At 29.9% G+C, this 57,671-nt stretch carries 46 protein-coding genes, 1 riboswitch and 1 other annotated feature (2 of these 48 running past the window's edge); of the genes, 20 read left to right on the forward strand and 26 right to left on the reverse strand.

All coding sequences use genetic code 11. From position 1 onward, the window contains the following. A protein-coding gene (locus tag KQI89_RS10415; RefSeq protein WP_216457023.1) for a hypothetical protein crosses the window boundary here: on the reverse strand, positions 1-930 show its 5' portion. 204 nt of this gene lie to the left of the window's left edge; only the first 930 of its 1,134 coding nucleotides appear in the window; it begins with the start codon at positions 928-930; its stop codon lies off the left edge, out of view. 206 nt (positions 931-1,136) lie between these two features. Between KQI89_RS10415 and KQI89_RS10420 the strand changes: the two genes are divergently transcribed. Then, positions 1,137-2,183 carry a YkvI family membrane protein gene (locus tag KQI89_RS10420; RefSeq protein WP_032123522.1) on the forward strand — a complete coding sequence of 349 codons (1,047 nt, stop codon included), beginning with the start codon at positions 1,137-1,139 and terminating at the stop codon, positions 2,181-2,183. A gap of 143 nt (positions 2,184-2,326) precedes the next feature. Further along, complete coding sequence (locus KQI89_RS10425; protein WP_425514082.1) at positions 2,327-3,226, forward strand: radical SAM protein; 900 nt, start codon at positions 2,327-2,329, stop codon at positions 3,224-3,226. A 92-nt stretch (positions 3,227-3,318) separates the two neighbouring features. On the opposite strand, the gene KQI89_RS10430 is transcribed toward KQI89_RS10425, so the two are convergent. The 3 genes from KQI89_RS10430 to KQI89_RS10440 form a co-directional block, all read right to left on the reverse strand. Next, complete coding sequence (locus KQI89_RS10430) at positions 3,319-5,112, reverse strand: heme NO-binding domain-containing protein (protein WP_216457025.1); 1,794 nt, start codon at positions 5,110-5,112, stop codon at positions 3,319-3,321. 381 nt (positions 5,113-5,493) lie between these two features. Beyond that, the gene (locus KQI89_RS10435; protein ID WP_032123520.1) at positions 5,494-6,849 is read right to left on the reverse strand and encodes a peptidoglycan-binding domain-containing protein; all 1,356 of its coding nucleotides are present in this window, start codon (positions 6,847-6,849) and stop codon (positions 5,494-5,496) included. Positions 6,850-6,940: 91 nt separating this feature from the next. Continuing rightward, a complete protein-coding gene (locus KQI89_RS10440; RefSeq protein WP_216457026.1) occupies positions 6,941-10,528 on the reverse strand; it encodes a S8 family serine peptidase in 3,588 nt (1,195 codons plus the stop codon). Positions 10,529-10,694: 166 nt separating this feature from the next. On the opposite strand from KQI89_RS10440, the gene KQI89_RS10445 reads away from it, so the two are divergent. Beyond that, positions 10,695-11,975 (forward strand): helix-turn-helix transcriptional regulator, encoded by a 1,281-nt coding sequence (locus KQI89_RS10445; RefSeq protein WP_216457027.1) that lies wholly within the window; start codon positions 10,695-10,697, stop codon positions 11,973-11,975. A 131-nt stretch (positions 11,976-12,106) separates the two neighbouring features. On the opposite strand, the gene KQI89_RS10450 is transcribed toward KQI89_RS10445, so the two are convergent. The 5 genes from KQI89_RS10450 to murI all read right to left on the reverse strand — a co-directional run bounded on the left by KQI89_RS10450 (position 12,107) and on the right by murI (position 15,389). Further along, on the reverse strand, positions 12,107-12,802 hold the full coding sequence (locus KQI89_RS10450; protein WP_216457028.1) for a S24 family peptidase: 696 nt from the start codon (positions 12,800-12,802) through the stop codon (positions 12,107-12,109). Between the two features lies 1 nt (position 12,803). Further along, positions 12,804-13,178 carry a DUF3783 domain-containing protein gene (locus tag KQI89_RS10455; RefSeq protein ID WP_216457029.1) on the reverse strand — a complete coding sequence of 125 codons (375 nt, stop codon included), beginning with the start codon at positions 13,176-13,178 and terminating at the stop codon, positions 12,804-12,806. A gap of 35 nt (positions 13,179-13,213) precedes the next feature. Next, on the reverse strand, positions 13,214-13,729 hold the full coding sequence (locus KQI89_RS10460; protein ID WP_216457030.1) for a peptidylprolyl isomerase: 516 nt from the start codon (positions 13,727-13,729) through the stop codon (positions 13,214-13,216). A 277-nt stretch (positions 13,730-14,006) separates the two neighbouring features. Further along, a complete protein-coding gene (locus KQI89_RS10465; protein ID WP_032123516.1) occupies positions 14,007-14,273 on the reverse strand; it encodes an STAS-like domain-containing protein in 267 nt (88 codons plus the stop codon). Positions 14,274-14,603: 330 nt separating this feature from the next. Next, a complete protein-coding gene (gene murI / locus KQI89_RS10470) occupies positions 14,604-15,389 on the reverse strand; it encodes a glutamate racemase (protein WP_216457031.1) in 786 nt (261 codons plus the stop codon). 281 nt (positions 15,390-15,670) lie between these two features. On the opposite strand from murI, the gene KQI89_RS10475 reads away from it, so the two are divergent. Next, positions 15,671-17,572, forward strand: coding sequence for a type I glutamate--ammonia ligase (locus tag KQI89_RS10475; protein WP_216457032.1), 1,902 nt, complete (start codon positions 15,671-15,673; stop codon positions 17,570-17,572). A gap of 124 nt (positions 17,573-17,696) precedes the next feature. Here the strand turns inward: KQI89_RS10475 and KQI89_RS10480 are convergent, their stop codons facing one another. Further along, the gene (locus KQI89_RS10480) at positions 17,697-19,151 is read right to left on the reverse strand and encodes a methyl-accepting chemotaxis protein (RefSeq protein ID WP_216457033.1); all 1,455 of its coding nucleotides are present in this window, start codon (positions 19,149-19,151) and stop codon (positions 17,697-17,699) included. A 341-nt stretch (positions 19,152-19,492) separates the two neighbouring features. Between KQI89_RS10480 and KQI89_RS10485 the strand changes: the two genes are divergently transcribed. Continuing rightward, the gene (locus tag KQI89_RS10485) at positions 19,493-20,596 is read left to right on the forward strand and encodes an HD-GYP domain-containing protein (protein WP_032123512.1); all 1,104 of its coding nucleotides are present in this window, start codon (positions 19,493-19,495) and stop codon (positions 20,594-20,596) included. Between the two features lie 178 nt (positions 20,597-20,774). Here KQI89_RS10485 and KQI89_RS10490 read toward each other — a convergent pair whose 3' ends face one another. Beyond that, a complete protein-coding gene (locus KQI89_RS10490) occupies positions 20,775-21,050 on the reverse strand; it encodes a hypothetical protein (protein WP_032123511.1) in 276 nt (91 codons plus the stop codon). 143 nt (positions 21,051-21,193) lie between these two features. Further along, the gene (locus tag KQI89_RS10495; RefSeq protein WP_216457034.1) at positions 21,194-21,973 is read right to left on the reverse strand and encodes an EFR1 family ferrodoxin; all 780 of its coding nucleotides are present in this window, start codon (positions 21,971-21,973) and stop codon (positions 21,194-21,196) included. An 83-nt stretch (positions 21,974-22,056) separates the two neighbouring features. On the opposite strand from KQI89_RS10495, the gene KQI89_RS10500 reads away from it, so the two are divergent. The 3 genes from KQI89_RS10500 (at position 22,057) to KQI89_RS10510 (ending at position 24,975) form a co-directional block, all read left to right on the forward strand. Further along, entirely contained in the window at positions 22,057-23,025 is a 969-nt protein-coding gene (locus tag KQI89_RS10500) for an alpha/beta hydrolase (RefSeq protein WP_216457035.1), read from the forward strand. Between the two features lie 291 nt (positions 23,026-23,316). Next, a complete protein-coding gene (locus KQI89_RS10505; protein ID WP_246583073.1) occupies positions 23,317-24,633 on the forward strand; it encodes an FMN-binding glutamate synthase family protein in 1,317 nt (438 codons plus the stop codon). A gap of 132 nt (positions 24,634-24,765) precedes the next feature. After that, entirely contained in the window at positions 24,766-24,975 is a 210-nt protein-coding gene (locus KQI89_RS10510; protein ID WP_032123507.1) for an alpha/beta-type small acid-soluble spore protein, read from the forward strand. A 48-nt stretch (positions 24,976-25,023) separates the two neighbouring features. On the opposite strand, the gene KQI89_RS10515 is transcribed toward KQI89_RS10510, so the two are convergent. The 3 genes from KQI89_RS10515 to KQI89_RS10525 form a co-directional block, all read right to left on the reverse strand. Continuing rightward, on the reverse strand, positions 25,024-26,448 hold the full coding sequence (locus tag KQI89_RS10515) for a sensor histidine kinase (RefSeq protein WP_216457037.1): 1,425 nt from the start codon (positions 26,446-26,448) through the stop codon (positions 25,024-25,026). Positions 26,449-26,456: 8 nt separating this feature from the next. Beyond that, entirely contained in the window at positions 26,457-27,146 is a 690-nt protein-coding gene (locus KQI89_RS10520) for a response regulator transcription factor (protein WP_032123506.1), read from the reverse strand. Positions 27,147-27,223: 77 nt separating this feature from the next. Further along, positions 27,224-28,432 (reverse strand): tetratricopeptide repeat protein, encoded by a 1,209-nt coding sequence (locus KQI89_RS10525; RefSeq protein ID WP_216457038.1) that lies wholly within the window; start codon positions 28,430-28,432, stop codon positions 27,224-27,226. Between the two features lie 296 nt (positions 28,433-28,728). On the opposite strand from KQI89_RS10525, the gene KQI89_RS10530 reads away from it, so the two are divergent. The 7 genes from KQI89_RS10530 to KQI89_RS10560 all read left to right on the forward strand — a co-directional run bounded on the left by KQI89_RS10530 (position 28,729) and on the right by KQI89_RS10560 (position 38,058). Continuing rightward, on the forward strand, positions 28,729-29,094 hold the full coding sequence (locus KQI89_RS10530) for a hypothetical protein (RefSeq protein WP_216457039.1): 366 nt from the start codon (positions 28,729-28,731) through the stop codon (positions 29,092-29,094). A gap of 232 nt (positions 29,095-29,326) precedes the next feature. Further along, on the forward strand, positions 29,327-31,021 hold the full coding sequence (locus tag KQI89_RS10535; protein WP_216457040.1) for a sensor histidine kinase: 1,695 nt from the start codon (positions 29,327-29,329) through the stop codon (positions 31,019-31,021). A 296-nt stretch (positions 31,022-31,317) separates the two neighbouring features. Continuing rightward, entirely contained in the window at positions 31,318-31,992 is a 675-nt protein-coding gene (locus tag KQI89_RS10540; RefSeq protein ID WP_032123503.1) for a response regulator transcription factor, read from the forward strand. Next, positions 31,989-33,023 carry a sensor histidine kinase gene (locus tag KQI89_RS10545; protein ID WP_216457041.1) on the forward strand — a complete coding sequence of 345 codons (1,035 nt, stop codon included), beginning with the start codon at positions 31,989-31,991 and terminating at the stop codon, positions 33,021-33,023. The genes KQI89_RS10540 and KQI89_RS10545 overlap by 4 nt, the downstream gene beginning before the upstream one ends. 169 nt (positions 33,024-33,192) lie before the next feature. After that, the gene (locus KQI89_RS10550; protein WP_216457042.1) at positions 33,193-33,954 is read left to right on the forward strand and encodes an ABC transporter ATP-binding protein; all 762 of its coding nucleotides are present in this window, start codon (positions 33,193-33,195) and stop codon (positions 33,952-33,954) included. 27 nt (positions 33,955-33,981) lie between these two features. Beyond that, positions 33,982-35,940, forward strand: a complete 1,959-nt coding sequence (locus KQI89_RS10555) for an FtsX-like permease family protein (protein ID WP_216457043.1) — start codon at positions 33,982-33,984, stop codon at positions 35,938-35,940. Between the two features lie 144 nt (positions 35,941-36,084). Further along, a complete protein-coding gene (locus tag KQI89_RS10560; RefSeq protein ID WP_216457044.1) occupies positions 36,085-38,058 on the forward strand; it encodes an ABC transporter permease in 1,974 nt (657 codons plus the stop codon). Between the two features lie 79 nt (positions 38,059-38,137). Here KQI89_RS10560 and KQI89_RS10565 read toward each other — a convergent pair whose 3' ends face one another. After that, positions 38,138-39,604, reverse strand: a complete 1,467-nt coding sequence (locus tag KQI89_RS10565; protein WP_343216360.1) for an NADP-dependent glyceraldehyde-3-phosphate dehydrogenase — start codon at positions 39,602-39,604, stop codon at positions 38,138-38,140. A 342-nt stretch (positions 39,605-39,946) separates the two neighbouring features. Continuing rightward, positions 39,947-40,162: a binding site (T-box leader), on the forward strand. Between the two features lie 60 nt (positions 40,163-40,222). Here KQI89_RS10565 and proS point away from each other — a divergent pair. Beyond that, on the forward strand, positions 40,223-41,659 hold the full coding sequence (gene proS, locus KQI89_RS10570; protein ID WP_216457046.1) for a proline--tRNA ligase: 1,437 nt from the start codon (positions 40,223-40,225) through the stop codon (positions 41,657-41,659). A gap of 280 nt (positions 41,660-41,939) precedes the next feature. On the opposite strand, the gene KQI89_RS10575 is transcribed toward proS, so the two are convergent. Together KQI89_RS10575 and KQI89_RS10580 are read right to left on the reverse strand one after the other, a co-directional pair. After that, the gene (locus KQI89_RS10575) at positions 41,940-42,521 is read right to left on the reverse strand and encodes an NAD(P)H-dependent oxidoreductase (protein WP_216457047.1); all 582 of its coding nucleotides are present in this window, start codon (positions 42,519-42,521) and stop codon (positions 41,940-41,942) included. A 128-nt stretch (positions 42,522-42,649) separates the two neighbouring features. Next, positions 42,650-43,687 carry an oxidoreductase gene (locus KQI89_RS10580; protein WP_216457048.1) on the reverse strand — a complete coding sequence of 346 codons (1,038 nt, stop codon included), beginning with the start codon at positions 43,685-43,687 and terminating at the stop codon, positions 42,650-42,652. Positions 43,688-43,981: 294 nt separating this feature from the next. Between KQI89_RS10580 and KQI89_RS10585 the strand changes: the two genes are divergently transcribed. After that, the gene (locus KQI89_RS10585) at positions 43,982-45,901 is read left to right on the forward strand and encodes a Cache 3/Cache 2 fusion domain-containing protein (protein ID WP_216457049.1); all 1,920 of its coding nucleotides are present in this window, start codon (positions 43,982-43,984) and stop codon (positions 45,899-45,901) included. A gap of 106 nt (positions 45,902-46,007) precedes the next feature. Here the strand turns inward: KQI89_RS10585 and KQI89_RS10590 are convergent, their stop codons facing one another. From KQI89_RS10590 to codB, 6 genes are all read right to left on the reverse strand, one after another. Continuing rightward, positions 46,008-46,268 (reverse strand): pro-sigmaK processing inhibitor BofA family protein, encoded by a 261-nt coding sequence (locus KQI89_RS10590; RefSeq protein ID WP_032123472.1) that lies wholly within the window; start codon positions 46,266-46,268, stop codon positions 46,008-46,010. Between the two features lie 248 nt (positions 46,269-46,516). After that, on the reverse strand, positions 46,517-48,289 hold the full coding sequence (locus tag KQI89_RS10595) for a Na+/H+ antiporter NhaC family protein (protein WP_216457050.1): 1,773 nt from the start codon (positions 48,287-48,289) through the stop codon (positions 46,517-46,519). 151 nt (positions 48,290-48,440) lie between these two features. Then, positions 48,441-48,617: riboswitch (Lysine riboswitch) on the reverse strand. Between the two features lie 406 nt (positions 48,618-49,023). Next, positions 49,024-49,596, reverse strand: a complete 573-nt coding sequence (locus KQI89_RS10600; RefSeq protein ID WP_216457051.1) for a GNAT family N-acetyltransferase — start codon at positions 49,594-49,596, stop codon at positions 49,024-49,026. Positions 49,597-49,696: 100 nt separating this feature from the next. After that, complete coding sequence (locus KQI89_RS10605; RefSeq protein WP_216457052.1) at positions 49,697-50,350, reverse strand: hypothetical protein; 654 nt, start codon at positions 50,348-50,350, stop codon at positions 49,697-49,699. A gap of 71 nt (positions 50,351-50,421) precedes the next feature. Continuing rightward, on the reverse strand, positions 50,422-51,696 hold the full coding sequence (locus KQI89_RS10610) for a cytosine deaminase (RefSeq protein ID WP_216457053.1): 1,275 nt from the start codon (positions 51,694-51,696) through the stop codon (positions 50,422-50,424). 1 nt (position 51,697) lies between these two features. Beyond that, the gene (gene codB, locus KQI89_RS10615; protein WP_216457054.1) at positions 51,698-52,969 is read right to left on the reverse strand and encodes a cytosine permease; all 1,272 of its coding nucleotides are present in this window, start codon (positions 52,967-52,969) and stop codon (positions 51,698-51,700) included. Positions 52,970-53,256: 287 nt separating this feature from the next. Here codB and KQI89_RS10620 point away from each other — a divergent pair, with 287 nt between their 5' ends. Both KQI89_RS10620 and KQI89_RS10625 read left to right on the forward strand, forming a co-directional pair. Next, positions 53,257-53,694 carry an FMN-binding protein gene (locus KQI89_RS10620; RefSeq protein ID WP_216457055.1) on the forward strand — a complete coding sequence of 146 codons (438 nt, stop codon included), beginning with the start codon at positions 53,257-53,259 and terminating at the stop codon, positions 53,692-53,694. Between the two features lie 251 nt (positions 53,695-53,945). Next, the gene (locus tag KQI89_RS10625) at positions 53,946-54,896 is read left to right on the forward strand and encodes a DMT family transporter (protein WP_216457056.1); all 951 of its coding nucleotides are present in this window, start codon (positions 53,946-53,948) and stop codon (positions 54,894-54,896) included. 324 nt (positions 54,897-55,220) lie between these two features. Here the strand turns inward: KQI89_RS10625 and speD are convergent, their stop codons facing one another. Together speD and KQI89_RS10635 are read right to left on the reverse strand one after the other, a co-directional pair. After that, positions 55,221-56,042: an adenosylmethionine decarboxylase gene (gene speD / locus KQI89_RS10630; protein ID WP_032123466.1), complete on the reverse strand. Its 822-nt coding sequence runs from the start codon at positions 56,040-56,042 to the stop codon at positions 55,221-55,223. A gap of 176 nt (positions 56,043-56,218) precedes the next feature. Beyond that, positions 56,219-56,758, reverse strand: coding sequence for a histidine phosphatase family protein (locus KQI89_RS10635; RefSeq protein ID WP_216457057.1), 540 nt, complete (start codon positions 56,756-56,758; stop codon positions 56,219-56,221). A 79-nt stretch (positions 56,759-56,837) separates the two neighbouring features. Here KQI89_RS10635 and speE point away from each other — a divergent pair, with 79 nt between their 5' ends. Then, positions 56,838-57,671, forward strand: the 5' portion of a protein-coding gene (gene speE, locus KQI89_RS10640; RefSeq protein ID WP_216457058.1) for a polyamine aminopropyltransferase. 24 nt of this gene lie beyond the right edge of the window; only the first 834 of its 858 coding nucleotides appear in the window; the start codon lies at positions 56,838-56,840; the stop codon falls past the right edge of the window.

Here is a 57,671-nt window from a genome sequence, read left to right on the forward strand (position 1 = left end):
CACCCTTATGCCATAACCTTTATCTTTTAACTCATATTGTGCCATTAAGTACTTTTCATCTAAAGAAAAACTCATATTTTTAATGGCTGAATTCTTTAAGATATCTAAGGCATTTAATTCCTTACCAACAGGTATCTCTCTAGCTTTACTTTTCTGATTAGGAGTTTTGGAACCTCCTTGATTTTCTTGTCCTCCTGCGCCTCCTGAACCACCATTATCTCCTCCTGCACCTTGAGTCATAAGACTTTCATCTATTTTTATTATTCCAATAAAAGAATCCTTATCATAGGTACTTATGGCAATTTTGTCTCCCATATAAGAAAAAATCATATTTCCAAAGTTCGCTTTAGGTGTGGATATTTTTATGCTTTTTCCTTTATCATTTTTAGAAAAGCTATATTGAGGTATACCTGCTTTATCAACTAATAAATTAGTCTTTACATTACTTTTTTGTCTTATTCTAATCTCATCACCTTCTAAAAAGGCCTCCTTTTCCGTAACAACATTTACATCTGATACTTGATATTCTCCGCTTTCTTCTTCTTTGATGACCTTAATACTATAAGTATCTAAAGTAGTTCTAGGTGACTTATCTACAGTTCTTGAAGCTTTTACCTTTATAAGCGAAGATTTACCTACCTCATTTACTTCTTCTACTTTATAGCCTAATATGTTAAGATCAGAAGCTCCGAATTCTATTCCTTTATTCCAAAGATCCTTTGAAGATAATTTTTTAGCTGCATTCATATCATTTTTACTAATAGACATCATATAATTTTGTACTGTGTTTATAGCAATCTGACTATTAAAACTATCACTTCTTTCTTGTTGTTGCTGCTTTTTTTCTTCTTTTTTACTATTTTTATTGCTACACCCTTGAAATCCAAACAACATAACAATAGCTAAGATGGAAACCAATATTTTTTTCATGATAATCACCTCTATCTTACAGCCTTCTAAGAATTAGCTTTCCCAAATTTTTAAATTTAAATCTTTAATAAAACATTACATACTATTTTTATTTTTATATTTTAATTAATTATTTTAAAATTTAAGCATTTAATAAATATATATACGCATTTTTATAAGTAATTCTTATATATTTATATAGAAAACATTATTCTAGGGGGATTACTTTGAAAAAAAATTTAGGAAAAATTTTTCAAATAGCAGCAGTGTTTATAGGCACTATTGTAGGTGCTGGATTAGCTTCTGGAAAAGAAATAACACAATTCTTTACTTCTTATGGATACAAAAGCTTTATAGGAATATTAATTTGTGGAATTGTTTATATTTTTATAGGACATCTTGTGGCTGATATAAGTATTAAATATAATCTTAAATCCTACAATGAACTTATATCTACTGTAAGTCCTGGATTTTTAGGAACTGTTACAGATATAATTACTGGTTTTTTCTTACTAAGCGGAAGTGCCATAATTCTTGCTGGAAGCGGTGCTCTTATACATCAATATTTTGGTGTATCTAGATGGATAGGTATAGCCTTAATGATACTTTTATCCTTGCTTACTCTTCTAAAAGACACAGATGGGCTTATTGGAATTAATTCTTTTATCGTTCCTTCGTTAATTACAGTAATAATAACTATATTCGCTCTTTATCTTTTCTTTTATAGGGAAGGTATAACTATAAATAACTTAAAAAGCATACCCTATGAAAAAACACATTGGCTTATATCTTCATTGCTTTATGCTGGCTTTAATCTTTTATCTTGTACCGGAGTTCTTGTGCCCTTAAGTTATGAATCAAGGGATAAATATAGCATAAAAAAAGGAGTGTTTTGGGGTGCTATTATCCTCACAATACTATCTCTGTTTATAAATACCATGCTTATGCTAAACAAACCTTATATATATCAATACGAAATACCTCTTTTATATATAACAAATAGATTTGGTAAACCAATACAAATAGTTCTTCTTATAATAATTTGGTTTGAAATGTTTTCTACAGAGGTATCCAACATATATAGCATAGGAAAAACCTTGGAACAAAAATTTAAAATTTCATTTAGAACTGGAATATTTTTTATAATACTTATAGCCATACCTATATCACAAATAGGTTTTTCAAATTTGATAACGGTTTTATATCCTGCCTTTGGCATAATAAGTATTATATTTATAATTCAGCTTATTTATTTTTATATAAAAAAGTTTTAATAGGCTAATCATTCATTTAAATTTTTCTATATATTAAATTAGTTAAAATTTTTCTATTTAAGATTTGATATACGAAACAGCTTAATATAAGTGATATAATATTGTGTGATTATTTAACTTTAAATAAGGTGGTTTTACTAATGATGACTATATTAACTAAATGTAACTTATGTCCTAGACAGTGTAACGTAGATAGATTAAATGGTGATTTAGGCTTCTGCTTATCTAATGATAAAATTATTATATCTAGAGCAGCACTTCACCTTTGGGAAGAACCTTGCATATCAGGAACTACAGGTTCTGGCACTGTGTTCTTTTCTAACTGTAATTTAAAATGTGTATTTTGCCAAAACCATTGCATAAGTCAAGAAGGTTTAGGTTTAGAAGTTTCGGTAGAAAGGTTAAGCCATATATTTTTGGAACTTCAAGATAAGGGAGCACATAATATAAACCTAGTTACTCCAACACACTATGTACCTCAAATAGCAGAGGCATTAAAAATAGCAAAATCAAAAGGTTTAAGTCTTCCTATACTTTATAACTCCAATGGCTATGATAGTATAGAAACCATCAAAACCTTAGAGGGGTATATAGACGTTTATCTTCCAGATTTAAAGTATTTTAACCCTAAATACTCTTTAAAATACTCAAAGGCTAGTGATTACTTTGAAAAAGCTTCTCTTGCCATTAATGAAATGTACAATCAAGTAGGAAAACCTATATTTGACGAAAGTGGAATAATAAAAAAGGGAGTTATAATAAGACACCTAATGATTCCTGGACTTTTATTTGACTCTAAAAAAATAGTTGATTATATATATAAGACCTTTGGAGATAATGTATACATAAGCATTATGAACCAATATACACCCATGTTTAAGGCTTCAGAATACCCTGAAATAAACAAACCCCTAAAGGCAGCTCACTATGATGCTCTCATAGACTACGCACTAGAAATAGGGGTAACCAAGGCTTTTATTCAAGAAGTTGGAACAGACTCCAAGGAATTCGTGCCAGACTTTGAAAAATTCACAGGAATTTAGATACTATAAAGTAGCAAGAAATTTAAAGTATAAATTCTTACCATGATTAAATAAAGGGAGACTATATCTACATATAATCTCCCTTTTAAAAATTAAATATTATATTTCTCTAAATCTTTTCTAAAGTTTTCTGTTATATTCTTAAAATCCGAAATATTTTCTATAAGTCTTTTAAGTTCTAAAGTGTAGTTTGATACGCTAGCACTAACCTCTTCTGAGGAAGCTGAATTTTCTTCTGCTATAGCGGCTAAAGTTTCAATAGTTCCATAAAGTGTAGATATTTCTTCTGATTCTTTATTAAGCTCATTAATTGTCATTATCATAGATTGAGAAACCGTTTGAATAGACTTTGTTGCTTCATAACTTATATCCTTAACCTGCTCAAGACTCTTAGTCTCTCCTTCTAATACATAATATTGGTCATCTATATTATCTACTAAAAGTCTTATATCTTCTACAAACTGAGCAAGATTAGAGTTTATCTCTTGCACCGCATCCTTTGATTGTTCTGCAAGCTTTCTTATAGACTCTGCTACTACAGCAAAACCTCTCCCTTGTTCTCCTGCTCTAGCAGCTTCAATAGATGCATTAAGTGCGAGAAGATTTGTTTGCTCGGATATTCCTGAAACTATAGATACAATATTAGTTATATCTTCTGCTTTAGTCTGTAATTCATTACCCTTGTCCTTAACTTTTAAAAAGCTACCTAAAGAATTCAAAATATTACTACTAGCACTTTCTACGTTACTATAGCTATTATTAATTTTTTCTATAGCCTTTTCTAGTTCTGATTTATTTTCATTTTCACTTTCAACGATAGTTTTTAAAGCCTCTATGTTTCCATTTAACCTTAATGCAGCATCCTCTGTATTTTCTGCCTGAGCCACAGCTCCGTTTGCCACTTGTTCCACAACCCCTGCTATCTCCTCTGATGTGTAGTTCATAGAATCAGATATTTGATTTATGCTTTCTACAAATGTGTTCATCTCATCAGTTACGCCTTTAAACTCTGTAAAATCTGCCCTTATCATCTTCTTATAGTATTTTATTTCTTTAAACATGTCCTCAAAAAAGTCATTTGTATGTAAACTGCTTTCATAATTATATTTTCCTTCTGCCATCCTTTTTAATTCCTCTTCAATTGTAGCTTTTGGCATAGTTAATATAGAGGTTCCTACAAAGGTAAAAATCCCTGATAAAAATCCTACAATTAAAGACCTTAAATTTAAACCTATAATAGGCAGCGATACTAAAGTAGTCGTAATAAAAGTAAATATACTTGCTTTTACAGCAAAATTCTTAACGAAGCCAAAAGATAATAAATTATTCCAAAAATATTTCTTTTTATAATATATATCCTTAGGAAAAGTAATCTTTAATTTTAAAGAGTTACTTGTTCTTTCAATCTCTTCATACTTTATATCTTCTTTAAAAAACTCACTGCATCCTTCAGTAAGTCCCAAGAAATAGTCAAACATCCCTCTTTCTGATTTATAACTAAATATAGCTTCTCTCGCTGATATAGGATTTATCTCAACTAATGGTGGTTTAGCTCCTGCAAATTTTTTAGTCATAACCACATGAATATCAAATAGTGACTTTAAAAAAGAGTACATATTTTCCTGTTGGAAAAATGCTGGATAGTCCCTATGAAAGGCTTTTAAATTATCCTTTCCAATTATCCTCCAAAGCTCAGTAACTTCTAATTTGTTGCTTGTTGCTATGTGAGATATAACGCCTTTTATTTTATTATCATCTACAGTCTCTATTGGGGTAAAAATTTTATTTGAAGACCACCCTTCACTTTCCATAGCATTATTTACTACCTCATCCCCATAAAGTCTCCTGCAGGTTCTCATCCAAGTTGATACCACAGTCCCCTTCACACTTCATACGCCCTTTCTTATAATTATTTTATCTAGAACTTATACTATAATGTCCAACTTATATTATATAACTTTTATCACATGTACATATTGATTATAGTACATAGTTTTACCTCTGTTAATATATTTTTTAATATAATATATTAAAACTTTTTCTAGTAAATGTTTTTTAAGACAAAAGTTGTGCCTGAATAAGCTCTATAAAAACAGGTGAATTTATGCCATAATTACCTATTCTAATACTTTTAAATCTAAAGACCTATTAGGTTTATCTCTAAGGTTTAGAAGAGGTCAAAACTCCATATGAACCTTAGAGCTCCATTTATATTTTAAAATATACTAAAAAAGTTTCTCAAAGGGATACCTCTGAGAAACCACATTTTAAATATTATAATACTCATCCTTATATTTAACTTTTGGTACATCTGTCATGTTATTCATTTCATAGGTCATAGGCGGAAAAAATGTCCTCTCAGAAGTTCTATAATCTCCTCTTAGTTCTCCTATTTTTGTAACTGCCACATAGATATCTGATATTCTATACCAAGTAGGATAATCTACATCTCCAGTAGCTGGTAATGAAAATATACTTTGGAATTGTTTAACTGCATCTCTTGTAGCATTACCATATATCCCATCTACAGCTTGCTTATTAATAGCAGGATAGTTATCTGCTATCCTATTTAAGTAAGTTTGGACAGTCCTTACTGCGGGTCCTCTAGATCCAACAGTTAAAACATATCCAGGATAAGAAGATGGAATTCCTTGAACCTGTTCTGCCCTAACAAGAGTTAAGTTATCACCATAAAAGTTAGTTAATATCTCAAAAGGGGCTTTCCCTTGATCTCCTAAGTACTTGCTTCCCCATTGGGTAAGCCATCCAGGACATTGTACATTTTGTCCATCACAATATTGTGTTAAAAGCGGTTGTTTTCTTGCTGGTCTCTTTACATAGGTAGAAAATAATTCATCTACTATTCTATTTATATTATCATAAATATTTCTTCCATAATTAAAAGCTTGGTCAAAGGCGGTACTATTGGTTATTTGGAAGCCTTTTCCTTTACCTCTGTACCATTCAGTATATACCCTATTTAATGCAAAAGATACTATACAATATACATTTGCTCTTATAGTTGATTCAGGCCAAGTAGAAAATATCTCACATGAAGCTACATTTTTAACATAATCCTTAAATCTTACAGTGTAATTTGGTGCAGTACTATCATCTGGAACCCCAGCGTGAACTACAATAAATTCAGGTACAACAGGTTCTGGAAGTACAACAAATCCACTAGGCGGTGGTGGTAATGGCTTATTTGGATCCTCTGGAATCTTAGGCGGAAAGTTCCCAACCAAAGTGTTAGGTTGAACAATTATAAGTCTCTCTTCCTGTCTAGCATTTCTTTTAGGTGGTTCCATCCTCACCTGTTGTAAAGCTACCCTATCTGGAAAAACCTGACACCCTTTTATAATTACAGGTTGAAAGCCGTCTGCTTCCACATTTATATCTACAAAACTATAGGGTAATTTATTTGTTGGATTCATTGAATTTTCTATAGGCGGGGTTTCAACCTCTATTTCTTTTGTTAATCCTGATGAGTCTGAAATTAAAACAGTGCTCCCCTGCCTTAGCCTATTTTCACTTACTTCTGTTACTGTAACCTTTGCTTTATCTATGGGTATATAGGTGTTTTCTTTAAGGACTTGAACTCTTACATTCCCTTTTCCAGGCATAAATACACTCCTTATTATAATGGTCCCCTATATCTTATGAATTTTTTCTTAACATGGTTACTAAATTCTTCAATTTACCTTTTTCTAATTATTAATTCAATGGAATTCTTATAAACAATTCTCCTATGTGTTTTTCCTCATAACCTTCATTTTCTATACCATAGTAGCTTCTTTCAAGATAAGATCCTCTTATATTCTCAAATACACCTTGAAGACTTAACATCCCATATCCCCAGTCCGGATTTGGATACTTCTCTCCTGGGCGCTTTTTAGTTCCTCTAATAAGATAAGTCTTCATTTTTGGAGCATACATAGTTGTATCCCTACCTTCTACTATTCCCCATTGAAATAGCAAGGCACAAGCCCCAGCTAATACTGCTGTAGATGGGCTACTTCCATTAACTATAGTTTCTCCTCCTCCCACTTTTGTAGTTTTTACATTTACTCCCCCAGATGCTAAATCAGGCTTTATCCTTCCATCTCGGGTGTAACCACGCCCAGAAGATGCTACATAAGAATTATTATTTTGATTGTAGTAAGCAGTAGTTATTATACTCCTACCGGTAGAAGGTACCGTTAATGTAGTAAATTGATTAGGGTTTAAAAATCTTGTATCTCCTCTTAGTAGTTCTCTTTGAGGTAACCATGAATCATATCTTCCGTTTACGATATAGTCTCCTATGAGTTTAAACTGCCATATTCCTTCTCTTATATCTTGAATCCTCACCCTTATGAGTTGATCCCCTGTAAGCTCTTCGGGAAGATAATACTGAACAAAAACCTTACTCCCTTCAAAAACAAATTGTATCTCTTCTACCTCTTTAAGCTTAGCTGGAATCTTTTCTATAACCTCACCTGATGGCGAAACAATCCCCAAGGAAACCTTATCTGGCTTTCCTACCCAAATCTCAAAACCTAATTCTCTTTGTTCCTTTGACACTTTAACCTCTAAAGTCTTAATCTCACCTGTCTGTTGAAAAACACCTGAAGCGTGAACATCTGTATCTCCCTCATTTCCAGTACCCGTAACTACAACAACCCCTCTTACTCTTGATACGTCATCAATATATCTTTCTATAATACTATTACCATCATGCCCTCCAGCATTAGTACCTAAAGGCAAAAATATAACCATAGGCTTATTTAATCTTCTAGCAATCCCTGAAAGATATTTAATTGCCATTATCACATCAGTATTATGATATGCCACAGCAGTTCTTCCTCCTGGTATTTCAGCTAACTCAACTCCCTTGGCTGGTTTAAGTTTTACCATTACAAATTCACAACCTGGAGCTGCACCTTCTAATTCAGGATTTCTTCCTCTTCCACCTATAATTCCTGCCATACTAGTTCCATGTCCTATTTCATCCTTACTAGGAACTATTGCATAAGGATCTTCTCCTCTCTTTTTTGCTTGTATTGATTTATTTATTTCTGTTCTGTCATACTCCGCTCCATAGCTAAACCCTTCTGGTCTTTTTTCATTAGTTAAAGTCTGATCCCAAATATACTCTATTCTAGTAGTATCATCTTCGTACATAAACTCATTGTTTAAATAATCTATACCTGTATCAATCATTCCTACTATTACTCCTGCTCCATCTAAAGGTAAATAAGGATGCTGATGAAAATTAGGTATATCAGCTGCTTGTATAGGCGATGTTTGTAATAATGTATAAAGGCTTGGAAATTCTCTATAAACTATATTTGGTATACTAGGGAGTATTTTATCTTCCAAATCTTTTTTAACAGATATTACCGCAAAATTTTCGTCTAATATAAAGGCGCAAACATCACTTATACCTTTTAAACTTGCTACAATATCCCCATCATATTCTACCAAGTAACTATTATAATCTGGATTTAAATAAAGATTTCCACAATCCACAGTTTCCATATTTACTCTATTTTCACTCCTTAACCCCATTAATAGATCCAAAGAGGTTTTTGCACAGACCTCTCCATATCCCCAAATATTATTAGGATAAATCAAAGAAGGTCTGTTTCTTCTAGCCCCTTTCAGTAAATAATATTTAAGTCTTTCTCCAAAAAGTAATGAATCCCTTCCTCTAACAATTCCCCATTCCATGAGTAAGGCAGCTATTCCCGCAACTAAGGGTGCTGCCATAGATGTGCCACTTTTGCTATCAAAACCTCCTCCTGGAACTGCTGAAATTATTTCTTCTCCCGGAGAAACGATATCAGGTTTTATAGCTCCTACGCTTTCCCCCCCTCTGCCAGAAAACCCAGATATATTGTTAGTTTTATAATCGTAACTTCCTACTGATATTACGTTTTTTACTGTAGCTGGAATTCCTAAAGTGTTAAAAACATTAGGTTGTAAAAACTTAGTTCTAGGATTTAGCCCTTCTGCAATAGGGAGCCACATATCATACCTTCCCCTATAATCATTATCTAAAGTTATTCTTATATTCCACTCTCCTGCTGTTAGAAATTCACTATCTAAAGGCAATAAGCTAATGACAATTTCTCCGTTTATATCAAAAGGTTTAGGTCCGGTGTAGTATACTATAGCTCTATCCCCGCCTATTTTACTATCTGTATATCCCGATAATACTTGCTTTTTACCTGTAGATTGAGCTGATGGATTAATAATCTCTATAGATATATCACTTAATATCTCTTTATATAATTGAATTATTACCCCACTTTCATCTGGTGAAATGTTTACACCTATATTTTGAATCTCCCTAAGAACTCCTCCTACATGGTGGCTTGCTTGCCCCTCATTCCCTGCTGCCACTACGAAACTTATAGGTTCTAAGTTGGAAACAGTACTTATATATTGCTCTAGTATGCTACTACCATTATGAGCTCCATTATTAGTACTAAAGCTTAAATTAATAACCATAGGCTTATTAATTTCTGTCCTTTTATCTAATAAAAGCTTAATAGCCCTCATTATCTGACTACTTTGAGTATAATTCAAACTTCCTGGAGAAGTTATTTTAATCATAATAATAGAGCTATCATAGGCCGCACCATAATAAATTCTATCTATATTCCCTCCTGCTGAAGCTATCCCAGCTACATGAGTTCCGTGTCCTACATCATCTCTATGTGGTATTATGTCATAAGGATTTGGTGACTTTATAGCTTGATTTATCTCTTCTTTATTCCATCCTTTATTTAAAAATAAATCATAAATATACTCAATTCTTGTGTTACCTTCTCTATCCATAAAAGCAGGATGCCTATAATCTATTCCTGAATCTATAAAACCAATTACAACTCCTTTACCAGAAAGGTTATATATATCCCAAAGTTCATTAACACATGAACTTTTATTTCCTCCTTGTGAGCTTATATATAAAAGTTGAGGAAGTTCTGCATAGCTTACTCCCTTTACCTGCGTTATCTTATCTATTTCAGATATTTTAAATGTTATTATACCAAAGCCATAACCTAAATCCTCAAAGATTCCTCCTAATGCTTCAGTTGAACTTTGTACTTGAACCCTATTTTGTCCAAATAAGACCAAAAATTCAATATAGCCTGGTTTAAATTTATCCATAGTAGATATCATAATTAACTTTTCCCTTAAGTCTAAAGGTACATTTAATAATAGCTGATTTAATCCTCCCAAATTATTTGAAGCTTGTCTTAAATACTTTTTTTCATAAATTAACTTTTCTTTAATAAAAAGCCCCCCTAACAACTTCTTCCATATAAATTACTATTTGTATATTTTATGATTCCTCTTTGTATTCTGTGAAAAAATCATTTATTTTAATATATAAAAACTTAGTTTTGTAATACTGGTTATTATATATTAAAATATAATTAAAATAAAAATTTAATTATATTATAAGGAGAGAACTAAATTGGAGCCTATATCTCAAGGTGAAAAGCTTAAATCATTAAGAATTTTATTAGGATTAAAACAAAAAGATCTAGTTGATGGGGATATAACTAGAGAATTTATAAGCATGGTGGAAAAAGATAAAAGGAGATTTAAAAAAGAAACCGCCATAACCGTAATGAATCGCATATTAGAATATTCAAAACAGAAAAATATACCTCTTAATCTAGATGAAGAATACCTTTCACGAAACGCCCTTGAAGATATTGAAAGATATTGTTCTTTAGCTATAGACAATGAGGCTACCTATGATGAGTGTCTAAATTTACTAAAGCTTTGTGATACTAATGGTTTAGAATATATAAAATATAAAATATACAAAAGAATGGGAAATATAAAGCTTTCAGATAACAATTATAATGAAGCCTTTTTTAACTATATTTTATCTTATGAAGTTCTAAATACTACTGAGGCTACCGGAGAAAAACCTTCTATCACCAATAATTTAGGAGTTTGTAAGTTTAAACTTATACAATATGATGAAGCTATTTTATATTTTAATAATGCCTTAGCACTATGTAATTTAACTAATAACTATGATGTATATTATAAAGCCTTATTTAATTTATCTTTATGCTATTTAGAATTAGGTAAATTTGATGATGCTTTAACCCTGCTTCAAAAATGCAAAAGAAAAATATCCCAGTCTAAAGATAATAGATTTTATACTAAAATTGTAATAAGTGAAGTAAATTGTTATGAATCAAAAAAAGAATATGATAAATGCATAGAAATTTATGAACAACTTGAGCATACAGCAGATAAAAAATTATTGGGCACTATATATAATAACTTAGCTCTTATGTATTTATATAAAAAGTGTCTAGAAAAAAGTGAAGAGTACTTTTCTAAATCCATTGAAATTAGAAAAGTTAATGATAAAAAACTATTATCTCATACCCTTATAGATAAAAGTTACTTATATTATGAGCTAAAACAATATGACAATCTTATTTATACGATCAATAAGGGAATAGATCTTTGCAAAGAATATAACGATTATGTCTATTGGCTAAACGCTTTAAAACAACTTGAAAAATTATATAAAAATGAAAATAATCTTATAGGACTTAAGAACACTTATATAGAAATGGTAACTTTATGTAAAATTAATAATATGGAAAAAACCTTTATTTATGCCTTGAATAAACTTATATATATATCCATTGAATTAAAGGATTTTACTAAAGCAGCTCTATACAGCGAAGAGCTAAACTATTATGTAGAATCTCTCCAAACTTAAAACTGTCTCAATATTGGGACTTTTATTTCTATTCACCATAAAAGATTATATACAAAATAAGAAATAAACACATTCCATTTATTGAAAGTGTTTATTTCTTATTCTTATCTTTATTTACTCATAACTAATTATTAAAGTTTTATCTCTAATCTATCCAACTTACCTACAACTCTTATATCCTTTATTTGTACAGTTTCTGTCTTTAAATTAACTTTATTACTTAGTAATAAAGCTTTAGTGTTATCTAACCTTTTTATTTGTCTTATTACTCTTTCACCATTTAATTCTATAAGACAAATGGAGTTATTTTCCACATCCTTTAAAGAATGGCAAAAGGCTAAGTCACCTTTTCCTATTCTAAAACCTACCATGTCATCATTTTCAATTTCTATGAAAAAAACTCGATCTTGAGAGTAGCCCTCAATCTTATTAGACATTACTGGCATCTTTTTATGTCCTAAAACTCTATTCATAGCGTAATTAAAAATGGGTACATTTTTTAGAACATCTCCAAAAGCTTCACTCCATACCTCTTGAACTTCTTCTTTAACTTTATTCTTTTTACTAGTTGATTTCTCTTCACTATAAGCTTTAGTGCTACTTTTCTCTTCTTTTAATGCCTCTTCATCAAAAGACATACTTATATCATTTATATCTTTATTTAAAACTTTAGATATCCTAGCAATAAGATTTTCATTTATTATCTTCTTACCCATTTCTAAATCATTTATAAAGCTTTCTGCAACTCCTAGCTTCTTTGATAACTGCTTTTGAGTCATGTTTGCTTCTAATCTAGCTTTTTTAATCTTTTCCCCAACTCTACTCACTTTAGTTTCTTCCTTTCTCCTGTTGCATCTTTTTATACCATTCTCTCTCTTCTATAAGGTGCTCCATTAGATAATCAAATGTCCACTCCTTTGAAGTATCAGTAACCACTGCTAGTATAGGCGCTTTCCCTATAGTAGCTCTTATTATCTTTATAATCTTATCTAACTCTTCATCACTAAAGCCGTTAAACAAAATTACCTTCTCTTCTGGAAGCTTTTTATCTCTTTTTTCTCCTTCAGCACCTTCTATTATCTGTTCTATTTTTTTATGTGATATTTCTGTAGTTATCACCCTATATTCTATATTGGACATTTTAAATACTTCTAAGTCCTTCTCTTCCAAACCATAAGATAAAATCATTTTATTATTTATCATGACCTTCTCCTCTCAAAATTCATTTTAACTATATTTTATGCCTCTTCAGGTTCATCGTATTTTACCCCAAAGGTATCGACTGTGACTTTCTTCATTACTTGATCCTCATATGGTTTATCCCTAAAGTCTCGTTTAGCTTTTACAACCTTATCCACATGATTCATGCCTTCTACAACTTTTCCAAAAGCTGCATACTGTCTATCAAGATGCGGTGCGTTTTCTACCATTATAAAAAATTGACTACCGGCAGAATCAAAATGAGCAGATCTAGCCATTGATATAACTCCCTTTTCATGCTTTAAGTCATTTTTAAATCCATTAGCCGCAAATTCTCCCTTTATACTATATCCAGGACCTCCCATCCCTGTTCCATCAGGGCATCCCCCTTGGATCATAAATCCAGGTATTACCCTGTGGAAAATAAGTCCATCATAAAATCCTTTATCTACTAATGATACAAAGTTTCTAACTGTATTAGGTGCTATTTCTGGAAATAACTCTATCTTAATTATTTCACCATTATTAAGTTCTATTGTTACTATAGGGTTCATGAATTCTTCCTCCTTTAAACTTGAGTAATATAATGAGAATTACTATTATTATAACCCTTATCACATAAAATTCTCAATATTATATTCATTATTTGTAAAGCTCGAATTTAAAGAAATAAAATAATACTCTTAAAAAACAAAATAGATGGGTATTAACCCCATCTATTTAATATGCAGTATCTCATATAAAAATATCTACTACACTATCTCCTACTCATTAATTCAATATCTTATTATAAAGTAAAGTTTTTATAATATAATTATAATCCGTAGGATTTTAAAATGCAGTTCCTAAAAGAACTCTTCTTAAATCCCTAGTATTTGATAAGTTTTTAACATCAACATTTGCAGCAATATAGTCTCTTCCTTCACTATTAATAAGGTCTGTAAATAAACAGCATAGAAATGAAGTTGATACTTTATCTATATCAGAAAAATCTAACATTATAGGTGCTCCAATGTGTTGTTTAATGTATTCCCTTAATACTATAGCATCCTCATTTTCAAAGTTAGTCCCAATAATATCTTTTACTTTAATATTCATAATAAGACACCTCTTTTAATCATTTTTTAAATTTTCAATCAATTCTCTTTATACTAATAATATATCAAACAGTTAAAATATTGTCAACACTTTAACAAAGTTTTTTTGCAAAAAAATTATCTATGATTTCCCACCTTATTTTATTTTAAAATTGTATTTAACATATCTTTAATTTTAATTCATTAAAAAACAGTGCTATTAATGAATCAGTACTGAAATTCTTAAAACACCATAACTAAAAATATTTTAATGTATGTATAACAACATTAAAAAGTGTAACTTAAAGATTTCTCAACTTACACTTTTTAATTTATTTATACAACCTATTTACTAAATTTCTAATAACCTATAACTTAAATCTATTATCCTAGACTCTTCACTAGAATTTAGGATCTCCACTCTTCCCTTTTTCCCAGAATCATTAACCATATGCTTTTCAGTTAATCTTCTCTTAAGTTCTTTTGCCGTACCTTTGCTACCATCTATTACAGGTATGCCTGCACCAAAAATAGATATTATTTCTTTTTTTATAAAAGGGTAATGAGTACATCCTAAAACTATAGAGGATATATCCTCACTTATATAAGTTTTAAATTTATCTTTTAAATAATCATTTATATCTTTTCCTTCAAAAATACCCCTTTCTATCATTTCTACCAATCCAGGACAAGGTATAGGCACTATTTCTAGATTCGGTCCGCATTTAGCAACTAAATTATTGAACTTTTTTTCAGCAAGAGTTATAGGTGTTCCCATTATTAATATTTTTCCCTTTTTATACAAACTTACAGCAGGCTTTAATGCAGGTTCTATACCAATTATAGGTACCTCTTTATATTTACATCTTAAGTCATCTACTGCAGCACTAGTAGCTGTGTTACATGCAACTACAATAGCTTTACTTCCTTTAGATAACAATATTTCTATAGCCTTAAATGTTAAATTCTTTATATCCTCTACCTCTCTCACTCCATAGGGTGCATTCTTTGAATCTCCAAAATATATGTAATTTTCTTGAGGCATGAGGTCTATTGCTTTTTTTAGTACACTAAGTCCCCCAACACCACTATCAAAAAAACCTATTGGTTTATTTTTACTAGAAAAACCTGCCTCCATTGTTAACAACTCCTCTTCTTAATTGAATATTAAAATTTCGATGCATGAAAGTATTTCCATGTAAAACTATCATATGTATACATTTCAAATTATGAAAGTACTAAAATTATCTCATAATATTGACATAAAAAATTCATTGTAATAGAATTTCTTTATATTTTTATTATAATGAATTTTATTATTTATTCTATTTATAATAATATTATTCTTATAAGCTTTTGTCTATTCTAAAAAGAAAGGATGTGAATGTCTTACCTTAAATTAAGGCACAGACAAATTTTATGAATAACGAACTTATATTTGTAGTACCAGAAAGTTCACACAATGAAGCTTCTTTAAAGAGTTTACTTGCTAAACATCCAGAAATAAGATTTGTATCTTTAGTAGGTATTGATCTTGCAGGCAATGATACTGATGAGAGAATTCCAATAAAATTATTTTTAGATGATTTAGATACCTTTTTACATGGCCCAGCGGCTCAAACTGATGGTTCTTCAGTTGTTTTACCTGGAATAGCTACTTTGAACAACGCTAAAATCGATATGATAGCAGACTTAAATTGTAATTGGTTTATAGACTATAACTATGAAAACCTTGATCCTATCTCTAAAAAACCTATCGGAACCCTTAGAATACCTTGCTTTTTATACCATGATGGAAATCCTGTAGACTCACGTCATACACTTAAACGATCTATTGAATACTTTAAAACTATGTTATTAGAACTATTTTCTAACCATCCAGAAAGCCTCTCCTATTACGGAGTAACCCTTGAAGATATTGATGATATAACAATTACCGCTGCTACTGAATTAGAATTTTGGGTTAAAACCCCTAATGATAAAGCTGAAATAGAAGAATTATCTACATCTCAAGTACTTCATGAACAATATTGGACTAGAACAAAAGGTTCTGTTAGAACTGCACTAGAGCAAAGCTTAATGCTTATGGAATCTTATGGATTAGAACCAGAAATGGGGCATAAAGAAGTAGGCGGTGTCAAAGCAAAAATTGATGAATCAGGAAAGCTTACTCATATAATGGAACAAATGGAGATAGATTGGAGATTTTCCAATGCTATTCAAGCAGCTGATAATGAACTATTAGTTAGAAATCTAGTAAAAGAAACCTTTAGAAGAAATGGTCTTGAAGTTACATTCTTAGCAAAACCTATTGATGGAGTGGCTGGAAGTGGTGAACACGTTCACGTTGGTGTAGCTCTAAAATTGAAAAATGGAAATATTATAAATTTATTTACTCCTAACAAAAAACATTTTTTAAGCTCCATAGGCTATGGAGCTCTTATGGGGATCCTTAAAAACTACGAGATAATAAATCCATTTATCTCAGCTACTAACGACTCCTTTAGAAGGTTGAAACCAGGCTTTGAAGCTCCTGTTTGCATAGTTACTTCTTTAGGCGTAAACGTAGAGGTTCCTTCTAGAAATAGAACTATTTTAATAGCTCTTATAAGAGATATGCAAAACCCTTTAGCTACAAGATTTGAGCTACGTTCTCCTAATCCTCATACAAATACTTATCTTGCAATATCAGTTTTATACATGAGTATGATTGACGGAATAAAATATGCTTTAGTACATAATAAAAGTGAAGATGAACTATTAAAAGAGCTTTCAAAAGCTCCAGGAGAAGATTCAGTTTATTTAGAAAAAGAAAGAGCTTATAGAACTGAAGAAGATGTATTTGAGTTTTTTTCTGAAGAAGAGAGAAGTAAATACTTTGGTAAAGCTCCAGCCACAGTTTATGAAAACTTGCATGCCTTTGATATATACTTAGATAAATTACAAACGCTAAAAGCTGGAGATGTATTTAATGATGCTCTCATAAATAGCTTTAAGATAGCCGTAATAGAAAGATGGGTTACTGAAATTAAAAATAGAATAATAAACAATTACATGGATGAAATAAGATCTGCTAAAATGCTTCACAGCTTAGATAAGGCTCTAGATTTAGATGTAACAAACTGGATGGCTATAAATGAATTAAGACATTACATAATGAAAGATACTTATGCACATAAAGGGGTATTTACAAAAATAAAAGAGGCTATAGCTTCCGAAAAATACGAAAAAGTATCAGCCTTGCAATTAGAATTAGATGAAAAAATGACTATATTAAGAAACCTATATAATAGTTACAGAAAAAATTTGTTAGATATCTAACGTAAAGAAACAAATAAACTGTAACATTTAATTTAAAACCACACTTCATATCTAAAAAGTTTTGATCTAGTACTCTCCTTTTTAGATATGAAGTTAATTACAATTTATAGTTTTCTCTTACATATTAAAACACACTTTCCTTCTTCTCTTCTAGCTGTAATGATATGCTTTTTAATAGGTTTAATTTTTCAACCATTATTTTAGATAAATTTCTTGCTTCTACACTGTTTTTTATGGCCTCTTCCTTATTTCCTTCTCTTATATTGTTTAATACAACCTCTCCAGTTTTATGAAGCTTTCTATGTATAGGATCTATAGTTCCCCATATATTCTGTATATCAGGATCTTTAGGATTTACAACTTGGTAAAAGTGTCCAAATCCACATTTTGTAGCATCTATGTGAATAGGCTCAACTTCCATTGCGTCAACCATGCCCTCTAAATTATCTACCCATTTAATATGAGCCTCTATCCCCTTATCTATAGATAGGTTGAAGTCCCTGTTTCTTAGTTTAAAAAAAGGTTTCTTAGTTATATTTTCACTAAACTTAGTTATATAGCTTATATCATTATCTATGATATCTATTTCTTTAGCTCTTGTTTTTATATACATTGCTCTTTTAGCTATGTCCTCAGATACATCTTTAAGTCTTTCAGTCTTATCTACAATAAAATTCATACCTGAACTCATTTCTTCTGTAGAAGCGCTTATTTCCTCCATAGCCACATTTATGGTTTCTATAGAAGAACTTATATAATCTACACTCTCCCTGCTTTCTTCAAAGCTTTTATCAAAGTTTTTTATATACCTATTTAAATCTTTTGTAAATCCAGTTGTATATTTTACACTTTCCACACTATATTCAGAGGCTTTCTCTACCTCTTCCATAAACTTACGTATATCCTGTAATTTATTATTAGTAAGTTCTGATAAATTTTTAACTTCCTCTGCTACCACACTAAATCCTCGTCCATGCTCCCCTGCCCTAGCCGCTTCTATAGAAGCGTTTAAAGCTAGCAAGTTAGTTCTATCTGCTATTTCTTCCATAGCTTTTAAAATATCTTTTATAGAGTCCACCTCTTTTAAAAGATTAACCATGGAACTCTCTAGGTTAGCTGTACTCTCACTTAATCTCTCTGAATTAACCTGTAGGGTTTTTATATCATCATCATTAGACTTAATAATATCTGTTAATTTATCTGCATCCACATATATGGCTTGTAGAGAAGCAGTACTCTCTTCAATAGCTTTTGATATTTGCTCTAAACTTTCACTAGCTGAATTAATAGAAGACATAACAAAATTTGATACCTTATTTAATTCTTTAGAATCTTCTCCTAAAACATCTGATGAAAAATCTAATTGTATATTAAAATTGCTTATCTCCGTGTTTAAATTAATTAATCCCTTTATGATTTCTAAAGTATCTGGAGATATCTCTCTTAAAAGTATAGCCATATCCAGTATAGAAATAAGTTCTTTATTTCTTATATTACTTTTTAAGTTTTTTAATTCCTCTAAATTCTTTCCATTAATACTATATACTAACTGCTTTATTTTACTTTGTAGCCCAATCATAGCATGTGCCTCCCTAATTTTATATACTACATTATAATTGAAACAAATTACATAATCTAACCAAGTTACATATATACTATAATGTATAAATATAAAAATTTCCATATTATCGCACTGAAATTGTTCATATTTTACTTTAATTTAACATTATATTACAAATAATGTTTTTGCAATTATTTACATGGATATTCAAACTGTTTAATAGTATACTTTATTATATGCACAAATATTGATTTACTTTATAAAGTGTAAAGTATTAAGGAAATTTTAGAAACTATGAGTTTTTGAAATTTCCTAATTATTAGTTATAAAACATTATATTCCTAATGAGGTGTTTGATAATGAGACTTGTCCCTATAGAATGTGTAAAAGAGGGGGCTTATCTAGCCAAAACAATATTTGATGATGAAGGTCGTCCATTGTTAAGAGAAGGGGTAAAGTTATCCAAAAATATGATAAATAGGATAAAATCCATACATATCTATTCCGTTTATATAATTGATGAATATAGTCAAGCAGAAATAGATGATATAATAAAGCCAGAGCTAAGACAAAAAGCCATAGGAACAATAAAGGGAACTTTTTCTAGTATAGATAAATTTTCTAAAGCTTATCCGTCTAAATCCAATAATTCTTTAATAAAAGAGAGAGAAAAATATTTTGACTCTATATATAGCGTAGCTGAAGAATTGCTTGAAGAGATACTATCAAATAGTAGCATAATGGTAAACTTAGTGGATATAAAAAGTCTTGATAGCTATACTTATCAACACTGCGTCAACGTAGCGGTGCTATCACTTATTTTGGGTATACAACTTCAATTAAACAAGTATGATTTACTAGACCTTTGCGTAGGAGCATTAGTCCACGACATAGGTAAATCATTTGTCCCTGCTGAAGTTCTATTTAAACCAGGACCTTTAAATGACCAGGAACTTTTAATAATGCAAGAACATGTGACAAAAGGTTATGACTATTTACGGGGAGTTCTAGCCATATCTTCAAAATCAAGAATAATAGCACTACAACATCATGAAAAGTATGATGGTAGCGGCTATCCAGAGCAAAGAAAAGGAACAGAAATTAATTATCTTGCAAGAATAGTAGCTATAGCAGATGTTTATGATGCCTTAACATCAGATAGACCTTACAGAAGAGCTTTAAGTCCTAACGAGTCTATGGAGTATATCATGGCTAATGCTTCAACACATTTTGACTATGATATGGTAAAAGCCTTTGCTAGGGTTATCGTTCCATATCCTAAAGGTACTTTAGTTAAAATGAGCAATGGGGAAATAGCTGTAGTAGGTGATACTATTCCAAACTTTCCTTTAAGACCCAATATAACAGTAGTTAAAAGTAGTGATCCTTCTAGGGAAGGAACAGAAATAAGCCTTGTAAAAAATCTTTCTCTAGTCATCGAAAATGTTGAGTATGAAATATAAGATGGCCCTATGTTAAGGGGCTATTAATTTTATCCGGCGAAACCCTTCTTTAATACCTTTTGTAAATTAAATTTAAAACACATAAAATAAGACTTCCCAATATAACTTTGGAAGTCTTATTTCTTATTATTTAAGATCATATCTATAAAATTTGGATAGTATGTACCCTCTGCCTTGTCTACATCATAGTTAGGGAAATATTATCTTTGCTTAGTATCTCATAACTATACATTGGTGTATCAGAAAACGGATTATTGTTTATGATATCCTTTGCCTCATCTATATCTCTAGCTTGAAATATCATGGTTCCACCATCTTTATTATATACTCCTGCACAAACAAGATATTTTGTATAATTAGAATTATGTAAGTTATTATCTTTATTTGAACTTCTTTTTGAAGTTAAATCCACCTTATAATTTATCCTTACAAACAACCCACTCTTTTTCTTCATGAAAATAAATCCCCCTTTATCCAAACACTTAATATTCTATATAAATGTCTTCCAAATCACGCAATACCGAACTTATGTTTTTATTATATCGAATAGATGTTCGTAAGTCAATAAGGATTTATATTTTTAACACTATGTTCGTCTCATGGTGAATGTATCATTTCCTTTAAGGTTACATATGGATTTTTATATCTTTTTCTATATATAGTTTTCTTTCCAATCTGAACGGCTCTAACAGGACAGAGTTGTACACAAGCCATGCAGTCTTGACATTTATGATTCCACATGGGCTTGCTATCTATCATGCTTATATTTGACACTGGACAAATTTTCATACACAATCCACAAGATGTACATTTTTCATCTACATGCATATTAGTATCCTTAGTATTTAAATTCTTTCTCCAATGCTTATAAAATCCTTTAGAAAGGGTATAATATAGGATGTTGTCTCTCACTTTGTTATTCTTATTATTTTTTATGTTATGTGCTGTGGTTTTTATTTCTTCTTGGGCTCTTCTGATAATTTTAAAATTTATGTTTTCATCCTTCATATCATAGAGCCTAATATAATTAGAAGGCATTTTTATATATACGCTATAATTTAACCTTAAATTTTTTTCTTCTAATAGATCAGATACTTGTTTTACAGCAAAGCCAGGAGATCCTCCTCTAGTTACTATAGAAAAAAAATAATCCGCCTTGAAATTCGTCCTCTTAATAAATCTCTCCACCACCTCTGGAACACCACTAAAGTATAAAGGAAACACAAACCCAATCTTATTAGCATCTATTTCTTTATTTTCTTTTTTAGTTTCCTTAGCTAAAGATCTTATCTCAGTATTTCCTAAAACATTTGCAACCTCTTTAGCTATCATCATGGAATTACCTGTACCTGTAAAATAGTATATAATGTTCTTCATAATTCTCTTCCTTCCAATAAATTGTTACACAATTTAAATATAACTCTGCATTAAAAAACACGTATAGATTATAGGTGATGTATATGAAAAAGAAAAGCGTAAGTATTTTACTTATATTATTAATTTTCCTTTCCACTTCTATTATACTATTATATGAAATGGTAATTAGTAACAAAAGTATTGCAGAAAATAAAAATATTGAGACAAACTCTGAAATTAGTATAACTCATATAGGTAAAGGTGAACAATATTTAGATCTAATGTATAAACCCTTAGGAAATGATGGACTTAAACTTGATTTTTATGCTCCATTAAAATCTGAAAAAGAAACCTGGCCTGTTATTGTGTATATTCATGGTGGAAGCTGGGCTTATGGCAACAAAGGCTTTAGCGAGAATCTTATGCCCTTAATTAATAAGCTTAGGGAGGAAGGCTATGCATTAGTCAGCATAGAATATAGGTTAGCCTCTGAAGAGATAGTCTTTCCTTCTCCAGTAGAAGATTGTAAAGACGCCCTAAGGTGGCTTTATAAAAATAAAGATAAATACAATATAGATACTAATAACATAGGTCTTTTAGGAGTTTCCTCTGGTGGCCACTTAGCCTTATTAACAGCCTACAGCAATGAAAATGACTTTATTGGTGATAATGAGTTATCCTCTTATAAAAGCAAAGTTAAATATGTTATCGATTATTCAGGCCCTACAAACTTTGATATAGAAAAGGTGAAAACTTCAGAAGAAAATAGCATAAATATAGTTAAAAACTTCCTAGGTAAGGATAACCTATTTAACGAAAATATTTTAAAAGCAGCCAGTGCTACAAACTATATAAACAGAGATTCCCCTCCAACCCTTATAATTCATGGTGAAAATGATACTCTAGTACCTATAAGTCAATCCATAGAGTTATATGAAAGAGGTAAAAAAGAGGGTATGGATATAAAACTATTAAAGATTCCTAATGGAGATCATATGTTATCCAATATAACATATTTAGATATAATAAAAATAGCAAAAGAAACTCTAAGTTTTGTAGAAAGCAAACAGTAAAAAAGAAGAGGTCACGCCTCTTCTTTCTCTTTTCACTGCAAGTTGTTCAGAAACTTATCTTACTCCATTAAGCCGTTCATATTCACCTTCATCCTCCACCTATAACCTGTATATTTATTTTAATATATTACTTGCTTAAGTAATAATTAATAACCTTGCATATTTTAGAAATGTTTTGAAAAACTACTAATATCTACTCAAATTCTGCCCTAACTTGATAATTTTAAAATCCATAATTACAAAATTATTATTAAAGTTATTGAAAGGAGAATTAACGCAATGGAAGGTATAATGAAAAATATCACTAACAAGTCTTTGGATAAAATAACTGAAAGTATGTTAAGAGATCCTTATGATAAAAATATGTACGTTATGGTTACCGGTGCCATGAAGCTTGGATTAACTTCTTTAATAGAAGCTACAATGAGAGGTGAAGACGGCTCTATACTGCATAGAGCTTATGGAAGTTCAAATCATAACTCCCCTTGGAATAAACTATATTTAAACCCTACTCAAATTTTTCAGCTCCCTGTAGAAGAATTCTCATCCATAGATTTATCTACTACCATAGGAAAAAATGCTAAAAAGCCTATTAAACTTTCAATGCCTCTAATGATTACTGGCATGGGTTATGGTTCTTCCTTAAACTTAAATGTAAAATTAGCTATTGCAAAAGCTACTTCAAACGTGGGCATATCTACTAATACTGGTGAGAGTGGATTATGTAGGGAAGAAAGAGAGCTTTCTAAAATATTGATAGGTCAATTCAATAGATATAATTGCCTAAACAAAAAAGAACAGTTGTCACAGTTAGATGGAATAGAGATCCAGCTCGGTCAAGGCGCCTGGGGCGGAGCTGTAATAGGCAATATACCTAGTAATAAAGCAGATAACCACCTTAGAGAAGTGTTTAATCTAAAGGAAGGTGAAGATGCTAATAGAACCTCAAGACTTAAAGAAATAAACTCCCCTGAGGAAATAATAAATCTAATAAAAGACTTGAAATCCCAGTATGATGTACCTGTAGGTGTAAAAATTGCCGGTTCTCATTATATAGAAAAAGATTTGGAAATTTTACTTAGAAGTAACCTTGACTTTATAACCATAGATGGTGCTGAAGGTGGTACTTCTGGAGCTCCGCCTACCTTAGAGGATCATCTAGGATTACCAACATTATATTCTCTAAGTAGAGCTTATAATTTTTTAAAAGAAAAAAATGCAGAAAACAAAGTAGATATTATAATAGCTGGTGGTTTAAGAAATCCTGGAGAATTTTTAAAAGCTTTGGCTCTAGGCGCTAAGGCAGTTTATATAGGCTCTATAGCAGTGGTTGCAACGCTTCAATCCCAAACCATAAAAGCTACACCCTTTGAGCCTACTCCTCAATTGTTTTTATATGATGGTGATAAAAAAGATGATTTTGACATAGATAAAGGAGCTGATACATTAAGTAATTTTTTAGTGTCCTGTAAGGAAGAAATGAAGTTAGCCTTAATGGCTATGGGTAAAAATCAGATTTCGGAGTTAAATACACTTGACTTGGTTTCTGTAGATAAGGATTTAGCTGAAGCCTTACAAATTCCTAGTGCATGGAATCCAACAATTTAAATAAATTAACCTCCTTTAAGAAACAAAATAAAAAATTAGAATTTATTGGACAAATTAGATTAATTTTTATAGTTTATAAAATTCAAATCAGTACAAAATAAGAATACCAAACAAATAAAGGAGGAATTTAAAATGGCAAACAATAATTATAGTTCAAACAGATTAGTAGTACCTGAGGCAAAGCAAGGATTAAACAAATTTAAGATGGAGATCGCTAACGAATTAGGATTAACTAACTATGAGCAAACAGATAAAGGAAACTTAACTTCAAGACAAAATGGCTCCGTTGGTGGAGAAATGGTTAAGAGAATGGTAGAAGCTTACGAGCATAATCTTAAATAGTATAGCAAAATAACTATTCTATAGAACCTTTAGGTGAGGAATTTAACTTTATAAATTCCTCACCTTTAATTTTATATTAACTTCAGTTCCATTCTTATACTTACTTATGATATCAAGAGAACCTCCATGAAGATTTATTATTTCGTCAGATATAGCAAGGCCTAATCCACTTCCATGCTTACTTGAATTACCTTTATAGAATTTTTCTTTAACTTTAGGTAGATACTCTGTTTTAATTCCTAACCCATTATCTTTTATACTTATGTCTATAAAATCTCCCTGAAGTTCAGCTTTAATCTGTATTGTACCTCCAGGTTCTGTGAACTTAAGTGAGTTATCTATTACATTTATGAACACCTGTTTCAACCTATTTCTATCCCCTTCTATAATAGGTAGCGGTTTAATATCATATTCTAAATTTATATTACTTCTTTTAATCCTCGGTTCCATTTCTAAGACTATATCTTCTAGCAAGTCTCCTACATTCATTTCTTCTAAGGTTACCTTCATCTTTGCAGAAGCAAACTTAGAAAAATCTAATAATTCGTTTACTAATAAGCTAAGTCTTTTACTTTCCTGGATTATTATATCTAAACCTTTTTCTCGTTGCTCTACATCAGTAAATTCTTTTAACTTTAAAGTCAAAGCCCATCCTTTTATTGAAGTAAGTGGAGTTTTAAGTTCATGACTTATAGAGGATATGAATTCATTTTTAAGCTTTTCACTCTTATTTATTTCCTGCGCCATGTAATTTAAAGTTTCTGCCATAGTTCCCACTTCATCTTCATATATTTTTTCAACCTTTAAATCAAACTGACCTTTCGCCATGGACTTAGCTGCATTAGTTACTTTCTTTAAAGGTCTTGTTATAGTATTAGATATAACTGCACTAAGTATAGTAGTGGTTACCATAACTATAAGTCCAACAAAAGCTATTAAAATACCAATGCTTTTTAAAAGATTATCTACAAGATCCATAGTGCTAACAACTCTTAGAACTCCTATTATATTAGAATCTATCTTTAATGGTGCAGATACAGACATTATCTTATTCGAAGAGTATGACCCATCAGGTTTTCCGATCCAAACAGCAGTATCATTTTGAAGTGCTCTTCTTATATCAGCATAATCAAGCCTTGTTCCTGGAACGATACCTAAATCATCCCATATAACTCTACTTTCCCTGTCTAATATCTGAACTTCAACATCTAAATTAGAAAAAAAGCTTTCTTCTAAATCTTCATAAACTCTTTTTACATCAGACGTGTTTAAATACTTAGAGTAAAACTTAGTGGACAGATTAACCTGATCTTTTAATGTACTTTCCATAGTCTTATAGTAATATTCTTTTATACCTATCCAAAGTACCAATCCTAACAAAGATATAGTAATAAGTATTGTTATAAAATAATATCCTATTATTCTAAACTTAATGCTTCTAATCCTAAATTTAATATTTCTAACAACTCTCATATTATACCCTATACCCTTTTAAATCTATATCCAAATCCCCAAACAGTTTCTATATATTTAGGATTAGATGGATCATCCTCTATCTTTTCTCTTAATCGCCTTATATGAACATCTACAGTTTTTATATCTCCATAAAAATCTTCTCCCCAAATATTATCTAAAAGTTCATCTCTACTAAAGGCTCTATCTAGGTTATGCATAAATAATTTAATTATTTGAAACTCCTTTAACGTAAGCTTCACCTCTTTATTTTTTATAAACACCTTTTGCGATCTATCATCTAGAGATAAATCCCCATTTTTTATCACATCTTCTTTTACTTCTTTTACCTTACTTCCTACCCTCCTCAATATAGCTCTTATTCTATAAACAAGTTCTGTAGGGTTGAAAGGCTTTGTTAAATAATCATCTGCACCTAACTCTAGTCCTATTATTTTATCCATATCCTGATTCTTTGCTGTAAGCATTATTATTGCAACTTCTGGATACTTTTCCCTTATGAGTTGGCAGGTCTTATATCCATCTATTCCAGGAAGCATTATATCCAAAACTATGAGATCAAAAACTTCTTCTGAACAAATATCTAAGGCTTCTTCCCCAGAACCTGCCTCTCTTACTTCAAACCCACTTATATTTAAATTAATCTTTATAAAACTTCTTATATTTTCTTCATCCTCAACAATCAAGATCCTATTCATAAAACTCCCCCTGATTTCTTTATCTCACATTTTTCAATTATAATTTTAACTTTTAAAAACTTTCCTTAATATTTTAATTATTTATTAATCTCTTTTGATAATGGATAATACATTACTTGCTTTAATATATTAGAAGTAGCGTTTTCAGAGAAGAATCCATCATTAGATAGTTTTTCAAAGGATAACATTGCATTATCAAAGGACTCTTTAGCCTTATCTTTTTTTCCTAAGCCTTTATAAGCAACCCCAAGCTCATAATATATATCCAAAACAGAGTATTCCTTAGGTTCATTGTAAAAATAGTCTTTATCACTTAATAGACTAACATTTAATAAGTTTTCAAGTATTGATACAGCTTTATCATACTCACTTAACCCATTAAAAGCCATAGCCCTCAATATTAAAAATTTATAGTATCCAACCTCTATTGTAGACTCTTCTTTTTTATCTTCTTTATACTTTAGTACTTCTTTTAAAGACTGTAGTGCATCTTCATACTGCTTTGCTTTTATTTGGGATTCTATATAGTAATACCAACTTAACTCATTTCGAGATTGCTGGACTATCTCATTTTTATAGTATTCAACATTTTTCTTATAATAATCATCATAAAATTCTTCTGCTAGATAAAATTTTTCTCCATCAAAACCTATAACATAGCTACTATAATCGCCACTAGCCTCGTATAGTTGGGCACCAAAAACAAAATTCTTACCTTCTTCTTTATCTTCAGTATTAAGAATTTCGATTTTATTCCATCTTCCTATAGGTATTTCTTCCACATTTTCTTTTTTAAAGTCATATAAATAAAAATCTGTACCTGCATGTCCCGAAATCAAATAACCCACCAGAAGTCTTTTATCTTCCTTATCTTTTACCGATATGGTTTGCATAGAAGAAATAGAATTCCCCTCTAAACTCTTTTCATATATTTTATGCCATCCATTAAATCTCTTTTCTAAGACGAAGAAACCCTTTTTAAAATTAGAATCTTCCTTAAAAAGAACTACTAATTCATCATTTAGATCTCCATTTACATCAATAAGAAATATATTTTTCTTTGTTGAAGTTTTACTTTCTTCTAATAGTTTAGCATTTTTAGGCATAAACTTTTGAGCTAGTGGTTTTAGATCTTCCATATTAACATTTCCATAAGCATTTTTACCTTCCTCTGTAGAAAGCTTTGGGGATGCAATAAAGGAAGACGGAGCTTCATAAGCATTACATCCAGTTAATAATATTATACAAATCAATAGTATAGAAACTTTTTTAGACTTCCTAAACATAAGATCACATCCCTTTAAAAATAACTGTATGACTCTATAATAACACAAGAAAATTTGTAAATGTTTATAAAATAGTTAAACTAACAATTAAAGTCTTTTACTTTTCATTGGTTATAATTTTTAAATAAAAAGAAATACCTTCAGTTTTAAAATTATTACATATAAGTACATATAATCCGAATTTTCTAAATATTATTTGTCATATTTTGACTTAATAATACGATAAGTTTTTTACTATATTTTGTAGATTTACCTTATAATAATGTTGAGAGGTGTATTTAAAAGGAGGTAAAATCATGAAAGAACATTTAAGAAAAAAGTTATTAGTCATGACTTTAATTACATCCATCATAGGTACTGCTATTGTTGTTACCCATGGAGAGATTCCAGAACCAGAGATAGCAATGCTAAATACTACTAATGGAGAGATTCCAGAACCAGAAATAGCAATGCTAGATACTACTAATGGAGAGATTCCAGAACCAGAAATAGCAATGCTAGATACTACTGATGGAGAGATTCCAGAACCAGAAATAGCAATGCTAGATACTACTGATGGAGAGATTCCAGAACCAGAAATAGCAATGCTAGATACTACTGATGGAGAGATTCCAGAACCAGAAATAGCAATGCTAGAAAACACTATAACTATGAATAGCTAATACTTTAATTATTATATTAGAAAAAACCCTGAATATTAAATTATTTAGGGTTTTTTTAATATATTTACATAAATGAAAATATATGCTTAAATTCTACAAATTTATTCTTTATTTAAAAGGATTTTATAAATATTTATAGAATATGTACTATTGTAACTTATTATTATTAAAAAGTTACTCCAATAAATATCTTTAGTATTTTAAGACAAAGTTTCTACAAGGAGGAGTTGAAATGGATTATTTGGGGGTGTCCATTGTTATTTATATTTTTCTGGTTATTTTAATTGCTTTGCTTTTCCTTAAATTAAGGAAATTTAAATATTTAAATAATCAGGATCAAAGCTATTATAACTTTGAAAGTTACAATGTTTTTAATTATTTCGATGAAGATATAGCTATTTTCAATAGAGATGGCAGTCTTTGTTATGTAAATCATCCAGAAAATAATCTATTTCTTAAAAGCAATTTAACACTTCTTAAAGATTCTAATGATACTCTAAAGGTGGAGCTAATAGATAACTTAAAAGAAAGGTTTAAAAACCATCATATACTAAATGTAGAAAATGTTATAAATGGTAAGAGTAACAACTATCAATTTCAACAACAATTAAGAACACAAGGTGAATTTGTTACTATTAAAGTTTTTTATACAAATCATAACAACTATTTATTATTCATATCTAAGAATATCAGTAAGTTACATAGCCTTCAGCATACAGTTTGTAATAATGAGAAAAGATATCATGCGCTGATGGATTTAGTACCTATAGCTTTATTTATGGAGGATGATAAAGGTATTTTTTATGCAAATCAAAGTGCTCTAAAGATGGTCTCTTCCAAAAATATAACCAACATCTTAGGTAAGCCTTTTATAAATTTTTTAAATTCTAGCTCTCAAGAGGATTTTTTAAATAAACTTTCAAATAAAGAAGATCCCAACTTACTTAGCATATTTGATATGTATTTTCGCTCCACTACCGGGGAAGAAAAGGTTGTGGATATACAAAGATATAATATAAGCACTGAAGGTAAAGATTTAACTTTATTACTCGTAAAAGACGCCTGCCAAAGAATACGAAGCTATGAAATAGAAAAAAATTATGAAGCTAGCAATGATCTATTAGAAAAGATCATTGAAAGCGATAAAGTTAAAACAGAATTTTTTGCTAATATATCTCATGAATTAAGAACACCTATTAACATAATATTTAGTGCTATGCAAATGTTAAATCTAAAATGTAATTTAAATAATTCTACTGATTCAAGTTTGAAAAATTATAATAAGATGATAAAACAAAACTGTTATAGACTGTTAAGATTGGTAAATAATTTAATAGATATAACAAAAATTGATGCAGGATTTTATAATATATCTCTAAAAAATCACGAAGTAATAAAAATAATAGAAGATATTACTTTATCTGTAGCAAACTATATTGAAGATAAACATATAGAGCTTGTATTCGATACAGAATTAGAAGAAAAGGTGATATGTTGTGATCCAGATAAGATAGAGAGAATTATGTTGAATTTGTTAGCAAACGCTGTAAAATTTACTCCAGAAGGTGGCTCTATATTTGTTAATATCTATAATAATGATCCTTACCTTACAATTTCAGTTAAAGATACTGGCATCGGTATCCCAGAAGAAAAAAAGGATCTTATATTTGAAAGATTTCGCCAAATTGAAAAAACATCTCATCTTAATATTACAGGAAGTGGTATAGGTCTCTCTTTAGTTAAATCTTTGGTTGAGATGCATAAAGGTAACTTACATGTTGAAAGCACCCCTGGAGAAGGTTCTGAATTCATTATAAATCTTCCCTGCTCCTTATGTGAGGACTGTGATGAAGAATCTATGTATGAAAATTCATGGAAACAAAATGTAGAAAAAATAAACATAGAGTTTTCTGATATTTACTCCTAAAATCTATTACATAAATGTAAGATTAAATTCTTATTTGTAAGGTTTATAAATGGAATTATATTTATGAAATCATATATAATATATTTGTAACAAGAAAGACAACCACATAAAATATTGATTTCCATAAAATTCATACATTTAAACCCCATATAATTCAAATTAAAACAAACTGATTCCATCCCCAAGGAATCAGTTTGTTTTTTTATTTTATATTTTCCCCTTGAGTTTACAAGTAAAGTATATGAAAATATAATTATTAAAGAATTAATAATTATATTAGCGGAGGTACTATACATATGTTTAAGATAATGATGGTAGAAGATGACACTAAGATAAGAGATATAGTTTTAGAAAACCTTCAAAGATGGGGATTTGAAGGTGTTTATGTAGATGATTTTGATGAAGTATTTAATGTTTTCGTAAAAGAAAAACCACATCTTGTGCTTATGGATATAAATTTACCCCTATTTGATGGATTTTATTGGTGTAACAAAATAAGAGAAGTATCTAAGGTTCCCGTTATTTTTCTTTCTTCTAGAAATACCAATATGGACATTGTGATGGCAATAAACATGGGTGGAGATGATTTTGTTCAAAAACCCTTTTCTCTTGATGTACTTATGGCAAAAATCAATGCTCTTATTAGAAGAACTTACTCCTACACAGATGTATCTTCTGATGTATTAGAATACAATGGAGTAGTTTTAAACCTAAAAGATAGCACAGTGCTTCATGGAGAAGATAAAATAGAACTTACTAAGAATGAGTTTAAAATAATATATATACTTATGAAAAATAATGGTACTGTAGTGAGTAGAGATAAAATAATGAGAAGTCTTTGGGAAGATGAAAGCTTTGTAGATGACAATACCCTTACAGTTAATATAAATAGGCTAAGAAAAAAACTTTCCGACATAGGTCTTGATGATTTTATTAAAACTAAAAAAGGTCAAGGCTATATAGTATCATGAGAGTAAGAGATTATTTAAAAGATAGAAAGTTTCTCATATTATTTTATGTAATAATTATGTTTTTTATATCTTTTATAATTTTCTTAGATCATTCTGTAAGAGTTAGTTTTGATAATATATTATATATTAATTTTCTTTGTACTGTATTCTTTTTATCTTATTTAGTAGTCGAATTCCTATATTTTAAAAAATACTATGATGATTTAAATGATCTTATAAATAGTGGTTTAGAAGAAATACATAGTTCATTGCCTAATGGCATAACCTCTGAACAAAGGTTTTATAACTCCTTAGTAAAAAAGATTTACAAATTTCAAAATGAAAAAATAGAAAAATTATATTTGGATAAAGTAGAAAATATGGAATTTATAACTTCCTGGGTTCACGAAATAAAGACCCCTATAGCTGTAAGCAATTTAATAATAGAGAACAGTTTTAATAAACCTATGGAAGATACTTTAGATAGTATCGAAGAAGAATTAAGAAAAATAGATAACTATGTGGAGCAAGCTCTTTATTACTCCAAAATAGATGACTTTTCAAAGGATTATTTCATAAATGAACTGTCTTTGGATATTGTAATAAAAGATCTAATAAAGAAAAATGCTAAAAATTTCATCAATAAAAGAATAAGATTAAACATGCACCACTTAGAAATCTCAGTACTTTCTGATAAAAAGTGGCTTGTATTTATAATAAATCAGGTATTATCTAATTCCTTAAAGTACTCTAAGGAAGGTGGTTCCATAGAAATTTATGGAGTACTTGGTGAAAAAAATAAAAGATTAATAATAAAAGATAATGGTATAGGGATAAAGCCAGAAGATTTATCTAGAGTATTTAATAAAGGTTTTACAGGATATAATGGAAGGATCTATAATAAATCCACAGGTATGGGACTATACTTAGCTGAAAAAATGTGCAAAAAACTTGGTCACATCATAGAAATAAAATCAGAATATGGACAGTATACACAGGTGGAAATAATCTTCCCTAAGCTTGGAGATTATTTTAAGGTTACAAAAATGTAAGCAATTATATGATTTTTGTTAGGTAAATAGATGGTTCTATTTACCTTATTTTTATAAAATAATATGTGTAAAGAAGAGCTCTCCATAAAGTGATTTTGCAAAAACCAATAAAACAGTTATTTTATGATGCAAGATGTTTTATTAATTATAAATTTAGGAGGAAAACATAATGGAAAATGTATTAGTTGCAAGAAACTTAAAAAAAATATATGCCTCAAAAGGAGTAAAATATACAGCCTTACATGATATAAACTTAGAAATAAAAGAAGGAGAATTTGTCGGTATAATGGGTCCTTCTGGTGCTGGTAAAACCACATTATTAAATATAATCTCTACTATAGATAACCCCTCTGCTGGCTCTGTAATAATCGGTGGAGATGATATTACAAAAATGAATGAAGATAAACTATCATCTTTTAGAAGAAATAAGCTAGGCTTTGTATTTCAAGATTACAACCTACTGAATACTCTTACTATAAAAGAAAATATAGTTTTACCTCTAGCCCTATCAAAGGTTAGCCCAAGAGAGATAGAGAGAAAGGTAAAAAACATATCAAGTAGTTTTGGAATAGAGGATACCTTAAATAAATATCCTTATCAAGTGTCTGGAGGACAAAAGCAAAGAGCCGCAATTGCAAGAGCTATAATTACAAATCCAGCTCTCGTATTGGCAGATGAGCCTACTGGGGCTTTAGATTCAAAGTCCTCTGCTGAGATACTTCAAACTCTAAGTGATCTTAATGAAAAAGAAAATGCCACCATAATGATGGTTACTCATGATGCCTTTGCTGCAAGTTACTGTAAGAGAATACTATTTATAAAAGACGGTATTTTGTTCACAGAACTTATAAGAGGTCAATCAAGAAAAGAATTCTTCCAAAAAATATTAGATGTGTTATCCACTTTAGGAAACACTGTAGCTGATATGTAATGTTAATACTAAAGGGTGGTGTTTAATTTGTCTTTATTTAATATTGCCATGAAAAATATTAAAAGGAACTTTTATGATTACTTCCTATATTTTGTTTCCATGGCATTTAGTATAATGATTTACTTTACTTTTACTTCTATACAATATAATAAACAAATAGAGGGGGCTATGGCATCAAAAATGATTTCAGGACCCTTTAAGGCTTCTTCCATAGTTATAGCCGTTTTTGCAGCTATATTTATTTGGTACTCTAATTCTTTCTTCACAAGAAAGAGAAAACAGGAAATAGCTCTTTATTCTATGATGGGAGTTAAAAAGAATCAAATAGGTAGAATGTTATTTTACGAAACACTATGTATGGGAATTATCGCTTTAATTGTAGGAATACTTTCTGGTGGATTAGTATCTAAATTATTTATGGATATATTAGTTAAACTAATGGCATTAGATACTATAAAGGTTTCCTTTGCTATTATACCTAAAGCAATAATTCAAACTATAATTGTATTCTTCATATTATTTTTAATCGCTTCATTGCATGCTTATAGCATCATATATAGATTTAAGTTAGTTGATTTATTCAGAGCAGAACAATCTGGTGAAAAAACACCTAAGGCTTCATTTATAGTAGCTATAATTTCTATAGTAATGATTTTTCTAGGATATAGATTTGCTCAAGTAGATTATATGTTTAAGTTTTTCCCTATATCCATATTTTTAGTTTTAGGCCTAACTATAGGTGGCTCTTATCTCTTCTTCTCTTCCTTTGTTGTATTTATGGTTAAAGCCTCCAAGAGGAATAAGGGTAGATTCTATAAAGGTATCAATATGATTGGAACCTCACAGCTTTTATTTAGAATAAAAGGGAATGCAAGAACCTTGGCTACAATTGCAGTGTTAAGTGCTACAACTTTAACAGCAGTGGGTACAACTTATAGTTTTTATTACAATAATGAAATAACCTCTAAGAATTCCGCTCCCTTTTCTTATAGTTTTATTACTGAAGATAAGAACTTAACAAAAGCTATAGAGGATACTATAAATAAAAGTGAAAAAAATAAGCTGTTAGCTTCAGAATTTATAGAATTAATCAAAGTCAATGGAGAAATACCAAATTTATCAAAAGACAAGATAGTTAATACTTCTAGTGAATCTATCTACGTACTATCAGAAGAAAAATATAATGCTTTAAATAAAGCTCTAGAAAGAGATAAAAAAATTTCCTTAGGGGAAGATGAAGGAATCTATGTTTCAACTCAATTCATGGATAAATTCTTAGAAAGTCCTGTAGATAAAACTTTTAAGCTTATATCAGAAAAAGGAAATAAAGATATAAAAATAAAAGAACTTTCTAAAGAATCTGTGATAAATAGTGAGTTAATATTATTCGGCGAAATACTAGTTGTAAATAATAAAGTATATGATGAATTATATAAAACAAATGCAAAATCACCTATAAACTTATATAGAGTAGATAATGAAAAGGATGCTAAAGAACTTTCTGAAAAGCTATCTAAATTAGCTCCAAACAGAACTGATGAAGAAAAGGCTCTTACCGGAAATCCTTCTAAAGGTTATTCTGAATTCTATGATGGCTATAGAGCCGGGCTAGAAGCTTCAGGACTTATGATATTCATTGGTGCATTCTTAGGGCTTGTATTCCTTATATGTACTGGAAGTATAATATTCTTTAAACAGCTTTCAGAAGCAACTTCAGATAAGTCCAATTATGCTATTTTATCTAAAATAGGGGTTAATTCAAAGGAAATGAAAACATCTATTGCAAAACAACTACTTACTATATTTTTACTTCCTTTGTTATTAGGATTGTCTCATGCATCCTTTGCATTAAAGCTCCTTTCAGAAATTTTGAACTCTAATATACTAATTCCTGTAATAATTTCCTTTGGAGTATATACTGCAATTTATGGAATTTATTATATAGTTACTGTTCATTCTTACTATAAAATAGTAAGAGAAAACTAGCCATATTAAACACTATCATATCCAATTTAGTTAGTGTTTTTATATACTTACTGCTTACAGACCTTTCTGTAAGCAGTCTTTTTATGTATAATTAGTATTAATAATATATTGTAATTTATAAGTAAAATAAAAAGGAGTATCTTCATGGGATTATTAGAAATAAGTATAAAAAATATAAAAAGAAATATAGCAAACTATATACTATATTTTTTATCTTTAACCTTTATAGTCTTAGTATTCTTTACCTTTTCAAATATCCAATATATAAGTGAATTTCTTACTGAAAGTAATTTTTTTCAGTATTCAAGTCTTTATTTTAGTTTCATGAACTCAATTTTAATATTTTTTTCTGCATTGTTTTTATGGTACTGTAACTCTTTTTTTATAAAAAAGAGAAGTAAAGAATTTGCCTTATATTCTGTGTTAGGAGTTAAAAAAAGAACATTAGGGTTTATGGTATTTTTTGAAACCCTTGTAATAGGGTTATTAGCTTTAATTTTGGGACTCCTACTTGGCATAGTGTTTTTAAAATTATTTTTAATGATACTATTATCTCTTATGTCATTAAATACTAATAACGCTAGGTTCTATCTATCTTATAGAGCCATCAAACATACGACCTATGTATTCTTAATAGTATTTTTGGTTACCTCTATAAAAAACTTTATCTCAATAAAAAGAATTAAGCTCTTACGACTTTTTAAAGGTGATACAACATTATTAAAAGAGCCAAAGGCATCAATTTTATTATCAATTTTATTTGTAGCATTAATGGTAAAAGGATATACATCAATAGTTGACTTTTATATAAATGCTAGTTTAAACCCTGAATCCTTTTTTAAAATATTTAAAGCTTTAGCATATATCACCTTAGCCACTTATGGAATATATTCAACCTTTATTTTGCTTATAGTAAAGCTTTCTAAAAAAAATAAGTTTCATTACTATAAAAGTGCTAATATGATATCTACTTCCCGTTTATTATATAGATTAAGAAAAAATGCCTTTGCCCTAGCAAATATAACTCTACTAATAGCTGGAACTATAATAGCAGTTGGCTCAGCTTTTAGTTATTATCATTATGTTAATCAAAATATACCACTTAAGGAGCCCTTCTCCTTTTGCTATATTTCTGACGAAACATCCTTTGATAAAGAGATGCGAAACATTATAGAAAAGTATCCTGATAATGGATTACTATCAGAAACTGAAGCTACGTTTATTCGTGTAAATGGTAACTGGCCTCAGCTTGGTTCCACAGCATTCCAAAAAAGTGATAGTAGATTTTCTGTAATCTCCTTAGATGAATATAAAAAATTATCTAATGCATTAGGATTTGAATCTCCTCCTGATTACTTAGAGCATAACGAAGTGTTAATTACAGATATTAACTATTACACTGGTATAGTGAATGATTATAAAAAATCAATAATAAGAATAACAAATAATAATAAATCCTATAAAATCGCTGGTTACTATAATAAAAATATTATAAACGACTCTCTAATATCAAGACTTGTAGTAGTTAACAATAATGAATATAACTCTTTAAAAGAAAATCAGAAAATATATAGATTTAAAGGCTTTTTAGTAAAAAACTCCACAAGTTCTAATGCCTTAAATAATGAACTGAAAACAAGATTTGATGAAATTATTAAGGAGAATAACTTAACCCCTCCTAATGAACATAATCTTATAGAAAATAATTTTGCCAGTTTTTATGAAATATATCACGTAAGTGCTCAAGGTTCTGGATCAATTTTGTTTTGTGGAAGCTTTTTAGGGTTTATATTTTTAATTTGTACAGCTAGTATGATTTTCTTTAAACAACTTTCTGACGCCACAGATGATAAATACGAGTATGATATATTAAGAAATTTAGGCGCTTCAGAAAAGGAGATCAAAAGATGCATAAACAAGCAGGTAGTATTATTCTTTTTAATTCCTCTTTTCATAGGAGTTTTACATTCTATTCTTATATTAAACTTAATAAGCTTTATAAGCACTATAAATATGTTTAAACCCATATTTTTCACATTAATCTCTTATACTGTAATTTATTTAGTCTATTGCAAAATAACAATAAATTCATACTATAAAATAATTGAAAGTGAATAATAAAAAGAGAAGATATATTCAAGATTTTAAGAAATTTAACTTTTTAAAATCCTGCTTACTTCTTCTCTTTTTTAATCTATTATTCTACATTATTAAGATTAAATACTATGGCCTTTGGTCTAGACATAGCCTCTATAGAGTATCTGATTCCTTGTGTTCCCATACCTGAAGACTTAACTCCTAAGAACGGGAAATGGTCTGGTCCTCTCTCTGGCTTATTGTTTACTTGAACAGTTCCAACTTCTAATTTATTTGCTATATAAAAGGCTTTATCTATGTCTTTTGTAAATACAGAGCTTTGTAATCCATAATCAGATTCATTTGCTATTTTTATAGCTTCATCTATAGATTTAATTCTTATAATAGGAAGTATAGGTCCAAAAGGCTCTTCCCAAGCAAGTTTCATGTCTAAAGTGACATTATCATATAAAGTTGGGTATACCAAATTCCCTTCTCTCTTACCACCTACTAAAAGCTCAGCTCCCTTTTTGTTTGCATCTTCCATAAGACTCATAACAAAATCCGCTGACTTTTCACTTATAAGTGGTGTTACTACTACACCTTCTTCTCTAGGGTCTCCTACTTTTAATTTACTTATCCTATCCTTTAGCTTTTCAGCCAATTCATCTGCCACAGATTCCATAACTAATATTCTCTTAACTGCGGTGCAACGTTGTCCTGAATAAGAATATGCTCCTGACACTATATTATCCACCGCTCTATCTAAATCTGCATCATCTAACACAATTGCAGCATCTTTACCTCCTAATTCTAAAAGCAAAGGCTTCATTGTAGTTATACTAGATATATGCTGTCCAACCTCTGTGCTACCTGTAAAATTTATAAAATCAATCTCTTTATGAGTTACACAGTAATCCCCTATTTCGCTTCCTCTTCCTGTAACAGTGTTTAAAACTCCTTTAGGTAGTCCTGCTATATTAAATACCTCTGCTAGATATAAAGCAGATATACTACCCTGTGTTGGTGGTTTTAATACCACTGAATTTCCTGCCATAAGGGCCGGTGCTATCTTAGATACAGATAGATTTACAGGGTAATTAAATGGAGATATAGCAAGCACTACGCCTAAAGGTACCCTTGTAACAAAAGAGATTTTATTTCTCTTTGTCCCAGGAAAACTATCTCCTGGAATTGTCTCTCCCTCCAAGCTCTTAGCAGCATCTGCAGTAAATCTTATATAATCAGCAGTTCTTTCAATCTCAGCCACAGAACTTTTTCTATCCTTTGCAATTTCCATGGTAAGTATTTCAGCCAATTCTCCTGCTTTTTCATATAATATATCCGCTGCTCTATTTAGAATATCTGCTCTTCTATTAACAGGAATCTCTTGCCATAAAAGTTGAGCTTCTTTTGAATTCATTATGGCTTTATCTACTTCTTCTTTATTCATAGCCTGAACCTTGCCTACAAAGCTATTATCTATAGGGGAGAGAATATCTATATATTTTCCTGTTTCACTTTCTACCCAATGTCCATCATAAAGATTTTTATATACATTATTTTTATCTTTTAAATTCATAAATATGTTTTTTTCCATATAATTTTGATCCTTTCATGTTTAGATTTAACTTTAAATGGCGTTTTCTGAATGATTAAATTACTAATAAGCAATTATACTATCTATACATTCTTCTTTATCTTTTCACCATTACTAAAAATTATTACATTTTCTATATAATCTTTCTATTTATATTAAAGCTTAAAATTTCCATATAAATTTATCACAATTGTCTTTTGATAAATATTATTATATAGTATTTATTTTCACTTTACAAATAAAATTTTAATGTTGACTTTTTAAAGCTTATAATCTAATATTTTAATTAAATACTTCTATTTAAAACTTAAAATGTTTATTTTAATTTAATATGTGGCTATGAAAAGGAATAGTATAAGCATAAACTTCTTTACAGAGAAGAAACTGTGGCTGAAAGGTTTCTAAGAAGATGTTTTGAACCAGCCTTTGAGCCCTGTACCGAAATTATAGTAGGCTACAGCGGAGTTCTTCCGTTATTGTAAAGAGAGAGTATATCTTTTAATAGACGTACTAATTAGGGTGGTAACGCCGACCTCGGTCCCTTTATTGGGATTGGGGTCTTTTTTTGTTTTCTTTAAATATTTATTAATATTGGAGGTAAAAAATATGGGAAAAAATAAAAAATTCGTAGAAGCCATAACTTCTATGTCTGAAGATTTTGCTAAGTGGTATACAGATATAGTAAAAAAAGCAGAGCTTACTGATTATTCTAGTGTTAAAGGTTGTATGATAATTCGTCCTTACGGATATGCTATTTGGGAAAACATTCAAAAAGAACTTGATTCCAGATTTAAAGCTACCGGTCACGAAAATGTTTATATGCCATTATTTATACCTGAAAGTCTATTGCAAAAGGAAAAGGATCACGTTGAAGGCTTTGCCCCAGAGGTAGCTTGGGTAACTCACGGTGGTGCTGAAGAGTTAACCGAAAAATTATGTGTACGTCCAACTTCAGAAACATTATTCTGCGAACATTATGCGAAAATAGTTCAATCTTATAATGATTTACCAAAGCTATATAATCAGTGGTGTTCTGTAGTTAGATGGGAAAAAACTACCCGTCCATTCTTAAGAACTACTGAATTCTTATGGCAAGAAGGTCACACTGCTCATGCTACAGCTGAAGAAGCTCATGAAGAAACTATAAAAATGTTAAATGTGTATGCAGACTTTTGTGAAGAAATCCTTGCAATACCTGTAATTAGAGGACAGAAAACAGAAAAGGAAAAATTTGCCGGAGCAAAATCTACTTATACAATAGAAAGTTTAATGCATGATGGTAAAGCTCTTCAAAGCGGAACTTCACATAACTTTGGAGATAATTTTGCCAAAGCTTTTGAAATTCAATATACAGATAAAAATAGTAAACTTCAATATGTTCATCAAACCTCTTGGGGGGTTACTACAAGACTAATCGGAGCAATCATAATGGTTCACGGAGATGATAGTGGGCTTGTGCTACCTCCAAAAGTGGCTCCAACTCAAGTAGTTATAGTTCCTATAGCTCAACATAAAGAAGGAGTTCTTGATAAAGCTAGAGAGTTAAAAGATAGAATATCTAAAGTTGCTTCTGTAAAACTAGACGACTCAGATAAAATGCCTGGTTGGAAGTTTAATGAATATGAAATGAAAGGTATTCCTGTTCGTTTAGAGATTGGACCAAAAGATATGGAAAATAATCAAGTTGTCCTTGTACGAAGAGATAACAGAGAAAAAATAGTTGTATCCATAGATGAATTAGAAAATAAGATAGTAGAATTATTAGATGATATCCAAAATTCTCTTTTTGAAAAAGCAAAAGCCTATAGAGATGAAAAGACTTATTCTACTACAACTATAGAAGAATTCAAAGAAATTGCAGAAAATAAACCTGGCTTTATAAAAGCTATGTGGTGTGGAGATAGAGCTTGTGAGGAAAAGGTTAAAGAAGTAGCTGGTGCCACTTCAAGATGTATTCCTTTTGAACAAGAAAACCTATCTGACAAATGTATCTGCTGTGGCAAAGAAGCTAATCATTTAGTATATTGGGGTAAAGCTTATTAAAACTAAGTTTTAGAGTAATGTGCAGCACATTACTCTAAATTACTTTATAAATATTAATAAGTTAACAATATATTAAATATTTAAAAACTATTAGTAAGAATATCAAATTTGTATTAAAATTGTATTACATACTAAAACAACAAACCATATAAAAACTCAGCCTTCACCATAATTTTGGAAAGGCTGAGTTTTTATATAGGTAATACTTAGTGTATCAGCTTTTTATTAAAATGTTGTTGATTCATTAAATTTTAATCTATGATAATTTACAGAGTCTTTTCTAAAGTAATTTTTCTATTTTTTCTTCCGCTTCTTTCAAATAAGATTTTCTTACTTCATCATCTACATGAGGTACAGATCCAAAGAATACCTGGTCTAGTACTTCTAATCCACAGAATGAGAATATACCTTGTTTATTCATTTTCTTCATAGCATCATGCATACCAGCAGCTTCATACTGGTCATTTGATGTTCCAGAAGTATTAAATGTTATAACTTTTTTACCTTCTAACAATCCTTGTGGTACTCCGTTTTCATATTTATATGCAAATCCATAGGAGAATACTCTGTCTATATATCCCTTTAATATAGCAGGTTGTTCAGCCCACCATATAGGATATACAAATGTTATAACATCTGCCCACTCTATATATTCTTGCTCTTCCTTTATATCCTGTGGTATTTGACCTTTTCCAAAGCTTTCAAAATCCGCTGGAGATAGTACAGGGTTAAAGTTTAATTTATACAAATCTCTTACTTTAGTTTCATTGCCCTTTTCCTCTGATTTTTTTACTATACTTTCTACAATAGCATTACAAAAACTTTTTGGATTAGGGTGTGCATATACAATTAAATTTTTCATAATTTAAAACCTCCATTACTAATAAAATAAAAACAAGATTTTATACAATATTATTTTATTAGTCTTAATTATTAATTTTATTATAGTTTTAATATTTCATTTTGTCAATAATTATTCTTTATTAATAACTAATCAAGATTCTTTTTCCACGCCTTTTCATAAGATACACTACTGAACTGAGCTTTAGCCTTCAAAAGCTCAGAAGCTCTATATATCCAATTAGGGTCTCTTAAAAGTTCTCTGCCTATATAGATCAAATCCGCCCTATTATTTGATATTATTTCTTCAGCAATGAAAGGATCTTTTATTAGGCCACCGCCAATCACCGGCATTCCTGTAAGCCTTTTTATTTCTTCAGCAAAAATTATTTGGTACCCAGGAAAAGAATGTACAGTTGTAGGGGTCACACCTCCTGAACTTACATCAATTATATCCAATAAATCTTTATCTAATAAATTTATTAGATCCGCTAAATCCTTTGGATGGTTACCTTTCTCATCATACTCCTCTGCAGATATTCTTAAAATTAAAGGTTTTTCTTTTGGCCAAACTTCTCTTATAGCCTTGATTATATCACTTAAAAATCTAACTCTATTTTCTACTGTACCACCATAATGATCTTTTCTGTGATTAGTAAGCGGTGATAAAAATTGATTTATAAGATAACCATGAGCTCCATGTATTTCTATCACATCAAAACCTACTATGTTAGCCCTATAAGCCGCTTCTCTAAAGCAGTCAATAACTTCATTTATATCTTTTAAGGTCATCTCTCTTGGACTATGAGATCCTTTAATAAATGGTATAGCAGAAGGAGCTATTATATCTTCACTAGTTAAAAGGCTTTTTCTTCCACAATGAGAAAGTTGAATTCCTATGGCACATCCTGATTCCTTTGACTTGTATACTATAGATTTTAACCCTTCCATCTGCTTATTATTCCAAAGACCTATATCCTTATTTAAGGTTCTCCCTCTTTTTTCTACGGCAGTAGCTTCAATAAGCATTAATCCTAACCCAGTCATTGCTCTACTTACATAATGAATATAATGCCACTCTCTAATGGTTCCATCTTCATTTCCATAATCCATACACATAGGAGCCATAACTATCCTATTATTAAACTTAAAATTTCTTACAGAGAATTCTTTAAATAAATTAGCCATTAACTCCCTCCTCTTAAAGAGAAATAAGGATATTTATAAATATTTTTATAGATATAACAACTTATCACTTATATTTTAACCTAATTATCATATTTTTAGCAAAATATTCTGAAACTTAAAGTTCTTAAGTTGTTTAAACTAACTATCATCAATTATTAGAATTACTTTCATAAATTTATAGAAAAATTTGCTTAAAAAAAATATAATGTAAATATATCCTTTAGCACTTAAAATAAATAAAATCAATCAATGTACAAGTAGCTACATTCGATATGCTTAGAAAGGACCTTACCAATGAAAATAAAATCAAAATTAACAACATCATATATTTTACTTATATTTTTCTCTATAGGTTTATTGGGACTTTGGATAGGTAATACAGCAAAACATAAAATTAAAAATATAATAATTGAAAAAAACGAACAAGTTTCTGATCTAGTATATAACATATTAAGTGTTCGAAATGATCTTTTGAATGATAAAGTCTTTAGCGATTTATATTTTGCAGAGAAAGTTATTTCAGACATGGGTCCCCTTAGTATAGTAGAAAACAAATTTAACTATAATGATATTGAAATTCCTTCATTATACGCAGGGGATACTCAATTAACCTCAGATAGTCCTATCCTTAAAGAGATAAGCAATTCCACTAGAACTATTGCTTCTTTTTTAATATTTCAAAATGATAAGCTTATAAGAGTAGCTACTAATTTAAATAGTGAGGATATTATAGGAACTTATATAGATAAAGACTCTGATATATTTCAGAAGATCTCAAAAGGTGAAGCTTATTATGGTAGAAATCTTATAGATAACCATTACTACATCACCGGATATAAACCCCTATATATAAATGGACAAATTATAGGTGCTATAGGTTTAGGCTATGATGAAATAAGTTCTTATGTTCAAGAAGTATTAAATTCTGTTTCAATTGCAGAGAATGGATATGTTTATATAACTACAAAAAATGGTGAAGTTATATATCATCCTCACTCAAATATGAAAAATTTTTATAATGAAGCCTTCATAAAAGAAATAATTGAAAATAAAAAGGGTACTATTAAGTATAAGTTTAATGGAGTAAAGAAAATTGCTAGTTACACTTATTTCGAACCTATGGGATGGTATATTGTAGCTACTGCAAATTATTATGACTTACTATCTTACTCAACAAATTTTTTAAGAGGCATTTTTTGTGTAGGTTTAATGATTTTAATTTTAGGCTCTCTTATAGCCATTTTTCTTGCAAATACTATGATTAAACCTTTGAATAAGTTAAAAAATTATATGGAAATTGCCAGTAAAGGAGACTTATCTGTACATTCAGACATAAGAAATAAAGATGAAATAGGACTTTTATCTAACAGCTTCAATGAAATGGTAAAAGAAAACAAGAGACTCTTAGAAGAAAGTAGAGAATATGATATATTGAAAAACGAATTTATAGCAAATATGTCTCATGAGCTGAAGACTCCTCTAAATATAATCTTTTCTACCTCTCAACTATTTTCTTTTTATCTTAAAAATGATGATTTAGAAGAAAGAGATAAGCTTATTAAATACAATGACATAATAAGGCAAAATTGCTATAGGCTATTAAGACTAGTTAATAATCTCATAGATATAAATAGAATAGATTCAGGTTTTATGGAAATAAATCTTAAAAATGAAAATATAGTAGAAGTAATAGAAAATATAACTTTATCCACCGTTGATTATATAGAAGGAAACGGCAGAGAAATAATCTTCGATACTGATGTAGAAGAAAAGTTTATGGCCATAGATACTGATAAGATGGAAAGGATAATGCTTAACCTTCTGTCTAATGCCATGAAGTTTACTAATCCTTCCGATAAAATATATGTAGACATATTAGATGAGGAATCTGATCTAATCATAAAGGTTAAGGACACAGGCATAGGAATACCCTCAGATAAGTTAAAGTCCATATTTGAAAGATTCAAGCAAATAGATCCACTACTCAACAGAAATCATGAAGGTAGCGGCATTGGACTTTCTATAGTGAAATCCCTAGTGGAAATGCATGATGGAATCATTTCTGTAGACAGTATATACGGAAAAGGCACTTTGTTTACAATAAAACTACCAGTTAGACATGTAAATGAAGATACAACTCTACATAATGATAAATTTTCTTCAGGGGAAAATATAGAGAAAATAGAGATTGAGTTTTCTGATATATATAATTAACTTTTAGTTATGAAAAAGTAATTATCCAGGTTTCTTAAAGATCAGTCTTTAAGAAGCCTGGATTTCTATCTTCTTATTTCATTTCCTTATAAACCTATTATATTTTCTACAAAAGATTTTTAAAGATTACTAAAAATATTACTCCTGGAACTCCAAAAAAACCAGCGATTAAGGCAGTAACACCATTTATTCCTACATTTATTCCAAAAGAGCCGCCTATAAAATTCACTAAAAATAAAAGTACAGCTCCTAAAACTCCATTTATAACTAACTTAAATAAGATTTTTAAAGGCCATGCAAACAATTTAACTACTATAAATAGTAATATCAAAGCTATAATAAAAGCAAATATACTTTCTATCCCCATACATCTTACCTACCTTTCTTTCTTCATAACATTATATGCACTATACATTAATCATATCATAACTATTCATCCCTAAAAACTCATTATAAGTATTTTCCTATAACAAAATAATATTTTATTTTATTATAATTACATTAAGCCTAATGGTATTTATAATAAAGCTAATAGTAGCTTAACTTCAAAATATATATAAAAAAGAGAACCCTTAAATTCCTTAGAATTTAGAGTTCTCTACTTATATATTAAAATTAAATTCCTACCTTTTCAAGGTTAGAATCTTTTTCATTTAATTCTTCCTCTATACCTTCTACCTCAACAGGTTTTCCTATAAAGTAAACAGCAAGTGCTAATATAGCTATAGCTATAGGTAAAACTATATAAACCGGAACACCTAATCCTACTGGAATATATCCAAATACTACGGCAAATATAGCTACAAATATAGCATACCATATTTGAGTATTTGTATGGTCTAAATGATCACAAGAGGATCCCATAGAAGACAATATAGTTGTATCCGAAATAGGAGAACAGTGATCTCCAAATATAGCTCCTGTAAGTACTGCTCCTACACTCATTATAATGAAGTTTGGATCGGCTGACATAGAATGTGCTAATGGAATTGTAAGTGGCATCAATATTCCCATAGTTCCATAAGCTGTACCAGTAGCAAAAGATATTATTGATCCCAAAAGGAATATAAGTCCCGGTAATAAAAATGCTGGTATAGCATCAGATAATAGGGCCACTAAATATTTAGCAGTTCCAAGTTCCTTTATAACACCACTTAAAGACCAAGCAAGTAACAGTATAACTCCTGTTATTATAAGAGACTTCATACCACCTACCCATATATCAATAGCTTCACCAATCTTAAATATCTTTTTACAAACTCCCATAAACATAGCAACTATAGAAGCTAATAAAGCAGCTTGGAATAAAACTACAGAAGCATCTGCATTACCAAAAGCGCTTTGTACAGCTCTTAATGAAGCTGGGGAATTAGTCATGATAGATTGTAATGCTACATCCTCTCCTGCCATTATAGTAGTGTATCCATTATAATAAAATCCTACAAATGCCCCAAGAATCAAAGTTCCTATAGGTATTATAGCATTCCATATACTTAGCTTAACCCCTTCCTTTGGTTCCATCTCCTCAGCATTTTCTACTAGCATTGGATTTGCAGTATCGCTTATAACTTTTCCTGTACTTCTAGCTCTCCTTTCTGCCTTAAGCATAGGACCAAATTCCTTTAAGAATAATGCTGTAAATAAGGTAAAGCAAAGTATTAATATATTATAAAATCTATAAGGTATTGTAGAAATAAATAATCCAAAAGCATCTACTTCTTGTCCAATTCCTAAAAATCCATCTTTTATTAAACTTAACTCATATCCAACCCAAGTGGATATAAGAGCTATTCCTGCAATAGGTGCTGCTGTGGCATCTATTATAAAGGATAATTTTTCTCTTGATATTTTCATGCTATCTGTTACTGGTCTCATTATAGGTCCAACTATTAATGAATTTGCATAGTCATCAAAGAAAACCAATATACCTAATATCCAAGTTATAACTTGTGCACTTACAGGTCCCTTTGCTTTTTTTGCAAGAGATTCTGCTATAGCTTTTGCTCCACCCATTTTTGTTATAAGAGCTATAAGTCCTCCTATAGCAAGGCATTGAAGTATTATACCCGCATTCCATGGATCTGCTAAAGAATTAAGTATACGCTGTACAATGTCTAAAAACGCAAATAATAAAGTTTGGAATATATTAGCTCCATTCATATTTAGTAGGAAACACCCTACCAAAACTCCTAAAAATAAAGATATAACTACGTTCTTAGTTATAAAAGCTAATAAAATTGCAATTATAGGTGGTAACAATGTCCAAAATCCTAATTTTGTTGCATTTACAGTTGCCACATCACCAGTTTCTGCTGCTAAAACCGTTGTAGATAGTAAAAATAAAAATAATGTTACTAATACAAAGGTTCTCTTGTTCCTTGTTTTCATAATAAAATCCTCCCCTATTTTTGTTAGTGAATATATGGGAGGGAGCTGCTATTTAACATCAATGCTAGAACCCAAAAAGGCCCCAGAGTACTCATACTCCAGGACCTTATGTAACAAAACACTAAAAAAGCATTATAAAATAAAGGTTCCGTTGCATGATAGCTCTCCACAAATTAAAATTTGCGACAGTTATGCACATATTCTATGCAAAACCAGCTACAAAACCTTAAAGCATCAGTTTTATACTTCGGCGGTGGCTCCTTTCACTTTACCTCTTCGTGCTTACCTCAGTAAAGTTAATCTTAGACATCGCTCCTCTATCACAACCATATTCACTTCATAACTATTTATATACCATAATTTAATGCTTGTCAATAACAATATATGTAAAACTCTTTAACTTAGAACTCTTCTACCTTCCAAATTCTTTACGAATTATTATGAGATCTACTCTAAAGTTAAATGTGCCAATCCATAAAATCCTCCACAACTTACCATTAGCAATAAATATACTATAATAATTTTATATAAATTTTTTAATATTTAAAGGGCTTGAAATGAGAAAGAGAATGACAGATAAGATGGCTATAGTAACAGCAGGAGGAAAAGGTATCTCTACTATCTTTGCTTAAGAAGGTGCAAAAGTTTTAGTTATAGCTGTACATAATTAGAAAGATGCTATAAATGTAGTAAACAATATAAACATAAGGGGTGATTTTTATCACCTCTTATGTTTATAATAAGTTAAAGAGCTCTTTATTATTTTTTATAATATGTTCAGCTCTTAATTTTAATTCTAATCCATCCACATATTTTCCATTAACAATCCTATAATCTTTATCCACCCAATTTAGTCTATATCCACACTTTACTGCCAGTGCTATCATACTTTGATTTCCAGACCAAGTTTCTGTATATAATTCATTTAACCTTAGGTTTTTAATAAGATAGATTGAGAAAGTCTTAAAGGCTTGTTCACCCAAACCTTTTCCTCTATATTCTCTACATGGAATATCAATTCCTGTAGCTAATTTGTTTATGTTCCCATCTATATAATAAGAATTCATCCAGCCTATGTGTTCACCATTTTTATAGCATATCTCCAGCCTTCTCCTTATGTTAGGCAAGGGTCTTTCAATGGATCTTAATATTCCCTCTCTAAGTTTTTCAATACTTACGTTATCTTCTTTTTCCCAAGGAGCATCCCAATCTTGCCATTCAGTTTCTACTGTATACCAATCTATATAATCTTTTAAATCCTCATAAGTTCTATCTCTTAAAATTATGTCCTTATATACTATATTCATTCACTTACCCCTTTTTAATATTTCTATTAATCAAGTAAAAGCCTCTTAAAATAAGTATATCATGTACATAACTGTTTTTATGATAACTATCTTTATTTTTTTACTTTTCTCCTTTATTTAAATTTTCTATGAAACATAAGTAATCTAATTTTTTTAGTACCTCTTTGTACCCTGCTTTCATATAATTATTATCATAAAGCTCATTATAACTTGCTTTGTCTATATCCTTTTCCAATATCTTAGTCCAATTATCCCCATATAATTTAAATAATACAGATTTATATCCTTCCGCTATTTTATTAATACAGTCCTCTTCACTAATATCACAATTCAGTATATCATAATTTAGTTTTTCTACTATAGCATAAAACTGATATATATAGCTTAGCTCCTTAAGTGAATATTTGTCACTTAGAGAAGATACTGTACAAGAATAGCTTTTATTAATGGGTATAGGATATTGTCTTTCTATGTTTTTATTAAAATAATCCTTTAAAAATCTAACACTTTGAAACATTGCTGTACTTATATCAAGCCTTATTACATTTGCATTTTCACATATCTTTTTTCTTTTATAACTTTCTTCATACTTTATATTCTCTCTCATTATCCTATATTGCTCTTCTATGCTTTTTTTGGTATTTTTATTTGTTATAATCCAGCTACAAAGAGCTCCTATAAGTGTACCTAATATAATAGTTAAAGCAGATATCATAGTACTCACAAGATGACTAGGTATTGTTATTAATTTCAAAAACCTCACTCCTTGGATTTAAATCATACTTATATTTATATCCCAAAAGTGAGGTTTTTATAAAATTAACTCTATTTAAAATTTATATTTTCTCTCTGATCCAAGTACACAGAAGTTTCTTCTGGTTTTGTCTCACTTATAACTTTTCCATTTCTTATGGAGTATCTTACCTTTACTTGCCTTCTTATTGCATCATAAGGACTTTCAGAAGGCAATACTATAAAGTTTGCTTTATTCCCTTCTTTAATTTCATAATCTTCTCCTAAATTTAGGGTCTTAGCACTGTTATAGGTTATAAAGTCTATAGAATTATTTATTTCTTCATACCCCATTATTTGACACACATGCAATCCAAAATGAAGAACTTGAAGCATATTGCCTGTGCCCATAGGATACCACGGATCAAATATATCATCATGACCAAAGCATACATTTATCCCTGCTTCATTTAATTCCTTTACTCTAGTTACTCCTCTCCTCTTAGGATAGCTATCAAATCTTCCTTGAAGGTGAGTGTTTACCAATGGGTTTGAAACGAAATTTATGTTTGAAAGCTTTAATAATCTAAATAACTTATAAGCATAAGCATTATTGTATGAATGCATGGCTGTAGTATGACTTGCAGTAACCCTATGTCCCATAGAAGCTTCATAAGCTCTAGTTGCAACTACTTCTATGAATCTAGACTGTTCATCATCTATTTCATCACAATGAACATCTATAAGCTTGTCGTATTTTTCTGCTAAATTAAATATTTTATTTATGGACTCTACTCCATATTCTCTAGTAAATTCAAAATGGGGTATAGCTCCTATTACATCTGCTCCAAGCTTTAAAGACTCTTCTAAAAGCTCAGCTCCATTTTTATAAGATAAAATCCCCTCTTGAGGAAAAGCTACTATCTGTAAATCTACCCATGGTTTCATCTCCTCCTTGACCTCTATCATAGCCTTCAGAGCTGTTAAGTTAGGATCTGTTATATCCACATGGGTTCTTACATATTGAATTCCCTGAGCTATTTGCCACTTCAAAGCCTTTTTAGCCCTAGTTTTAACATCTTCCATTGAAAGCATTGCTTTCCTTTCAGACCAACATTGTATACCTTCAAATAAGGTTCCACTCATGTTCCATCTAGGCTCACCAGCTGTTAATGTGGTATCCAAATGTATATGTGGTTCTATGAAAGGAGGAAGGAGAAGTCCGCCCTCTCCATCTATTACATCTTCTTCATTAAATTCAAAGTCCTTTGAAGCGTCATTTTTAATTATACCTTCTATTTTTCCTTCTTTTATCAATATATTAAATAGTCCTTCTTCTTTTAAAATCCTTACATTTTTAACTAACATACTAAGCCACTTCCTTTTCTTCTAGAACCTTAGAATTCTTATTAGATAGTGATAAGTTAGAACCTATAACATAAACTATCATACTAACTATAACTGAATTTAATACAGAAATTCCAGGTATGAATTTGCTACCTATAACTCCTATAAACCAACTTATTACCGCGATGTAATTTACATTTTTAAAGTTCGTATTCTCATAACTTCCATATTTTTTTCTATGGATTATGAAGTAATCTACAATTAATATCCCTCCTATAGGTGGGATAATTGAGTTTAGAAAGTTTAGCCAACCTACAAAATTATTGTATAGCCATAAAGACATTATAGTTCCTAATATTCCATTAAATATTACCACCTTATTTTTAGGTATTTTCGTTATATTAGAAAACCCCAATCCTGATGCATATATGGCATTATCATTAGTTGTCCATATATTAAATCCTAGTATTACAATTGCAGGAACTATAATCCCTTGAATCATCATAACTTCTGATATATCCGCTTTACCTGTAACCATAGCTCCTACTGCACCAAACAAGAACATTAATGAATTTCCTAAAAAGAAAGCTATTACAGTACTTAATACTCCCACTTTTTTACTCTTAGCAAATCTAGTAAAATCCGGAGTTAAAGTCCCTCCACTTATAAATGATCCTACACATAATCCTAAAGCCGTAGTAAAGGTTATAGAACCTGTTGGTTGTATATTCATAAGTGATTGAATTCCTCCAACTGAATCAACTGCCTTAAATACTGAAAGGCTACCTAGTGCTGCTATAGATGGTACTGCTATTATACTTAATAAGGTTAATGTCTTCATTCCAAAATAAGCACTACTTGTCATTAGTACTCCTGAAATTGCTATTAAAATATATATATTTATTCCTGTTACCTTTTGAAGAGGAAGTGCAAACATGGCAAGTCCTACTCCAAACCATCCCACTTGTGTAATACCTAATATGAATGAAACTAGATAAGATCCTCTTTCACCAAAAGAATACTTGGCAAGTAAATGTGTAGATAAGCCTGTATCTGAAGCTATATAAGCTAATAAAGCTGTATATACGCCTAATATTAGATTTCCCGTTAAAACAGATAGCATGAAGTCTTTAAAGTTCATACCTGTACCTATAGTTCCTCCAGCCCACATACTAGCTGAGAAGAATGTAAATCCTAGCATAACTGCCATCATAGCTAGAAATCCCTTCTTATCTTTTGTTTCTACAGCTGTAAGTGAATAATCTGCATCATAATGTTTTTCTGATTTACTCATACTTATTCCTCCTTGAATTTTAGTGGAACTAGTACCAGTAAAAGTAGACAGTGTAGGCAAAATAAAAAAACACCTTTGCCGACACTGACAAAGGTGTAAGATATAACAAATCTTAATAATACACTATCTCTCTCTTCCCTTGTCAGCCTCTCTGGACCGATTTAAAAGTACTAGTTATCAGGAATAATAGTACTTCATTTTTATAAATCTGTCAACTATGTATAAATTATTTGTACTTGTAAAACACTATAAAAGATAAAAAACTTATTTACAAAGGAGGTATATTAATGAAAAAGTTTTTATTCCTTTTAACTGCTTTAACTCTGTCTGTGTTTTTCTCAGCTTGCACTACTAAAAACACAACTCAATCAGAGCAAAGTAAGCAAGCTAAAGCTCAATATAAAGATGGAACTTATAAGGCTGAAGGTGATAAGTGGCAGTTTGGTCAAGAAGATGCAACTGTAGAGATAAAGGATGATAAAATAACCTCTATAACTTTACGTAGACTGGACACCAATGGCAAAGAAGTAGATTACGACCAATGGCAAGGTCAAAAGGACGAAACTGGAAAAGTCCATCCAAATCTTAAACAATTTAGGCTAGATATGGCTAAAAAAATGATAGATAAACAAAGTACTGATGTAGATACCATAAGTGGAGCTACAGTTAGCACAAAAAATTGGAAGGCTGCTACTCAAAGAGCGTTAGATGAAGCAAAAAAATAAATATATAAAAAATCCTTATAGAAATAAAACAGCTTTAATTTAAGGTTGTTTTATTTTTATTCACCTTAAAGTCAACCGTAAAAATATCTATTGTCCAATGTCAATAAATCTTTCTTTATTCCTTTATTTATTCCTAAAGGAATAAATCCCTAAGCATCTTCTTGTGTTATAATTATCAAGTAAAACTTAGCTTAAGGTAAAATATTACCTCCAGCTAAAAGTTAAATTAATGCAAAGGAAGGTGACAAGCCGTGAATAGCAAAAGATTATTTACTGAACATCCATATAAGATAATTTTATCACTTATAAGTTGTGTGTTATGGGGAAGTGCTTTTCCTGTTTTAAAAATAAGCTACGAAGAACTTAAAATTGGTCAAAATGATATGAATTCTAGGTTGGCTTTAGCTGGTATGAGATTTTTCCTAGCCTCTTTACTTATATTTATATTTATTGTACTCGTTATGAAAACCTCTATAAAAGTAGGAAAAAAGGATTTATTAAATCTATTATTATTAGGATCTATACAAACTGCTCTTTATTATTTTTTATTTTATAATGGTATAGCAAATACTACTGGAATGAAAGGATCTATAATAGGAGCTTTAGAAACCTTTATAATGATAATATTAGCTCACTTTTTATATAATAACGATAAAATTGATTCTACAAAAATAATTGGACTTATTGCAGGTTTTGCTGGGGTTATATTTGCAAATTGGGGAAAATCCTTTGGTTTTGAAATTTCATTTAAAGGAGAGGGGCTTCTTATAATTTCCTCATTTATAGGAGCTGCTACTTCTATATACATAAAAAACTACTCCCAAAAGATACACCCTTTTCTAATAACAGCTTGGCAAATGTTTTTAGGCTCTTTAGTAATGCTTGCCTTAAGTTTACCTAAAATTACAAAAGGATCTATGGTTTTTAATACTAAGTCCTCTTTGCTTTTAATTTACTCAGCCTTTTTATCCGCTGTAGCATTTTCCATATGGTATACCCTTTTAAAATACAATAAAGCAGGAGAAATTAGTATATACCGATTTTTTATACCTGTATCCGGAGCACTGCTTTCAGCTTTATTTCTTCCAGAGGAAAACTTTACACTACCCATATTTATAGCTTTAGTTTTAGTAGCACTAGGGGTAGTTTTTGTAAATAAAAGAAGCAATAAAAAGGGAAAAGAAGTAGCAGACTTCAAATAAATTGTTTTTATCCTATGACTACCCGCCCTAATAATCCCATCTTCGTAAAAGAGGGAATAAAGATCGTCTACCTTCCTGGATAAAGATTTCTAAGCTTTAAAGGGAGTAAGAACTCCGTTTATAACCCATTAAAAATTTGATATACAAATAAGTAAAAGCCATGAATTTAGGAATATAAAAAACCTAAACTCATAGCTTTTTTAATTTAAAACAAGTTTATCCTATAACTAGCCGCTCTAACATTCCCTCTTCTTAAGGAAAATATAAATTCTCTTATAATCCTTTATAAAAAAGGATTTTTAAATAATAAATCTTAAAGGCTGTTTATAAAATATCTGGAATATTTATTCCATAAAATATCTCTGTCATTTCTCTATCTAATTTAGATATAATATGATTTCTTTCTTCCTCTGTTAAATCCTGTTCTTGTATCTCAAATAAATAGTTATCAAGTATTATATCCTTTACCTTCATCTTCGTATGAAATATATTAGATTGATATATATTCATATCTATTAAATTATACATCTTAAGGGTATCCTTTGATATATAATTTTGGACAGAATTAATTTTGTGATCTATAAAGTGTTTCGTACCATCTACATCTCTTGTAAAACCTCTTACTCTATAATCCATAGTTATAATATCCGAATCAAAACTATCTATTAAAAAATCTAGGGCTTTAAGTGGTGATATTTCTCCACAGGTAGATACATCTATATCTACCCTAAAGGTACTAATATCATTCTGTGGATGACTCTCAGGATAGGTATGAACTGTTACATGGCTTTTATCTAAGTGTCCTACTATATTATCTCTTATAGGAGTTAATATCCCTCTATTGCAGGAAGGATCTATTACATATAAAGGCACCTCTTCTTCAGAAATAAGCAAAGTAACACTAGCTCCTTGAGGATCATAATCCTGTTTAGCAATATTTAACACATTAGCACCTATTGTACTGGTAACCTCTTTTAGTATATTAGTAAGTCTCTCCGAATTATATTGCTCATCAATATACTCTATATACCTTTTTCTATCTTCTTCTGTCTTTGTATAACAGATGTCATAAATGTTAAAACTTAAAGATTTTGTTAAATTGTTAAATCCATATAACTTTAGCTTGTTTTTATTAACATCTTTCAATTCATACTCCTCATTTCTAATGCTTATTTCCCTAGAAATAAAACACAGATGCCTCACTTAATTAGCTATTATCTAGGTTAGTAAACCATACTTATCTATTATACAAAATAGTTGTAAAAAATTAAATACATTGAATTTATCATTTCAGTAAAATTCAGGTAACCCAGCAAAAATGGTTATTTTTCAAATAGATAAAGTACTCCGTTTTCTGCTCTAAAAAACTTTTCTCCTTTAAACCCTCTTCTTTTGAGCTCATTTTTTACACAATACATAAGAGCCGCATGACTCACTATAAGTATATTATCCTCATCTTTACTTTCTTTTATAATATCATCTAAAACTTTTTCTATTCTATCCTTAGTCTGCCTACTTCCTTCAGGTTGAGATGGATGATTTACAAGCCAAGATAGTCTTCCTATTATATCCCATAAATAATAATGTATAGGGACTTTAGTATTAAATCTAGAAACTACTTGAATTTCTCTAAGCTTATCTGTGACTTTTATTTCACCCTTATAAATACTTTTAGCAGTAAACATAGCCCTTGAAAGATCACTACAGTAGCATTTATCCCATTTTATATTTTTTAAATCCACATCCTTTGGAAATACATCTGAAACATTATATCTTTCAGCAAATTCATCATATTCTGCTGAATTCATATATCTTTTATGCTGAATATTTACCTTAAAATGCCTTACTAATCCTATCTTCAAATTTATCACCCCTAAAATTTGTAATAAAAATAAATCTATGTTATCATTCAGTTTAATGCTTTAAATGAGGAGGAGTTTTATGTATAAAAACTGCGATTTCATACAAAATATAAACGACGAACTTTGGCTTACAGAAAAAGAAGGAGAAAATTTAACACTATCTTATAGATTAAAAGAAATAATCTATGAAGAAAATTCACCTATTCAGCACATATTAATAGTGGATTCCTATGACTTTGGAAGAATGCTTGTATTAGATGGCATAGTGCAAACCACAGAAAAAGATGGTTTTGTTTATAATGAAATGATATGTCACATTCCTCTAAGTCTTCATCCTAATGCAAAAAATGTACTTATAATAGGTGGTGGTGATTGCGGTGTATTAAAAGAGCTATCTAAATATCCATCCCTTAACGAAATACATATGGTAGAGATAGACAAGTCCGTAGTTGAAGCCTCTTTAAAATATCTTAAAGGAGTATCTGGTGGTAAAATAGATAAAAAAGTCACCTTGTTTTTTGAAGATGGTATTAAATTTATCCAAGATAAAAAGGGCTATTATGATGTAATTATAATCGACTCTTCTGATCCATTAGGACAAGCGGAAGCCTTATTTGAAAAAGACTTTTATAAATCAGTTTATGAGGCACTTAAACCTGATGGAATAATGAGCTGTCAAAGTGAATCTCCAATATATTATAGTGATGTACTAAAAAACAGCTACGATTCAATTAAAGAACTATTTCCATTAGTAAAGTTATATAGTGCTACAATCCCTACTTATCCTGGTTCCTTTTGGACCTTTACAATTGGCTCTAAGAAATATAATACCGTTGCTAGGGATGACTTTAGCCTGGACACTAAATATGTAAATAAAAACATAATAAATACCTGTTTTAATAATGCTGAATTT

Source organism: Clostridium simiarum (assembly GCF_018919175.1).
Lineage (GTDB): Bacteria > Bacillota > Clostridia > Clostridiales > Clostridiaceae > Clostridium_L > Clostridium_L simiarum.

What these genes read in the sequence shown, in the direction of transcription:
- KQI89_RS10540 (WP_032123503.1), top strand. Translation starts at nt 31,318, where the DNA reads ATGTTTAAGATAATGATGGTAGAAGATGACACTAAGATAAGAGATATA.
- KQI89_RS10495 (WP_216457034.1), bottom strand. Translation starts at nt 21,973, where the DNA reads ATGAAGAACATTATATACTATTTTACAGGTACAGGTAATTCCATGATG.
- KQI89_RS10435 (WP_032123520.1), bottom strand. Translation starts at nt 6,849, where the DNA reads ATGCCTGGAAAAGGGAATGTAAGAGTTCAAGTCCTTAAAGAAAACACC.
- KQI89_RS10505 (WP_246583073.1), top strand. Translation starts at nt 23,317, where the DNA reads ATGAAAAATATCACTAACAAGTCTTTGGATAAAATAACTGAAAGTATG.
- KQI89_RS10610 (WP_216457053.1), bottom strand. Translation starts at nt 51,696, where the DNA reads ATGTTAGTTAAAAATGTAAGGATTTTAAAAGAAGAAGGACTATTTAAT.
- KQI89_RS10510 (WP_032123507.1), top strand. Translation starts at nt 24,766, where the DNA reads ATGGCAAACAATAATTATAGTTCAAACAGATTAGTAGTACCTGAGGCA.
- KQI89_RS10475 (WP_216457032.1), top strand. Translation starts at nt 15,671, where the DNA reads ATGAATAACGAACTTATATTTGTAGTACCAGAAAGTTCACACAATGAA.
- KQI89_RS10490 (WP_032123511.1), bottom strand. Translation starts at nt 21,050, where the DNA reads ATGAAGAAAAAGAGTGGGTTGTTTGTAAGGATAAATTATAAGGTGGAT.
- KQI89_RS10560 (WP_216457044.1), top strand. Translation starts at nt 36,085, where the DNA reads ATGGGATTATTAGAAATAAGTATAAAAAATATAAAAAGAAATATAGCA.
- KQI89_RS10500 (WP_216457035.1), top strand. Translation starts at nt 22,057, where the DNA reads ATGAAAAAGAAAAGCGTAAGTATTTTACTTATATTATTAATTTTCCTT.
- KQI89_RS10620 (WP_216457055.1), top strand. Translation starts at nt 53,257, where the DNA reads ATGAAAAAGTTTTTATTCCTTTTAACTGCTTTAACTCTGTCTGTGTTT.
- KQI89_RS10455 (WP_216457029.1), bottom strand. Translation starts at nt 13,178, where the DNA reads ATGATAAATAATAAAATGATTTTATCTTATGGTTTGGAAGAGAAGGAC.
- KQI89_RS10530 (WP_216457039.1), top strand. Translation starts at nt 28,729, where the DNA reads ATGAAAGAACATTTAAGAAAAAAGTTATTAGTCATGACTTTAATTACA.
- codB (WP_216457054.1), bottom strand. Translation starts at nt 52,969, where the DNA reads ATGAGTAAATCAGAAAAACATTATGATGCAGATTATTCACTTACAGCT.
- KQI89_RS10600 (WP_216457051.1), bottom strand. Translation starts at nt 49,596, where the DNA reads ATGAATATAGTATATAAGGACATAATTTTAAGAGATAGAACTTATGAG.
- KQI89_RS10485 (WP_032123512.1), top strand. Translation starts at nt 19,493, where the DNA reads ATGAGACTTGTCCCTATAGAATGTGTAAAAGAGGGGGCTTATCTAGCC.
- KQI89_RS10575 (WP_216457047.1), bottom strand. Translation starts at nt 42,521, where the DNA reads ATGAAAAATTTAATTGTATATGCACACCCTAATCCAAAAAGTTTTTGT.
- KQI89_RS10550 (WP_216457042.1), top strand. Translation starts at nt 33,193, where the DNA reads ATGGAAAATGTATTAGTTGCAAGAAACTTAAAAAAAATATATGCCTCA.
- KQI89_RS10580 (WP_216457048.1), bottom strand. Translation starts at nt 43,687, where the DNA reads ATGGCTAATTTATTTAAAGAATTCTCTGTAAGAAATTTTAAGTTTAAT.
- KQI89_RS10480 (WP_216457033.1), bottom strand. Translation starts at nt 19,151, where the DNA reads ATGATTGGGCTACAAAGTAAAATAAAGCAGTTAGTATATAGTATTAAT.
- KQI89_RS10585 (WP_216457049.1), top strand. Translation starts at nt 43,982, where the DNA reads ATGAAAATAAAATCAAAATTAACAACATCATATATTTTACTTATATTT.
- proS (WP_216457046.1), top strand. Translation starts at nt 40,223, where the DNA reads ATGGGAAAAAATAAAAAATTCGTAGAAGCCATAACTTCTATGTCTGAA.
- KQI89_RS10525 (WP_216457038.1), bottom strand. Translation starts at nt 28,432, where the DNA reads ATGTTTAGGAAGTCTAAAAAAGTTTCTATACTATTGATTTGTATAATA.
- KQI89_RS10535 (WP_216457040.1), top strand. Translation starts at nt 29,327, where the DNA reads ATGGATTATTTGGGGGTGTCCATTGTTATTTATATTTTTCTGGTTATT.
- KQI89_RS10590 (WP_032123472.1), bottom strand. Translation starts at nt 46,268, where the DNA reads ATGGGGATAGAAAGTATATTTGCTTTTATTATAGCTTTGATATTACTA.
- KQI89_RS10545 (WP_216457041.1), top strand. Translation starts at nt 31,989, where the DNA reads ATGAGAGTAAGAGATTATTTAAAAGATAGAAAGTTTCTCATATTATTT.
- KQI89_RS10515 (WP_216457037.1), bottom strand. Translation starts at nt 26,448, where the DNA reads ATGAGAGTTGTTAGAAATATTAAATTTAGGATTAGAAGCATTAAGTTT.
- KQI89_RS10425 (WP_425514082.1), top strand. Translation starts at nt 2,327, where the DNA reads ATGACTATATTAACTAAATGTAACTTATGTCCTAGACAGTGTAACGTA.
- KQI89_RS10595 (WP_216457050.1), bottom strand. Translation starts at nt 48,289, where the DNA reads ATGAAAACAAGGAACAAGAGAACCTTTGTATTAGTAACATTATTTTTA.
- KQI89_RS10520 (WP_032123506.1), bottom strand. Translation starts at nt 27,146, where the DNA reads ATGAATAGGATCTTGATTGTTGAGGATGAAGAAAATATAAGAAGTTTT.
- KQI89_RS10465 (WP_032123516.1), bottom strand. Translation starts at nt 14,273, where the DNA reads ATGAATATTAAAGTAAAAGATATTATTGGGACTAACTTTGAAAATGAG.
- KQI89_RS10460 (WP_216457030.1), bottom strand. Translation starts at nt 13,729, where the DNA reads ATGAACCCTATAGTAACAATAGAACTTAATAATGGTGAAATAATTAAG.
- murI (WP_216457031.1), bottom strand. Translation starts at nt 15,389, where the DNA reads ATGGAGGCAGGTTTTTCTAGTAAAAATAAACCAATAGGTTTTTTTGAT.